This is a genomic window from Streptomyces sp. NPDC057743 (assembly GCF_042798755.1).
Lineage (GTDB): Bacteria > Actinomycetota > Actinomycetes > Streptomycetales > Streptomycetaceae > Streptomyces.
The window spans coordinates 1-56255 of sequence record NZ_JBHVJX010000008.1 but is presented as its reverse complement, the minus strand read 5'-3'; the positions used below and the strand labels follow the sequence as shown (position 1 = coordinate 56255).

General features: G+C 71.8%; 50 protein-coding genes and 1 tRNA gene (1 of these 51 running past the window's edge). 30 read left to right on the top strand and 21 right to left on the bottom strand.

What is annotated here, in order from left to right:
• Positions 1-1054 carry the 3' portion of a class I SAM-dependent methyltransferase gene (locus ACFVFQ_RS11305; protein ID WP_383412532.1) on the top strand. 266 nt of this gene lie to the left of the window's left edge, so the window shows 1054 of its 1320 coding nt (coding positions 267-1320); its start codon lies beyond the left edge, outside the window; the stop codon is at positions 1052-1054.
• 131 nt (positions 1055-1185) lie between these two features.
• Here the strand turns inward: ACFVFQ_RS11305 and ACFVFQ_RS11300 are convergent, their stop codons facing one another.
• Together ACFVFQ_RS11300 and ACFVFQ_RS11295 are read right to left on the bottom strand one after the other, a co-directional pair.
• Positions 1186-3717, bottom strand: coding sequence for an ABC transporter permease (locus tag ACFVFQ_RS11300; RefSeq protein WP_383412529.1), 2532 nt, complete (start codon positions 3715-3717; stop codon positions 1186-1188).
• 62 nt (positions 3718-3779) lie between these two features.
• Positions 3780-4592 carry an ATP-binding cassette domain-containing protein gene (locus ACFVFQ_RS11295; protein ID WP_383412527.1) on the bottom strand — a complete coding sequence of 271 codons (813 nt, stop codon included), beginning with the start codon at positions 4590-4592 and terminating at the stop codon, positions 3780-3782.
• A 481-nt stretch (positions 4593-5073) separates the two neighbouring features.
• On the opposite strand from ACFVFQ_RS11295, the gene ACFVFQ_RS11290 reads away from it, so the two are divergent.
• Positions 5074-5155, top strand: a tRNA-Leu gene (locus ACFVFQ_RS11290).
• A gap of 339 nt (positions 5156-5494) precedes the next feature.
• On the opposite strand, the gene ACFVFQ_RS11285 is transcribed toward ACFVFQ_RS11290, so the two are convergent.
• From ACFVFQ_RS11285 to ACFVFQ_RS11270, 4 genes are read right to left on the bottom strand one after another with little or no spacing between them, the layout of a single operon-like run.
• Entirely contained in the window at positions 5495-6688 is a 1194-nt protein-coding gene (locus ACFVFQ_RS11285; RefSeq protein WP_383412524.1) for an MAB_1171c family putative transporter, read from the bottom strand.
• On the bottom strand, positions 6678-7205 hold the full coding sequence (locus tag ACFVFQ_RS11280; protein WP_383412518.1) for a hypothetical protein: 528 nt from the start codon (positions 7203-7205) through the stop codon (positions 6678-6680). The genes ACFVFQ_RS11285 and ACFVFQ_RS11280 overlap by 11 nt, the downstream gene beginning before the upstream one ends.
• 46 nt (positions 7206-7251) lie before the next feature.
• A complete protein-coding gene (locus ACFVFQ_RS11275) occupies positions 7252-7755 on the bottom strand; it encodes a hypothetical protein (RefSeq protein ID WP_383412515.1) in 504 nt (167 codons plus the stop codon).
• On the bottom strand, positions 7752-9191 hold the full coding sequence (locus ACFVFQ_RS11270) for an MFS transporter (RefSeq protein WP_383412512.1): 1440 nt from the start codon (positions 9189-9191) through the stop codon (positions 7752-7754). The genes ACFVFQ_RS11275 and ACFVFQ_RS11270 overlap by 4 nt, the downstream gene beginning before the upstream one ends.
• 542 nt (positions 9192-9733) lie before the next feature.
• Between ACFVFQ_RS11270 and ACFVFQ_RS11265 the strand changes: the two genes are divergently transcribed.
• Positions 9734-10786 (top strand): LuxR C-terminal-related transcriptional regulator, encoded by a 1053-nt coding sequence (locus ACFVFQ_RS11265; RefSeq protein WP_383412508.1) that lies wholly within the window; start codon positions 9734-9736, stop codon positions 10784-10786.
• Positions 10787-10848: 62 nt separating this feature from the next.
• Here ACFVFQ_RS11265 and ACFVFQ_RS11260 read toward each other — a convergent pair whose 3' ends face one another.
• Positions 10849-11469, bottom strand: coding sequence for a pyridoxamine 5'-phosphate oxidase family protein (locus tag ACFVFQ_RS11260; RefSeq protein WP_383412504.1), 621 nt, complete (start codon positions 11467-11469; stop codon positions 10849-10851).
• 167 nt (positions 11470-11636) lie between these two features.
• On the opposite strand from ACFVFQ_RS11260, the gene asnB reads away from it, so the two are divergent.
• The 14 genes from asnB (at position 11637) to ACFVFQ_RS11190 (ending at position 24801) form a co-directional block, all read left to right on the top strand.
• Positions 11637-13487: an asparagine synthase (glutamine-hydrolyzing) gene (asnB, locus tag ACFVFQ_RS11255; protein WP_383412500.1), complete on the top strand. Its 1851-nt coding sequence runs from the start codon at positions 11637-11639 to the stop codon at positions 13485-13487.
• Positions 13488-13532: 45 nt separating this feature from the next.
• A complete protein-coding gene (locus ACFVFQ_RS11250) occupies positions 13533-14807 on the top strand; it encodes an MFS transporter (RefSeq protein WP_383412497.1) in 1275 nt (424 codons plus the stop codon).
• Positions 14808-14860: 53 nt separating this feature from the next.
• On the top strand, positions 14861-15205 hold the full coding sequence (locus ACFVFQ_RS11245) for an ArsR/SmtB family transcription factor (protein WP_383412494.1): 345 nt from the start codon (positions 14861-14863) through the stop codon (positions 15203-15205).
• A gap of 223 nt (positions 15206-15428) precedes the next feature.
• Positions 15429-16316, top strand: coding sequence for a diiron oxygenase (locus tag ACFVFQ_RS11240; protein WP_383412491.1), 888 nt, complete (start codon positions 15429-15431; stop codon positions 16314-16316).
• Positions 16317-16339: 23 nt separating this feature from the next.
• Positions 16340-17197: a hypothetical protein gene (locus ACFVFQ_RS11235; protein WP_383412488.1), complete on the top strand. Its 858-nt coding sequence runs from the start codon at positions 16340-16342 to the stop codon at positions 17195-17197.
• Between the two features lies 1 nt (position 17198).
• A complete protein-coding gene (locus ACFVFQ_RS11230) occupies positions 17199-17870 on the top strand; it encodes a holo-ACP synthase (protein WP_383412485.1) in 672 nt (223 codons plus the stop codon).
• 52 nt (positions 17871-17922) lie between these two features.
• The gene (locus ACFVFQ_RS11225; protein ID WP_383412482.1) at positions 17923-18873 is read left to right on the top strand and encodes a 3-oxoacyl-ACP synthase III family protein; all 951 of its coding nucleotides are present in this window, start codon (positions 17923-17925) and stop codon (positions 18871-18873) included.
• 4 nt (positions 18874-18877) lie between these two features.
• Positions 18878-20251 carry an ATP-grasp domain-containing protein gene (locus tag ACFVFQ_RS11220; RefSeq protein WP_383412479.1) on the top strand — a complete coding sequence of 458 codons (1374 nt, stop codon included), beginning with the start codon at positions 18878-18880 and terminating at the stop codon, positions 20249-20251.
• The gene (locus ACFVFQ_RS11215) at positions 20248-21540 is read left to right on the top strand and encodes a type III PLP-dependent enzyme (protein ID WP_383412476.1); all 1293 of its coding nucleotides are present in this window, start codon (positions 20248-20250) and stop codon (positions 21538-21540) included. Before ACFVFQ_RS11220 ends, ACFVFQ_RS11215 begins: the two co-directional genes overlap by 4 nt.
• 6 nt (positions 21541-21546) lie before the next feature.
• Positions 21547-21816: an acyl carrier protein gene (locus tag ACFVFQ_RS11210; RefSeq protein WP_383412473.1), complete on the top strand. Its 270-nt coding sequence runs from the start codon at positions 21547-21549 to the stop codon at positions 21814-21816.
• 9 nt (positions 21817-21825) lie between these two features.
• Positions 21826-22677 (top strand): hypothetical protein, encoded by an 852-nt coding sequence (locus ACFVFQ_RS11205; protein WP_383412470.1) that lies wholly within the window; start codon positions 21826-21828, stop codon positions 22675-22677.
• A 9-nt stretch (positions 22678-22686) separates the two neighbouring features.
• Positions 22687-23088, top strand: coding sequence for a holo-ACP synthase (locus tag ACFVFQ_RS11200; protein WP_383412467.1), 402 nt, complete (start codon positions 22687-22689; stop codon positions 23086-23088).
• 61 nt (positions 23089-23149) lie between these two features.
• Positions 23150-23896: a thioesterase II family protein gene (locus ACFVFQ_RS11195; RefSeq protein WP_383412461.1), complete on the top strand. Its 747-nt coding sequence runs from the start codon at positions 23150-23152 to the stop codon at positions 23894-23896.
• Between the two features lie 71 nt (positions 23897-23967).
• On the top strand, positions 23968-24801 hold the full coding sequence (locus ACFVFQ_RS11190; RefSeq protein WP_383412458.1) for a class I SAM-dependent methyltransferase: 834 nt from the start codon (positions 23968-23970) through the stop codon (positions 24799-24801).
• A gap of 135 nt (positions 24802-24936) precedes the next feature.
• Here the strand turns inward: ACFVFQ_RS11190 and ACFVFQ_RS11185 are convergent, their stop codons facing one another.
• Both ACFVFQ_RS11185 and ACFVFQ_RS11180 read right to left on the bottom strand, forming a co-directional pair.
• A complete protein-coding gene (locus ACFVFQ_RS11185; protein WP_383412455.1) occupies positions 24937-26106 on the bottom strand; it encodes a glycosyltransferase in 1170 nt (389 codons plus the stop codon).
• Positions 26106-29012, bottom strand: a complete 2907-nt coding sequence (locus tag ACFVFQ_RS11180; protein WP_383413096.1) for a CDP-glycerol glycerophosphotransferase family protein — start codon at positions 29010-29012, stop codon at positions 26106-26108. Before ACFVFQ_RS11180 ends, ACFVFQ_RS11185 begins: the two co-directional genes overlap by 1 nt.
• Before the next feature lie 511 nt (positions 29013-29523).
• Between ACFVFQ_RS11180 and ACFVFQ_RS11175 the strand changes: the two genes are divergently transcribed.
• Positions 29524-30375: a Bax inhibitor-1/YccA family protein gene (locus tag ACFVFQ_RS11175; protein ID WP_383412452.1), complete on the top strand. Its 852-nt coding sequence runs from the start codon at positions 29524-29526 to the stop codon at positions 30373-30375.
• A 97-nt stretch (positions 30376-30472) separates the two neighbouring features.
• Here ACFVFQ_RS11175 and ACFVFQ_RS11170 read toward each other — a convergent pair whose 3' ends face one another.
• Positions 30473-30700 (bottom strand): DUF4287 domain-containing protein, encoded by a 228-nt coding sequence (locus ACFVFQ_RS11170; protein ID WP_383413093.1) that lies wholly within the window; start codon positions 30698-30700, stop codon positions 30473-30475.
• Positions 30701-30799: 99 nt separating this feature from the next.
• Between ACFVFQ_RS11170 and ACFVFQ_RS11165 the strand changes: the two genes are divergently transcribed.
• Positions 30800-31168, top strand: a complete 369-nt coding sequence (locus ACFVFQ_RS11165) for a hypothetical protein (protein ID WP_383412449.1) — start codon at positions 30800-30802, stop codon at positions 31166-31168.
• On the opposite strand, the gene ACFVFQ_RS11160 is transcribed toward ACFVFQ_RS11165, so the two are convergent.
• The 3 genes from ACFVFQ_RS11160 to ACFVFQ_RS11150 form a co-directional block, all read right to left on the bottom strand.
• The gene (locus ACFVFQ_RS11160; protein WP_383412446.1) at positions 31132-32121 is read right to left on the bottom strand and encodes a hypothetical protein; all 990 of its coding nucleotides are present in this window, start codon (positions 32119-32121) and stop codon (positions 31132-31134) included. The genes ACFVFQ_RS11165 and ACFVFQ_RS11160 overlap by 37 nt on opposite strands.
• Before the next feature lie 481 nt (positions 32122-32602).
• Complete coding sequence (locus ACFVFQ_RS11155) at positions 32603-33823, bottom strand: acetyl-CoA C-acetyltransferase (RefSeq protein WP_383412443.1); 1221 nt, start codon at positions 33821-33823, stop codon at positions 32603-32605.
• A gap of 254 nt (positions 33824-34077) precedes the next feature.
• Entirely contained in the window at positions 34078-35106 is a 1029-nt protein-coding gene (locus tag ACFVFQ_RS11150; protein ID WP_383412440.1) for an SGNH/GDSL hydrolase family protein, read from the bottom strand.
• A gap of 230 nt (positions 35107-35336) precedes the next feature.
• Between ACFVFQ_RS11150 and ACFVFQ_RS11145 the strand changes: the two genes are divergently transcribed.
• Positions 35337-36725 (top strand): cystathionine beta-synthase, encoded by a 1389-nt coding sequence (locus ACFVFQ_RS11145; RefSeq protein WP_383412438.1) that lies wholly within the window; start codon positions 35337-35339, stop codon positions 36723-36725.
• Positions 36726-37062: 337 nt separating this feature from the next.
• On the opposite strand, the gene ACFVFQ_RS11140 is transcribed toward ACFVFQ_RS11145, so the two are convergent.
• Positions 37063-37476 (bottom strand): hypothetical protein, encoded by a 414-nt coding sequence (locus tag ACFVFQ_RS11140; RefSeq protein WP_383412435.1) that lies wholly within the window; start codon positions 37474-37476, stop codon positions 37063-37065.
• Positions 37477-37517: 41 nt separating this feature from the next.
• A complete protein-coding gene (locus ACFVFQ_RS11135) occupies positions 37518-38930 on the bottom strand; it encodes a purine-cytosine permease family protein (protein WP_383412432.1) in 1413 nt (470 codons plus the stop codon).
• Between the two features lie 363 nt (positions 38931-39293).
• Here ACFVFQ_RS11135 and ACFVFQ_RS11130 point away from each other — a divergent pair, with 363 nt between their 5' ends.
• Positions 39294-40247, top strand: a complete 954-nt coding sequence (locus ACFVFQ_RS11130; RefSeq protein WP_383412429.1) for a MurR/RpiR family transcriptional regulator — start codon at positions 39294-39296, stop codon at positions 40245-40247.
• Between the two features lie 210 nt (positions 40248-40457).
• Here the strand turns inward: ACFVFQ_RS11130 and ACFVFQ_RS11125 are convergent, their stop codons facing one another.
• The 5 genes from ACFVFQ_RS11125 to ACFVFQ_RS11105 all read right to left on the bottom strand — a co-directional run bounded on the left by ACFVFQ_RS11125 (position 40458) and on the right by ACFVFQ_RS11105 (position 44736).
• Positions 40458-41792 carry a diaminopimelate decarboxylase gene (locus tag ACFVFQ_RS11125; RefSeq protein ID WP_383412426.1) on the bottom strand — a complete coding sequence of 445 codons (1335 nt, stop codon included), beginning with the start codon at positions 41790-41792 and terminating at the stop codon, positions 40458-40460.
• Between the two features lie 124 nt (positions 41793-41916).
• Complete coding sequence (locus ACFVFQ_RS11120; protein WP_383412423.1) at positions 41917-42885, bottom strand: ABC transporter permease; 969 nt, start codon at positions 42883-42885, stop codon at positions 41917-41919.
• An 11-nt stretch (positions 42886-42896) separates the two neighbouring features.
• Positions 42897-43880 (bottom strand): ABC transporter ATP-binding protein, encoded by a 984-nt coding sequence (locus tag ACFVFQ_RS11115; protein ID WP_383412420.1) that lies wholly within the window; start codon positions 43878-43880, stop codon positions 42897-42899.
• Complete coding sequence (locus ACFVFQ_RS11110; protein WP_383412417.1) at positions 43877-44224, bottom strand: transcriptional regulator; 348 nt, start codon at positions 44222-44224, stop codon at positions 43877-43879. The genes ACFVFQ_RS11115 and ACFVFQ_RS11110 overlap by 4 nt, the downstream gene beginning before the upstream one ends.
• Complete coding sequence (locus tag ACFVFQ_RS11105) at positions 44221-44736, bottom strand: hypothetical protein (RefSeq protein ID WP_383412414.1); 516 nt, start codon at positions 44734-44736, stop codon at positions 44221-44223. The genes ACFVFQ_RS11110 and ACFVFQ_RS11105 overlap by 4 nt, the downstream gene beginning before the upstream one ends.
• Before the next feature lie 233 nt (positions 44737-44969).
• On the opposite strand from ACFVFQ_RS11105, the gene hutU reads away from it, so the two are divergent.
• From hutU to hutI, 4 genes are all read left to right on the top strand, one after another.
• Complete coding sequence (gene hutU / locus ACFVFQ_RS11100) at positions 44970-46634, top strand: urocanate hydratase (RefSeq protein WP_383412411.1); 1665 nt, start codon at positions 44970-44972, stop codon at positions 46632-46634.
• Positions 46631-47869 (top strand): allantoate amidohydrolase, encoded by a 1239-nt coding sequence (locus ACFVFQ_RS11095; protein ID WP_383412408.1) that lies wholly within the window; start codon positions 46631-46633, stop codon positions 47867-47869. The genes hutU and ACFVFQ_RS11095 overlap by 4 nt, the downstream gene beginning before the upstream one ends.
• Complete coding sequence (locus ACFVFQ_RS11090; RefSeq protein WP_383412405.1) at positions 47860-49215, top strand: formimidoylglutamate deiminase; 1356 nt, start codon at positions 47860-47862, stop codon at positions 49213-49215. The genes ACFVFQ_RS11095 and ACFVFQ_RS11090 overlap by 10 nt, the downstream gene beginning before the upstream one ends.
• A 74-nt stretch (positions 49216-49289) precedes the next feature.
• Positions 49290-50471: an imidazolonepropionase gene (hutI, locus tag ACFVFQ_RS11085; protein ID WP_383412402.1), complete on the top strand. Its 1182-nt coding sequence runs from the start codon at positions 49290-49292 to the stop codon at positions 50469-50471.
• A gap of 116 nt (positions 50472-50587) precedes the next feature.
• Here hutI and ACFVFQ_RS11080 read toward each other — a convergent pair whose 3' ends face one another.
• Positions 50588-51526, bottom strand: a complete 939-nt coding sequence (locus ACFVFQ_RS11080) for an RNA polymerase sigma factor SigF (RefSeq protein WP_383412399.1) — start codon at positions 51524-51526, stop codon at positions 50588-50590.
• A gap of 272 nt (positions 51527-51798) precedes the next feature.
• Between ACFVFQ_RS11080 and ACFVFQ_RS11075 the strand changes: the two genes are divergently transcribed.
• The 5 genes from ACFVFQ_RS11075 (at position 51799) to ACFVFQ_RS11055 (ending at position 55931) form a co-directional block, all read left to right on the top strand.
• The gene (locus ACFVFQ_RS11075) at positions 51799-52167 is read left to right on the top strand and encodes an STAS domain-containing protein (protein WP_274915368.1); all 369 of its coding nucleotides are present in this window, start codon (positions 51799-51801) and stop codon (positions 52165-52167) included.
• 173 nt (positions 52168-52340) lie between these two features.
• A complete protein-coding gene (locus tag ACFVFQ_RS11070) occupies positions 52341-52829 on the top strand; it encodes an ATP-binding protein (protein ID WP_383412396.1) in 489 nt (162 codons plus the stop codon).
• A gap of 234 nt (positions 52830-53063) precedes the next feature.
• On the top strand, positions 53064-53840 hold the full coding sequence (locus tag ACFVFQ_RS11065; RefSeq protein WP_383412393.1) for an LPXTG cell wall anchor domain-containing protein: 777 nt from the start codon (positions 53064-53066) through the stop codon (positions 53838-53840).
• Between the two features lie 19 nt (positions 53841-53859).
• Entirely contained in the window at positions 53860-54867 is a 1008-nt protein-coding gene (locus ACFVFQ_RS11060; protein ID WP_383412390.1) for a hypothetical protein, read from the top strand.
• Positions 54868-54977: 110 nt separating this feature from the next.
• Positions 54978-55931: a hypothetical protein gene (locus ACFVFQ_RS11055; RefSeq protein WP_383413091.1), complete on the top strand. Its 954-nt coding sequence runs from the start codon at positions 54978-54980 to the stop codon at positions 55929-55931.
• Positions 55932-56255 lie beyond the last annotated feature (324 nt).

Below are 56255 nucleotides of genomic sequence, written 5' to 3'. Positions count from 1 at the left end.
CGGCGGCGCCGCCACCAAGCAGCCGCGCGCCGCCGCGCTGCGCGCCCTGGCCCGCCCCGAGGTTCGCGCCGCCGGCAAGGAACTGCTGTCCCTGGCCGGGCTCCCCGTCCCGCCCGCGCCGCCCGTCGAGGAGGCCCGCCCGCGCCGCGGGGCGCTGCACTCGCTGCTCCGCGACCGCCAGGCCATCAGCCACCACTACGACGTCGGCAACGACTTCTACGAGCTGGTGCTCGGGCCGTCGATGGTCTACTCGTGCGCCTACTGGGGAGCCGCCGAGGGCGCCGCCGGCACGTTGGAGGACGCCCAGCGCGACAAGCTGGACCTGATCTGCCGCAAGCTGGGCCTGCGCGAGGGGCAGCGGCTGCTGGACGTGGGCTGCGGCTGGGGCTCGATGGTGCTGCACGCGGCCCGCGAGTACGGTGTGCGCGCGGTCGGCATCACGCTCTCCGAGGAGCAGGCCGCCTACGCCCGTAAGCGGGTCGCGGACGCCGGTCTCACCGACCGGATCGAGATCCGGGTGCAGGACTACCGCGAGGTCGCCGACGGGCCGTTCGACGCGATCTCCTCGATCGGGATGGCCGAGCACGTCGGCCGGGCCCGGTACGCGGAGTACGCGGGGCTGCTGCACGCCCTGCTGAAGCCCGGCGGGCGGCTGCTCAACCACCAGATCGCCCGGCGGCCGCTGGCGGACGAAGAGGCGTACCAGGTCGATGAGTTCATCGATCGCTATGTCTTCCCCGACGGGGAGTTGGCCCCGATCGGGCGGACCGTCGGTCAGCTGGAGGAGGCCGGCTTCGAGGTGCGGGACGTGGAGGCGATCCGGGAGCACTACGCGCTGACGCTGCGTGCGTGGGTGGCCAATCTGGAGGCCCACTGGGCACAGGCGGTGCGCCTGACCTCCCCGGGCCGGGCCCGGGTCTGGCGGCTCTACATGGCCGCCTCGGCGCTGTCGTTCGAGCGCAACCGGATAGGAGTCAACCAGGTGTTGGCCATCCGCACGCCGGACTCCGGCGCCTCCGGGATGCCGCTGCGGGCCCGCGACTGGCGGGACTGAACCGGCGTCCGCCCCGCGGCCGTTGAGGGTCCGGCGGGGCCGCGCACGACCGAGGGCCCCGGTCTCCCGCGCTGCTGCGGGGGACCGGGGCCCTCGGTCCGATCGGGGGCCGCTGCGGGCCCCCGTGCCGGCTACTCGGCCTTGATGGCCTGGAGCATGTTGAGCTTCGCCGCCCGGCGCGCCGGCCACAGCGCGGCCAGGACGCCGACCAGCGCGGCCACCGCGAGGAAGACGGCCATCCGGCCCCAGGGCATGACCAGTTCGTAGGTCGGCAGCGCGCCGCCGATCAACTCGCCGGCCGCCCAGCCGAAGAACACGCCCAGGCCGATGCCCAGCACCCCGCCGAAGAGCGAGATCACCAGCGACTCCAGCCGCACCATCCGCTTGATGCCGCGGCGGTCCAGGCCGATGGCGCGCAGCATGCCGATCTCCTGGGAGCGCTCGAAGACCGACATCGCCAGGGTGTTGACGACGCCGAGCACCGCGACGATCACCGCCATGGCCAGCAGGCCGTAGACCATGTTCAGCAGCAGGGTGAAGGTCTGGGCGATGGCGCCGGAGACGTCCTTCTTGTCCGCGACGGTGATCGCCGGGTTCTTGCCGAGCGCCTTGACCAGGGAGTCCTTGGCCTCGGGGGTGGCGCCGTGCGCGGTCTTGACCAGCACCTGCATGTCGGTGGTGTGCTTCTGGTGCCGGGCGAGGGTGTCGTTGTCCAGGAGGATGCCGCTGAGGATCTGGTTGCCCTCGTAGACGCCGCCGATGGTCAGGTTGCCCTTCGAGCCGTCCTCGAAGGTCACCGCGACGCGGGAGCCGGGGTGCCAGCCCTTCCGCTTGGCGAGGGTGTCGTCGACCAGGGCCCGCTCGCCGTGCAGCGCCCCGAGCGCGCCCTCGGTGAAGTCGAGGCGGGTGAGCTGGTCGAACTCCTTGCCGTTGACGCCGGTGAGGTACTCGGTGTCGGTGCCGATCCGGGCCGGGGCGTTGCGCAGCGGGCTGGAGGCGGTGACCCCGTCGGCATGCGCCAGCTTCTTCGCCACGTCGGGGGAGAGCGGCGAGTGGGTCGCCATGGAGACCACGTAGTCGGCCTTCAGGGCGGAGGTGGCCATCTTGTCGATGCCCTGCTGGACGCTGCCGGCGATCACCGTCAGGCCGGTGATCAGGGTCAGCCCGATCATCAGCGCGGAGGCGGTGGCGGCCGTGCGGCGCGGGTTGCGGACCGCGTTCTGCCGGGCCAGGACGCCGGATATGCCGAAGAGGCGCAGCACCGGCGCGGCCAGCGCGATCAGCGGGCGGGACAGCAGCGGCGTCAGCACGAACACGCCGATCAGCAGCAGCGCGGCGCCCGCGGCCATGGTGGCCTTGCCGTCGGACATCCCGGTGGCGACCAGCACCGCGGCGGTGCCGGCGCCGGCGAAGAGCGCACCGATGGTGTTGCGGATCACCAGCGACTTGGTGGTGGCGGTGGCGTGCACGCTGTTCATCGCGGCGACCGGCGGGATCTTCGCGGCCCGGCGGCCGGGCAGCCCGGCGGCCAGCACCGTGACGACGATGCCGACGGCCAGGGCGGTCAGGACCGTGCTGGGCGAGACCACCAGCGGGCCCTCGGGCACCGTGGCGCCGGTGAGGCTCATCAGGGAGCGCAGCGCGGCGCCGATGCCGATGCCGGCCAGCAGACCGGTGACCGCGGCCACCGCGCCCACCACGAACGCCTCGGTCAGCACCGAGCGGGTGATCTGGCGGCGGCTGGCGCCGACCGCGCGCATCAGCGCCAGCTCCTTGGTGCGCTGGGCGACCAGCATGGTGAAGGTGTTGGCGATGATGAAGATGCCGACGAAGAGCGCGACGCCGGCGAAGCCGAGCAGGGCGGTCTTCATCCCGTCCATGCTCTGGGCGATCATCTTGGCCTGGTCGTCGGCGAGTTGACGGCCGGTGTTGGCCTCGGTGCCCTGCGGCAGCACCTTCTCCACCGCGTCCTTCAGCGCCGTCTGGGAGGTGCCGGGGGCGGCCTTGAGGTCGATCTCGTCGAAGTGGCCGGGGGTCGCGAACAGCTTCTGGGCGGTGGCGGTGTCGAACAGCGCGAGGCTGCCGCCGGCGCCGACCCGGGCGTCGTCGGTGGTGAAGATGCCGGACAGCTTCTGCTCGCGGACCGGGCCGTCGACGGATATCCGGACGGTGTCGCCGACCCGGTACCCGCCGCGGTCGGCGGTGTGGGCGTCCAGCGCGAACTCCTGCGGGCCCTTGGGGGCGGTGCCGGTGCGCATCGGGTAGCGCGCGTCGGTGCCGTCGGTGCCGGGGGAGTAGTTGCTGCCGGTGGTCGAGAAGCCGTCGCCGATCAGCGTGCCGTGCTTGTCGGCGATGGCGGTGAAGCCGGAGACGGTGCCGGTGGCGGTGGCGACGCCGGGCAGGCCGGCGGCCGCCTCCAACAGCTTCTGGTCGAGCGCGGGGCGAGCCCCGGGGGCCTCGCCGGCGGGGTCGGAGGCGCCGCGCTGGATGGCGACGTCGACGTTGTCGAAGCCCTTGCGGGCGGAGCCCTGGAGGGCGTTGGAAAGTGTGGAGGTGAAGACCAGGGTGCCGGAGACGAAGGCGACGCCGAGCATGACGGCGAGCACGGTCATCAGCAGCCGGGCCTTGTGCGCGAGCACATTGCGCAAGGCGGTACGGAACATGGTGGGTCAGTCCTGGAGGAGTGGTCCGGGGAGTCCGGGGTGGGGGAGGTGGCTGCTGGTGATCAGCTGATGCGGCCCTTGGCGTCGGAGCCGGGGGTCTGGGGGCGTCCCCCGGAAAAACGCAGCATGCGCTCCAGCACCATGTCGGCGCTCGGGTTGGGCATGTCGTCGACGATCCGGCCGTCGGCGAGGAATATCACGCGGTCCGCGTAGGACGCCGCGACGGCGTCGTGGGTCACCATCACCACGGTCTGACCCAGCTCGCGCACGGAGTTGCGCAGGAAGCCGAGGACCTCGGCGCCGGAGCGGGAGTCGAGGTTTCCGGTGGGCTCGTCGGCGAAGATGATCTCGGGCCGGGAGGCCAGGGCGCGGGCCACCGCCACGCGCTGCTGCTGGCCGCCGGAGAGCTGGCTCGGGCGGTGCTTGAGCCGCTCGGAGAGGCCGACGGTCTCCACGACCCGCTCCAGCCAGGCGCGGTCCGGCTTACGGCCGGCGATGTCCATGGGGAGGGTGATGTTCTCCAGGGCGGTGAGCGTCGGGAGGAGGTTGAACGCCTGGAAGATGAAGCCGATCTTGTCGCGCCGGAGTTGGGTGAGCTTCCTGTCCTTCAGCCCGGTCAGCTCGACGTCGCCGATCCGCGCGGAGCCGCCGGAGATCGCGTCCAGACCGGCCATGCAGTGCATCAGCGTGGACTTGCCGGACCCGGAGGGGCCCATGATCGCGGTGAACTGGGCCTGTCGGAAGTCGACGGAGACCGCGTCCAGGGCGACCACCTGGGTCTCGCCGTGTCCGTAGACCTTGGTGAGGTCCGTGGCGCGGGCGGCCACCGCGGTGCTGCGGTCGGCGAGGGAGACGCCGGAGTGGGTGGTGGTCACGGGAAGGGGCTCCTGTCGAACGAGGGTGGGCCGCCGCGCGCCGGCACAACGGCCGGGGCGACGGTGGAACATCGGCTTCCATCGTCCGGCAGCCCACCCGCCCGGAACGTCAACCCGTGTGACCGTCCTCGAACCACTCCCAGGGATTAGCGCACCCCGCCCCCTCATCCCTGGGTATGAGGCTCCCCCCTGAGACCGTCGGCGCCTTCCGGGGCGCCGCAGGGGCCCCGGCGCGGGTGCCTGGCGGGAGCGGAGGGGGCCGCCGCACAGGCATCGAGTTTCCGTCAATTCGGGGTCGAATTTCGTCCTCGCGGCCATCGGCGAACATGGGCTTCAGGCATGTGCCGGGGGCCCTGGCCGGCACTGATGCCCCCTCAGTTGCCAATAAAATAAGACAACCTCGGGTTGAGCGGCCGATCCGCTTCGGGCCCCTCGGGCTACGCTCGTTCTGCCTCCAACTGAGGCGGCATGGGGGATCCCTGCCCGGATGGTGGAATGCAGACACGGCGAGCTTAAACCTCGCTGGCCTTCGGGCCGTGCCGGTTCAAGTCCGGCTCCGGGCACTGCCTACGACGGCCCTTCTTACCTGCGAAGACAGGGGGCGGGGGCGACCCGGCGACGGGGATGTGGGAAAAAGTCGGGAACGCGGTGGGAAACCTCCGCCTTACGACCGGCCCGCGGGACGCGGGTGCCGGTGCGAAGCCGCCCGCGCGCTTGTGGACTTCGCAGCCGAAGGCGCCTTCCAAACGGCCTTGGGGTCGTTTCTGCCGGAGAACCCCGCCGGCGTTTTCTCCGATAGAAACGATCCGTCAGCGGGTGAAGTCGCAACGACGCGTGCAACTCACCGCCGGAAGTGGCCGCGCCCGCACGGTACTTCACCCCCGGCGCCCCCCTTCGGCCGGCTACGGGCACATCCTCCCCGCTTTCGACGAGGGCGCCACGGGCCGCAGCGGGCCCGGGCCGGCCGCATGGGAGGCGGACGCCCGGTAGGCCCGGGCCAGCCTCAGCAGGAACTGCTTCTCGCCGGCCAGGCCGCCGAGGTCGAACTCGCGCAGCCGCTGTCCGCGGTGGCCCGGGGGTCGGCCGGCGAGCTTGGCCAGCCGGGCGTCCCGCAGGGCGCAGGCCAGTACGGCGATGTCGGAGTCGCGGTGCGAGGCGCCGGGCGTGGGTGTCGGCGGGGAGCCGTCGGCCGGCTGGATGTAGTCGCGCAGGACGAGGATGGCGTCGCGGGTCTCGATGACCTTGCGGTAGGCGAGCAGGCGCCAGCAGACCTGGGGCCACAGGACCTCCAGGGTCCGGGGGCGCGGCTCCATGAAGACGACCCGGGGCACGGCCTCCACCAGATCGCGCCAGAGCGGCCACAGGCGCCAGATGGTGGCGACCTCCACGAGGTTGCGCTGGGCGGTGAGCAGCGCGGGCGCCAGCAGGGCGGCCCCGCGGAAGAACCCGTGCAGGGCCATCAGGATCGGGAGGAAGGGCAGCAACTGCGGGTCCCGGAACAGCAGATGGTGCAGTTGGCCGAGCCAGTACGTGCCGGCGAGCGCGGTGCCGATGCTGAAGGCGTACAGGCTCACCTTGAGCGAGCGGTTGTCGGCGCGCTTGCCGTACCGCCAGCACAGCCAGGCACAGGACACGTCGGCGGTGAGGTGCATCGCGATCATGACCAGCCAGTAGGCCAGGGAGGGGGTTGCCGGGCCGTCGTCGGGAATCCGGTGCGCGTGGTGCGGCGACGCCGTCAGGTCGAGCAGGACCATGGCCGCCACCGGTGAGGCCACGATCAGCGAGAGCCCCACCCGCAGCCGGCGGCTGCCGATGGCGGCCAGGACGAAGTAGAGCACCGCGACCGCGGAGAGCACCCCGCTCATGTTCCGGGCCAGGGCGAGCGCATGGGCCGCACCGGTGGCCCGGAGGGCGAGCCCGGTCACCGGAGGGAGCGTCAGCGTCATGGCCGCCGCCGCCGAGGCCACCGCCAGCCACAGCCCGCGCCGCTCGGCGCAGCGCAGTGCGGCCCGCGCGCGCAGCAGCAGCGTCAGCCACAGGAAGAACACCGCGGCGTACGGGAGCTCGGCGTTGAGGGCGATCAGCTCAGCTGTCATGGCCGGCCGGGGTTCCGATCGCGGCTTCCAGCCGGCCCAACACGCCCTCCGGCTCACCGGTGTTGAGCCTGGCCACCCGGATGCGCATCAGGCTGGCGAACATCTCCGCCTCGCGTTCCTGGCGGCTGGTGTAGCTGGTGCGGCCGAGGAGGCGTTGGACGAGCCGGGGGCTCAGATCGGGCAGGACCCGCCGGGTGTCCACCCCGTCGGGCGCCGCGCAGTGGTGGTCGAAGAGCATGTGGCCGATCTCGTGGAGCACGATGTGCTCCCGGTGCACCCGGCTCGTGCGCTGCTCGAAGAAGATGTGGTCGTCGGTGTCGGTGGCGAGCCACAGGCCGCAGATGTCCTGCGCCGCCTGGAGGGGGAGGGGGTGGAGGTGGAGCGGCCGCTTCCGCCGCTCGGCCAGCTGAGTGCAGAACGTCTCAAGGGAAAAGGGACGCGGCAGGGGCAGCTCATGCAGTGCGCTGTCCAGTACGGCCTGGCAACGCCTTTGTAAGTGGGCATACTTGGACGACATGATTCTCCCGTTGGCCCTGCGGTGGGGGAAGTCCGGGAAGCCGCGGTCAGCCGTCGGCGGGGCGGCCCTCGTCCGCTGTGGCGGACGGCGCCTCCGGCTGCGAGAGGTTCTGCAACTTCCGGGCTTGGTTGACCATGGTGAGCAGCGCGTCCAGGCTCTCCGACGAGAGTCCTTCGGCCCGCAGCGCGAGGTTGCGGATCTTGTTGTCGCGCAGCGCGGTGGCCAGCGCCAGTTGGGCGTTGACCCGCTCCGACACCTCGTCGTTGAGGAAGTATTCGGGTGGCACGCCGAAGAACTCCGCGAGGACGTCGAGCTGTTCCAGCGTCACGTTGCGTTTCTTGCCGGTGGCCAGTTCCCAGAGGTAGGTGGCGGAGATCGAGCCTCCTGTGGTGTCGCGGATCTCCTTGGCGAGCCGGGAGTACCCCGGTCGGGTGCGGGTGTCGGGGTAGAGGGTGTCGATCAACTGCCGTAACCGGCGCTCCAGTTGCCTCAGGATCGGTCGGTCGGCGTCGGCCTCTCCGCGTCTGTCCGGATCGATGCTGCGGCTCATGCGCCGGAGTCTAACTCCGGGGACGGAGGCGCTCCTTGGGAATCGGTCACGTTGAGCCGGGCGGCCGCAAGCCTCGGGCGGCGGCCGTGTTCGCCCGGCGCTCCGGTGCCCGTCGGCGAGGTCCGGGTGTGGTCCGCCGGCGTTCTGCGCGCGCGGAGCACCAACGGCGGCAGGCAGCAGGCCGACACCGCGACCAGCAGTGCCTGGTAGCCGGCGACCGGCCACAGACAGCCGTGCCCGGCCGCGGCCAGGCCCTGGGCCAGGGCCGGTGCGGTGCCCCCGAACGCGACGCCGGCGAGCTGCTGGGCGAGCGAGATGCCGGTGTAGCGCACCCGGGCCGGGAACGCGTCGACGAGCAGGGCGGCGACCACCGCGTACGCGATCGCGCTGGCCGTTTCCAGCGTGCCGACCCCCACCGCGATCCATCCCACCGAACCGGTGCCCAGGCACACGATGTTGGCCGGAATGGCGAGGAGGTAGAGGCCGAGCCCGGCGGCGAAGACCCGCCCGGTCCCGGCCCGGCGGGCGGCCAGCGCCGCGGCCGGCTGGACCAGGAACCGTGCCACGGCGGCGCACAGCACCACGGTGAGCACGGTCTCCCGGGGGAAGCCGATGTGCTCGGTCGCCCAGGACAGCACGAAGGTGCCGGCCAGATACGTCCCGGCGACCGGGATGGCGCAGACCCCGACGCACAGCAGCAGCGCGCCGGAATGGCGCCGCAGGGTGTCCCGTACCGGACGGGCCGCGACGTCCGCATGGCGGACCATCGAGGCGAACTCCGGCGATTCGGTGACCCGCAGCCGGATGGCGAGGCCGATGGCCATGAGGACGGCCGAGCCGAGGAAGGGGATCCGCCACCCCCACGTCAGGAAGTCCGCGTCGCCGAGCGCGGAGAAGGGGAGGAAGGCCGCACTGGCCAAGACCGAGGCCAGCGGGGTCCCTTGCTGGGCATAGGCGGTGAAGAAGGGCCGGCGGTCCTTCGGCGCGTGCTCGCCGGCGAGCAGGACGGCTCCGCCCCACTCCCCGCCCACCGCGATCCCCTGCACCAGCCGCAGCGCGCACAGCAGGACCGGTGCCGCGGTGCCGGCGAGGTGGTGGCCCGGCAGCAGCCCGATCGCGGTGGTCGCGGAGCCCATCAGCAGCAGGCTGGTCACCAGGCTGCGTCGCCGGCCGTGCCGGTCGCCGATGTGGCCGAAAATCACGGCGCCCAGCGGGCGGCCGACGAAGCCGACCCAGAGGGTGGCGAACGACGCCAGCACTCCGGTCCCCGAACTCGCCGCGGGGAAGAACACCTTGGGGAACACCAGGCCGGCCGACGTGGTGAATATGAAGAAGTCGTACCACTCGACGGTGGTCCCCACGAGGCCGGCGAACCCGGCCCGGTGGGCCTGGGAGAGCCTGCCGGGGGCGGTGGGGGCACGGGAGATGGGGGGCACGTCGCTCCGTTCGTCCGGGGGAAAGTCCGTTGTGGGCTACCGCAGTTGCCGAGAGCATGCGGAGGGGGGAGGGGGGCGACACTTCGGCGGACGGATTTGGCGCTTTCCCTCCGCCGGGAAGCCGCGCGCGGTCACCGACGAGGACCGGCCAACGTGCCATCCGCTATAGCGGATGCCTTGACGCTACAGAGTCCGCTGGATAGCGTCCCGATCGACTCCACCCGCGTGCCTCGCATGCGTAACGACAGGGCAAGACACCGCACTTGACCGTTCGTCCCGCTGAGGGAGGGCTGGCGTGTTCCGATCCGACGGTCCGCAGTCGCTCGTGCCGCGCGGCCTGCGCGCCGGCCGCCGATGTCCGGCTTCGCCGGGCCGCTGACCTCTCCGTCGCACCCCTTCGTTCGGCACGACGCCGGCCCGTGCCCCCGGGCCCCGCGCCCACGACCCCACCGGTGTGTGTTCCCGTTCAGCCGTGCCCGCTCACCCTGCGCCGGCTCCCCGTATACGGCAGCCACCGATTCGACCGATCGTGACAGGAATGGATGAAGATGCCGGAGGACGTATTACAGGCCGAGTCGACAGCGCCCGAGCTGGTGGGCGGTGCGCCGTCGCTCCCCGCCGGGACCGTCACCGAGCTCGCGGCCCGGGTCTACGAGCGCGCGCTGGACCGGAGCTCGATGACGGTGGACGAGGTGGCCCTGGAGCTGGGGGTGTCCAGCGGGCGGGCCGAGCGGGCGGTGGCGGATCTGCACGCGCTGCGGCTGATCAGACCGGTGAGCGGCGTCGCCTTCGCCGCGGTCAGCCCGGACGCGGCGCGGCTGGAGCTGACCGTCCCGCTGGAGCGGACGATCCACGACGCCCGCAGTGAACTCGCCGGAATCCAGGACCGTCTCCAGTCGTTCACCCACCTCTTCAACGACCGGCAAAGCTCCCGGCTGAGCCGACAACTGCTCATCAGCCTGGACGCCTCCGACGACATCCGCGCACGGCTGGCGCACCTGGCCGGCGGCTGTCGCTCGGAGCTGCTGATCATGCAGGCGGCGCACGCGGGGGCGGTGGCGGAGCTGGCCCTGGGCGGCCCCTTCGTCCTCGAACTGCTGCAACGCGGGGTGCGGACGCGGCTCATCTGCCCGCACACCCTGCGGGCCGACACCACCTCGCGCAGCTGGCTCGACCAACTCGCGGCGGCCGGCGCCGAGGTGCGGACCTGCAACGAGTCCTTCGATCCGCTGCTGATCTGCGACGGTGAGGTCGCCTTCCTCTGTGCCGGAGCCGACGGCGAGGACGCCGGCCCGGGGGTCCTCGCCTACGAACCGACCCTGGTCGGCTTCCTGCGCAAGACCTTCGAGCGCCGCTGGGAGACCGCGGCCCGGATCGACGCCGCCGAGCCGGGCTACGGGGAGACCCTCGGCCATCTGAAGGCGACGATCCTGGAGTTGCTGGCCTCCGGCCTCAAGGACGATGTGATCGCCCGCCGGGTGGGGATGTCCTCGCGCACCTTCCGGCGGCACATCGCGGCCATCATGCAGGAACTCCAGGCCGAGAGCCGCTTCCAGGCCGGCGCCCGGGCGGCGCTCAGCGGCCTGGTCGGGTGACGCGGGTCCGTCCGCCGGACCAGGCCGAGCGGTGTCGGCCGGCCCGGCGGTACGGACCGGGCTCATGCCCGGGCGGCCAGCTCGGCGCGCAACCGCCGGTTTTCCTCCTCCAGTTGGTCAAGGCGCTCCTCGAACGGGCGCAGCGCCTCGCGGAGTTCGGCCTCGGAGAAGCGGGGGGTGATGTGTTGCGGGCAGTTCCAGTTGAACCCCTCCACCCGCACGCTCAGCAGCCGCTCCACCCGCCCGTCGGTGCGCCGGGACTCCAACTGTGCGGTCAAATCTGGCCGTTCGGCGGGGTCGAGGGCGGTGGCGTGGCCCAGCAGCTTCAGGCGGGTGCGGTGCGGATAGTCCATGAAGAACAGCGCCACCCGGTCGTTGCCGCGGAGGTTGCCGGTGGTGATGTACTGCCGGTTCCCCCGGACGTCGGCGAAGGCCAGGGTGCGCTCGTCGAGGACGTGGACGAAGCCGGGCGGGCCGCCGCGGTATTGGATGTAGGGCCAGCCGTCCTCGCCGACGCTGGCCAGGTAGAAGCCGTCGCGGGACTCGATGTGCGCGGCCTCGAAGGAGGTCAGCAGGTCGGGGCCGTCGTCGGTCACCAGACGGGCGGCGGCGCCGGCGCTCCCGTTCTCCTCCTGGGTCCTGCGGACGTTCTCGGTGAAGGCCAGTTGGGCGAATCGGCTCACAACAGGGCTCCCTCGTAAGGACTTTGATGGATTTCGAGCACTACGAACGCCATCAAAATAAGCTACGATGCCCATCGTAGTGAATGACGCCCGTCGTAATAGGTCCTGGGGGTGGGCGGTACCGCGGCCCCGGTGAACGGACCCCATCGAGTGAGGAGTTGTTGCTCATGTGCGGAATCGCCGGCTGGGTCGACTACGACCGCGACGTACGCCAGGAACGGACCCTGCTCACGACCATGACCGAGACGATGGCCTGCCGGGGCCCGGACGCCGGCGGCGGCTGGAGCGACGAGCACGCCGCGCTGGGCCACCGCCGGCTGGCCGTCATCGACATCGAGGGCGGCCGGCAGCCGATGGTCTTCGCCGAGGGCGGCCGGGAGCCGGCCTGCCTCACCTACAGCGGCGAGGTCTACAACTTCACCGAGCTGCGCCGGGAGTTGATCTCGCGCGGCCACCACTTCCGCACCCGCAGCGACACCGAGGTCGTGCTGCACGGCTACCTCGAATGGGGCGAGGGCGTCGCCGAGCGCCTCAACGGCATGTTCGCCTTCGCCATCTGGGACGCCCGCACCCAGGAACTCCTCCTGGTGCGCGACCGGATGGGAGTCAAACCGCTCTACTACTTCCCGCGCCCGAGCGGCGTCATCTTCGGCTCCGAGCCCAAGGCGATCCTCGCCCACCCGGAGGTCGACCGCCGGGTGGGCATCGACGGCCTGCGGGAGCTGCTGGAGATGGTCAAGACGCCCGAGCAGGCGATCTTCTCCGGGATGTACGAGGTGCGGCCGGGGCAGACCGTACGGATTACCCGGCAGGGGGTCGTCAAGCGCCGCTACTGGCAGTTGGAGGCCCGGGAGCACACCGACGACCTGGACACCACCATCGCCACGGTGCGCGGTCTGCTCGACGACATCGTCGAACGGCAGATCGTCGCCGACGTCCCGCTGTGCACCCTGCTCTCCGGCGGCCTGGACTCCTCCGCGATCACCGCGCTGGCACACAAGGGCCTCACCGCGCGGGGCGACGGACCGGTCCGGTCCTTCGCGGTCGACTTCGCCGACCACGGCCAGGAGTTCGACGCCAACCCGATCCGCAGCACCCCCGACGCCCCCTTCGCCCGGGACCTGGCCGCCCACATCGGCGCCGACCACCACGAGATCATCCTCGACAGCAAGGAACTCGCCGACCCCGGCCTGAGGGCCAACGTGCTGCGCGCCCTCGACCTGCCGCCGGCGTACTGGGGGGACATGTACCCCTCCCTCTACCGCCTCTTCCAGACCGTACGGGCCCAGTCGACGGTCGCGCTGTCCGGCGAGTCGGCCGACGAGCTGTTCGGCGGCTACGTCTGGCACTCCGACCCGGAGTCGATCAACGCCGACGTCTTCCCCTGGCTGACCTCCAACACCAACGCCTACTACGACGGCAAGACGCTGCTCGACCCCAGCCTGCTGAACAAGCTCGGCATGTACGGCTTCCTGCGCGACAGTTACGCCCAGGCCGTCTCCGAGACCCCGGTGCTGCCGGGGGAGAGCGCCCAGAACCGGCGGATGCGGCAGATGTGGTACGTCAACATCACCCGCTTCGTGCAGACCCTGCTCGACCGCAAGGACCGGATGAGCATGGCCGTCGGCCTGGAGGTCCGGGTGCCGTTCTGCGACCACCGGTTGGTCGAGTACGCCTTCAACATCCCCTGGGAGTTCCAGCGGTTCGACGGCCGGGAGAAGAGCGTGCTGCGCGCCGCCGTCCGGGACCTGCTGCCGCAGTCCGTCCTGGAGCGCGTCAAGGTGCCCTACCCGACCACCCAGGACCCCAGCTACGAGCGGGCGCTCCGCGCAGAGCTGGCCGACGTGCTGGCCGACCCCGGCTCGCCGGTGCTGCCGCTGCTCGACACCGCCGCCACCCGCGCCCTCCTGGACTCCCCGCTGGGCACCACCAGCGCGATGACCTCCCGCACGGGCCTGGAGATGGCGCTGCACCTCAACTCCTGGCTGACCAGGTACGACATCGCGCTGGACCTGTAAGGCCGGTTCCGCACCACCACGATCACCCACTACGACGGGAGCACCATGCACGACAGGTCTGCCGCCAGCACCGAGGCGGCCCGTCCCACCGGCAGGTCCGGGGGGTTACGCGTTCTGGTATTGGCGTTCGGGGTTTTCGCCGTCGGCACCGATGAGTTCGTGCTCGCCGGGCTGCTGCCCCGGCTCGGCAGTTCCATGGACATCTCGATCGCCACGGCCGGACAAGTGGTCACCGCCTTCGGGCTGACCTGCGCGCTGCTCACACCGGTGCTGGCCACCCTCACCACCGGGTGGCGGCGCCGGCCGGTCCTCCTGGGCTCCCTGCTGGTCTATCTGGTGGGCAACGTGGCCACCGCGCTCGCCCCGTCCTTCGAACTGCTGCTGATCGCGCAGATCGTGGCGGCCGCGGGCACCGGGCTGTTCGTGCCGACCGCGGCGGTCACCGCGTCCTCGATGGTGGAGCCCGAACGGCGCGGCCGGGTGCTGGCGATCGTGACCACCGGCTTCACCACGGCGACCGCCCTGGGCGCGCCCATCGGCACCGCGCTGGGCGGCCAGTTCGGCTGGCGGGCCACCATCTGGTTCGTCGCCGCACTGGCCGTCCTCGGGCTCGTCGGGGTGCTCGCCGTCATCCCCCGCACGATCGCGGCCGCGGCCGACGGAGCGGGGGCGGCCCCCGACAGCCTGCGGGACCGGATAGCGCCGCTGGCCGACCGCCGGGTGCTGCCGCTGCTGGCCACCACGCTGGCGGCGTTCGGCGGGCTCTACATCCCCTACACCTACATCGCCGCGGTCTTCGAGCCGGCCACGCACGGCAGCGCCGACGCGCTGGCGGCCCTGCTGCTCGCCTTCGGTCTGACCGGGACCGTCGCCAACCTCTGCGGCGGCTTCCTCGTCGACCGGTTCGGCGGCCGCAAGGTCGTCACCGCGGCCCTGACGCTGCTGACCGTCTGCATGCTCGTACTGCCGCTGGCCACCGGCTCGTTGGCGATCGCCCTGCCGATGGTCGTGATCTGGTCGGTGGCGGCCTGGACCATCACCGCGCCCCAGCAGTACCGGCTGATCACCCTGCGGCCGGAGTCGGCGGCGGTGCTGGTCTCGCTCAACGCGGCGATCATCTACCTCGCGATCTCGCTGTCCGGAGTGCTCGGCGCGGTCGGGATGGGCTGGGTGGGCGCCGGCCGGCTCGGGCTGATCGCGGCGGTGCTGACCGCCGCCGCCATCGTGCTGTCCGAGCTGGGCCACCGGGCGGCTCGGCGGCACACCGCACCGGCCGCGGCGGGAGCGGCCGCCGAGCCGGCCCCCGCCGAACAGGGCTGATCCGCCGGCCGGTCGGCCGATATCCTGCGGGCAGACGACGAACCGACGTGGGGATGAGCGCCGTGGACGAGACCTGGATGGCGGAGCCCGATCTCGACGACATCGACATCGGCCAGGTGCTGCAGACCCTCGCCGACCCGGTGCGGCTGCAGATCGTCCGGCGGCTCGCGGGCGTCCACGAGTCGACCTGCAAGGCGCTGGAGATGCCGGTCAAGGTCTCCACGGTCTCCCACCACATCCGGATCCTGCGGGAGAGCGGGCTGGTCTCGACGCGGCTGGACGGCAGCGCCCGCCCCAGCCGGCTGCGACGAAAGGACTTCGAGCGCCGGTTCCCGGGCCTGCTGGACGCCATCTTGCACGCACCGCCGGCCAACTCCCGCCGCTCAGCCGGCGACTGACCCCGCCCGGCCCGACAGCCGGCCCGCGCCCCGTAGGCATTCCGCACGGGGCGCGGGTCGGCTTTTCGCTGCCCACCACCGGAAATGCCCCCGGGGCCGGCGCGGATTTCCGGTGACCGCTTGCGGCCAGGCCACTATCGGGCATTGAGCGGATTCCCCGCCGCTCGCTACTGTTTTCTCAGCGCCAAAAGGGCTTTCTTTGAAGGCGATTGGGGGCTGCGCAATGGTCAGCAGTGTGGTCAAGGGCAACGACCGGTTTCTGGGAATCCTGGAACGCCTCACCACCAAGGCGATAGACGACTACTACAACCCGTACCGACTCTTCGAGTGGCCGGACAAACTCCCCGACAACATGTGGTGGATGAGTCCCGAGCTGATGACCGTCCACGGCACCGAGGCGAGCGAACGGCTCAGCCAGGAGCAGCTCTACCGGCTCTCCCGGTACGAGAGCGTCAACTTCTACAGCCTGAACGTGCACGGAATCCGGGAACTCCTCATCGAGGTCACCCGGCGGATCCACACCAAGGGATTCGAGACGCCCTCGGAGTTCTTCCACCACTTCATCGGTGAGGAGAACGAACACATGTGGTTCTTCGCGGAGTTCTGCCTCCGCTACGGCGAGAAGATCTACCGGCAGCCGCCGGCCGGGGCGCTGAGTGTCCCGCACTCGAAGGCGGAGAGCCTGTTGGTCTTCGCGCGGATCCTGATCTTCGAGGAGCTGGTCGACCACTTCAACTCCCAGATGGCCCTGGACGACCGGTTGCACGAAACGATCCGGGCGATCAACCGGATCCACCACCAGGACGAGTCCCGGCACATCGCATTCGGCCGGGAACTGGTGGAGCTGCTTTTCGAGGACCTGCAAAAGTCCGCCACCCAGGAGGAGCTCGCCTCGATATCCGAGTACCTCCGGCGGTATATGCGTTACAGCGTCGAGACGCTGTTCAATCCGCAGGTGTACCGCGACGCGGGCATTCCCGACCCGCTGGCGGTCCGCGCCGAACTCCTCGAAGCGCAGTCCCACTTGGGATTCGAGCAGCGGATCTTCCGCAAGACCCTCAAGTACCTGGAGAAGACCGGACTCGTCGGCGAGTACCAGACGGTCTCCTGACGCCGGCGGAGGTGAGGTAAGGCATGACGCAACAGACAGTCGCGACCGCGGAAGCGGATGCGGGCGTGGCATCCCCCCTGGTCATTCTCGACCCGGAACAGACCGCCCTGATCAAGGAGTTGGACGGCGTCTTCACGGGCTGGGCGACCGAGGCCGGCGCGCGGGAGATCTGCCCGCCACCGCTCTACCGGATCTCCGATCTCGACAAGTTCGACGTCTACACCAACTTCCCGCACCTCGCGCTGGTGGCCGGCCCGCTCGACCCCGCGCGGGTGGTCGATCGGGCCCCGGGCGCCGGCTTCGAGGCCGAGGGCCTGCGCAGCGTTCGGCTGGGGCTCTCGCACGCGACGTGCTACGGCGCCTACCTCTTCTACGAGGGCGCGACGGTGGCCCCCCAGACACTGCTGACGCTGGTCAACCGCTGCTTCCGCAACGAGGACCACTACAGCGGACTGCGCCGGCTGATGAGCTTCCAGATGCGCGAGATCGTCGCGCTCGGCTCCTTCGACCACACCCAGCGAATACTGGAGTGCTTCACCCGCAGGATCGAGGAATTCGCCTCGGCGCTCTCGGTGAAGCTGGAAAAGGTGCCCGCCTCGGACCCCTTCTTCCAACGGGACGGCCAGCGGGCCCTCATGCAGAAGGTCAGTCCCGTCAAGTACGAGTTCCAGCACGGCGACCTCGCCATCGCCTCGGTGAACACCCACCGGAACTTCTTCGGCGAGCGCTGCGAAATCCGGCTGCCGGACGGTGCGTTCGCCTCCACCAGCTGTGTCGCCTTCGGCCTGGAACGCTGGCTGGACGTCCTGACCGAGCTGCACGACGGGGATGCCGTAAGCGCCGCGGAAAGCGTGCGCACGGCGGCCCGCGCGGTGGCCTGACATGCTGCGGGGCCGGATCGGCGTCGACCTCGTACCGCTGGAGAGGGTACGGGAGTTGGCGTCGCAGGACGGCAGCCCCCTGCTCCGCAGAATGCTCACCGCCGAGGAGCTGAACCTCGCCTACGACCCCACCCGGCCGGATATCCCCGGAATAGCCGGACGGATCGCGGCGAAGGAAGCGGTGTTCAAACTCTTCCGGAGTTCCGGGGAAACGCTGCCCTGGCTCGACACCAGAATCCTCAAGGCCCCCGGAGGCCGACCCACGGTCCATCTCGCGGGCCGCGCCGCACGGCTCGCCACCGCGTCCGGGCTCGGCCCGATAGAGGTGAGCATTTCGCACGACGGGCCCTATGCGATGGCCGTCGCCTGCTCCCTCGGACCGGACCCGGAAGCAACTGACCGACATCACACACCCGATGACCACGCATCAGGAGGAATCATGGCCTCGAACACCATCGGCGACGTCCACGACTGGATTCTGAGCAAGCACCCGGAGCGGACCTCGATCGCCCCCGACGAGAACCTCGTCGACAGCCGACTGGTCGACTCGCTCTCCTTCGTCGAATTGGTCTACATCATCGAGTCGGCCAGCGGCGTCGAGGTCGACTTCGACGCCATCGACATGAAGGACTTCCAGACCCTCTCCTCGATCGAGAAGGCGTTCTTCCACTGAACACCCCTCCCCGGCCGGGACAGCGGATCACCCATGGAAAGGAGTGCAGACGATGAGCCTCGCCGCGACGCTGGAGCGCATTGATTCCTTCGTTCCCGAAAAGGAGGTGAAGATCGAACAGGTCGCGGAGAGCCTGGGGCTGAGGCGCCCCGAAGTGGGGGTGTTCCGGAAGATCTACGGGCTCGACCGCCTCCGGTTCGACCCGGACCTGAACCTCTTCGACCTGGTGCTCCCGGCCGCCCGAAAGGCCCTGTCGGCGCTGCCCGAGGGCGGCCGGGTCAGCCAGGTGATCTTCGCCCACACCACGCCGACCCTCACCCCGCCGCACCTCGAACCGGCGCAGATCATCCGGGACCGCCTCGGCCTGTACGACGCCGAGGCGTTCGCCCTCAACCAGCAGGCGTGCGTGAGCAGTCTGGGCGCCCTCGACCTCGCCGCCGAACTGCTGCGGGCCGAGGGGGAGCCGGGCAGCCACGCCCTGATGGTCACCGGCGAACGGGCCTTCTCCCCGAAGGTCCAACTGATCCCGGACACCGCGATCATGGCCGATGCGGCCTCCGCGTGCCTGCTCACCCTGGGCGGGGCCGGCGACACCGTGGAGTCCTTCGTGACCCGCACCCGCGGGGAGTTCTCCGAGGGCCTGCTCCAGGGCAAGGAGCAGACCCAGCGGTTCGGCCAGCTCTACGCCCCGCTGCTCGCCGAGGTGATGCGGGAGGCGGCGGCCGGGGCCGGGCTGGACTTCGACGACATCGACCTGGTGATCCCGCACAACGTCAACGCGATCTCCTGGCGCAACACCATCAAGGAGATGGGCGCCGACCCCGCCCGCTTCTTCCTGGACAACGTCCCGGAGTTCAGCCACTGCTTCGCCTCCGACGTCTTCCTCAACTACACCACCTTGCGGGACGCCGGCCGACTGGTCGACGGCGGGCGCTACCTGCTGGTCTCGGTCGGCCTGGGCGCCACCTTCGGCGCCATGGTGCTCACCCACCGGAAGCGCTGAGCCGATGACCGACACCACTGGCAGCACCTACACGGCGCAGCTCAAGGCCGCCCTCACCGGCCGGCCCGACGCCCCCTTCGTCTGGCTGTGCAACTTCGAGGTCGAGGAGCGGTGGGCACAGGGATACCCCGGTCTGCCCGCCGCCCGGGTGGCCGGCGCCGCCCCCACCGTCCAACGGATGGAGGAGCTGGGCGCGTTGCTCGCCGACCCGTCCGACCACCTCCTGCTCGACCAGCACCTGGCGCCCGCCTTCCGGGCCTACGCCGACCGGATCGGCCTGGGTGCGCCGGCCGAGCTGGTGACGCCGGCGCCGGCCGGCCCCGGCGGCACCAGCCAGGCCGTGCTGGACTCGCCCGAACTCCTGGCGCGGCTGGGCAAGATCGCCGCGGACGGCGGATATCTGATGCCGATGGGCACCTCGGCGGCCGAGCAGAAGATCGCGGAGGCCACCGGGCTGCGGCTGGCGGTGCCCGCCGCGGACACCTTCGAACGGGTCAACAGCAAGATCTACAGCCGTCGGTTGGTGGACGAGCTGGGGCTGCGCGCCGTCCCCGGCTTCTGCTGCGAGACCACCGGGGAGCTGCGCCGGGCGCTGACCGAGGGCATCGCCGACGGGCCGCTGATCGTCAAGGACGCCTACGGGGTGTCCGGCAAGGGCCTGGTGGTGCTCGACGGCCCGGCCAAGGCGGAGCGGCTGCTGCGGATGGCCGACCGCCGGGCCCGGCGCACCGGCGACGACGCGCTGCACGTCGTCGTGGAGCGGTTCCTGCCCAAGGAGGCCGATCTCAACTACCAGTTCACGATCGACCGCACAGGCCAAGTCCGGTTCGACTTCGTCAAACAGGCCCTGACCGAGGGCGGGGTGCACCTCGGCCACCTGATGCCCGCCGACCTCACCGAGGGCCAGCGACATCAGCTCCGCGACGCGGCCGAGCGGATCGGCGCCCGGCTCTTCCACGACGGGTTCTTCGGCGTCGTCGGGGTGGACGCGCTGCTCGGTGCCGACGGGCTGCTGTACCCCGTACTGGAGATCAACGCCCGGCTGAACATGTCCAGTTACCAGGGGCGGATCACCGAGCGGTTCGCCGGCCCCAAGAGCCACGCGCTGGCCCGGCACTACCCGCTCAGGCTGCGGCGAGAGGTCTCCTTCGAGGAGGTGACGTCGGCCCTCGGCCCGCTGGCCGCGCCCCCCACCGGGGGCACGGGTGCGGTCCTCACCTGCTTCGGCACCGTCAATGCCCAGGCGGGCACCGCCAGTCCCTTCCCGGGACGGCTCTACGCGCTCCTGGTGGCCCCCGGCCGCGCGGAGCTGCACGCACTGGACCGCCGCATCACCGAAGCGCTCCGCCCGCTCGACACCGCCGGGAGTACACCATGACCAGCACGGAACGCCACATCCAAGGGGTGCCGGTCTCCAGCATCGGCGAGCGGTTCGGCACCCCGCTGTTCGTCTACGACGCGGAAGTGCTGCGCGCCACCTACGAGGAACTGCGCACCCTGCTCCACCCCGCCATCGACATCTTCCTGTCCCTCAAGGCCAACCCCAACCTCAGCATCTGCTCCTACCTCGGCTCGCTCGGCGCCGGCGCGGAGGTCTCGTCCCTGGTGGAGCTGCTGACCGCCCAACGGGCCGGCATCGCGGCAAAGGACACCATCTTCCTCGGCCCCGGCAAGACCACCGACGAGCTACGGGCCTGCCTCGCCGCCGACCTGTACGCCGTGGTCTGCGAATCGCTCGCGGAGGTACGGGAGGTGGAACGGCTGGCCGCCGAGGTCGGCCGGACCGAGGTCCCGGTGATCCTCCGGGTCAACCCGGACTTCCACACCAAGGGCTCCGGGCTCGCGATGGGCGGCAAGCCCCGCCAGTTCGGCATCGACGCGGAGGTGCTGCGCACCTCGCCCCGGGAGCTGGCCGGACTGCGCCGGGTCCGGATCCGCGGCATCCACGCCTACATGGGCACCCGGTTCCTCAACCACCAGGACCTGGTGCACAACACCGCGCAGATCCTGGAGCTGGCCGACGCCCTCGCCGACGACCTCGGCATCCCGCTGGAGGCCGTCGACTTCGGCGGCGGGTTCGGCGTCGCCTACTTCGACAACGAGACCGACCTCGACCTCAAGGCCCTCGCCGCCGGCATCAACGAGGTCGTCGAACCCTTCGTCGCCGCCCACCCGGGCTGCCGGCTGATCAACGAACTCGGTCGCTACCTCACCGCGTGGTGCGGGACGTACGTCGTCCGGGCGCTGTACGTCAAGGAGTCGGTGGGCGAGCGGTTCGTGGTGGCCGACGGCGGCACCAACCACCACATGGCCGCGGTCGGCGTCGGCAGCTTCGTCAAGCGCAACTTCCCGCTGCGCTCCCTGACCCGCTATCAGGACGAGCCCACCGGCTGGTACACCGTCACCGGTCCGCTGTGCACCCCCAACGACGTCATCGGCAAGCGCGTCGCGCTGCCCGAGGTCGCCCCCGGCGACCTGCTGGGCGTCGAGCGCTCCGGCGCCTACGGACCCAGTGCGTCCCCCGGCCTCTTCCTCAGCCACGGATTCCCGGCCGAGGTCCTGGTCCACGACGGCGTCGCCCATCTGGTCCGGGAGCGCGACACCAGCGAGGACCTGCTGGCCCGACAACGACTCGTCCCCTTCCCGCCCGTACACCGACAGGAGTGAGTGGCAATGGACCGTCAGCACCTGATGAAGGCGGCCGGGGCCGCCCTGAGCGAGGTCCTCGAACGCGAGGTCACCGGCCTCACCGAGGCCACCCGGCTCTTCGAGGACCTGCACCTGGACTCCACCTCCGTCCTGGAGCTGCTGATGGCGCTGGAGGACGCCATGGGGCTCGAAGTCGACCCCGAAGACCTCGACATGGACGACTTCGCCACGGTCGGCACCCTCCTGACCTACCTGGAGTCCCAGCCGGACGCCACCGCCCCCACGACCCCGTAAGGAGCGCCCATGCCCTCGTTACGCGCCGCCGCATCGGTGCTCGCACCGCCGCACCAGCCGTACGACGACGACCCCTCGATGCTCGCCTTCTACCGGGACCTGGTCGAGCCGTTCGGCTCGACCGTGGACGAGGACCTGCTGCGCGCCGCGCCGCACGTCAGCCACCGCGACCTGGTGGACCACCTGGCCGGGGACGACGCCCTCAAGGACGCCCGCCCGGAGCTGATCGTGCTGGCCTCCGCGCTGCCGGACCTCCACCCCTTCACGATGGTCGCCCCGCACCTCAACATGCGGTTCGGCAACCGCGCCACCAGCTTCGGCATCTGTGGGCAGGGTCTGGCCGCGCCGTTCACCGCCCTGCGGACCGTGGCCGCCTTCCAGCGCGCCGGCCGCTGCGATCAGGCGCTGATCGCCGTGCTCGAACAGACCACCCTGCCCACCTACCACCCGCTCACCCACCAGACCCCGCTGAAGGACTCCGCGGTCGGGCTCCTCCTGGGCTCCGGCGACGGGCCCCGACTGGGCGGGGTGGAGACCGTCCCGTTCGGCACCCCGGTCGCCGACCGGCTGACCCAACTCGCGGACGAGGACGCGCTGTTGGTGCTCGGCCCGGGCGTCGACCCGACGGGCCTGCCGGCCACGGTGCGGACCTATCAGGCCGGTACCGGCACGTACTGCACCAGCGTCTGGCTCGCTCTCGCCGACCACTGGCGCGCCTGGCAGCACGACCACGCCACCGTCGTGCTGTGCGACACCGACGTCCGCACCGGCCGCACCCACCTGGCCGTGCTGCGCGCGGCGGCCGCCCCGGAGCCCGGTGCGCCGGCCGGTCGCCGGGCCGCACTGGCGGCCGGCCGCTAGGGCCCGCCGATGTGGATCGGGCTCGACGCGCTGCACACGGACGAGCTGGACCGGCTGCTCGCCCGCCCCTGGTTCCGCGCGTACACCTACGCACCGGAGGAGCTGGCACTGGCCGACTCCTTCGGGCCCGAGCGGGCCCGGGAGTTCCTCGCCGGCCGCTTCGCCGGCAAGGAGGCGGTGCTCAAGGTGCTGCGCCCCGGGGCCGGCGGGCGCATCCCCCCGCGGCAGGTGGCCATCGTCCGGACCGGCGGCGGGGCGCCGCTGGTCCGGCTGAGCGGGGCGGCCGCCCGTCGGGCCGCGGAACTGGAGCTGGCCGAGGTGAGCCTGTCCATCTCCCACAAGGGCGACTTCGTCGTCGCCGCGGCGATGGCGCTGGCCGAGGGGGTGGAACCGGACCTCACACCGCCGTGACCGCATCAACTCGCCCAAGCCAGCCCGGACTTGGTGCCAACCACAGAGAGCGAGGCATCCGATGACCACAGAGGCAACCGGGCGGGCGAACGGCTGGGTGCAGGTGCCGCACCCCGCGCAGTGCCCCCGCCTGCGGGTGGTGTGCGCCCCGCACGCCGGCGCCTCCGCGAGCGCCCTGAACCACCTGGCCCAGGCGCTGGCCCCGTCCGCGGAGGCACTGCTGATCCAGTACCCCGGGCGGCAGGGCTTCCGCGGCGAGCCGCTGATCGGCGACATCGGCACCCTGGCCGGACGGATCCGGGACGCGCTCGGACCGTGGACCGACCGGCCGCTGGCGGTCTACGGCCACAGCATGGGTGCCGCCGTCGCCTTCGAGGTGGCCCGGCGGCTGGAGGGCGGCGGCGTCCCCGTGCACCGGCTGATCGTCTCCGGACGGCGCGCCCCCGCCACGGGGCTGGGCCTCACGCCGCCCCCGGACGACGAGATCGTGGCCGAGCTGAGGGAACTCGGGACCGTGCCGCCCGCCCTCCTGGACCGCCCCGGCTTCCGCAAGTCGATCCTGTCGGTGCTCCGGAACGACTACGAGGCGAACGCGGCGTACCGCTGCCCGCCGGACACCACCGTGAACTGCCCGATCACCTTCCTCGTCGCCGACGCCGACCCGTACATCGACCCCGGGACGCCGGCCGCCTGGGAGGCCCATACGAAGGGGGGCTTGAGGACCGTCCGCTTCACCGGCGGACATTTCTTCCTCGACGACCACCTCGCGGAGGTGGCCGCGGAGATCACCGCGACCAGCACGCCCTGACGGACCCCTGACAGCCCGCGAAAACGCCTGCGGGCGCCCCTGACATCCGGACGGAAAGGAACGCGAACACCGTGAAGACCGTTTCCCACACCTCCCAATGGACCGCCGCGGCCCGCGCGTTGGAGACCGAGCGCGACCGCGACCCCCTCTTCCAGGACCCGCTGGCGCGGAAGCTGGCGGAGCCGGACGGGTTCGAGCTGCTGGACAAGTACGGCGGCGGCGGGCTGGTCGAGTTCGTGGCGATCCGCACCCGCTACCTGGACGACGCGGTCACCACCCGCCTCGACGCCGGCATCCGCCAGGTCGTCTTCATCGCCGCGGGCATGGACACCCGTGCCTACCGCCTGAGTTGGCCGGACGACGCGGTCGTCTACGAGGTGGACCACCACGCCCTGGTCGACGAGAAGGAGGCCCGTCTCGAAGCCCTCGGGGCCAAGCCCGCCGTCGAACTGCGCCGGGTCCGCGCCGACTTGGCCGGCGACTGGCTTCCCGAGCTGAAGAAGGCGGGCTTCGACCCGGACAAGCCCACCCTGTGGGTCGCCGAGGCGCTGCTCTTCTTCCTGACCCCCGAGCAGTCGGCCACCCTGCTGCGGACCCTGCACGCCGGCTCGGCACCGGGCAGCGAACTGTCCCTGGACATCCTCAGCAAGCAACTGCTGCGCAGCCCGGCCACCCAGTTCTTCCTGGCGGCCCTGAAGGCCGACGGCATTCCGTGGCTCTTCGGCACGGACGAGCCCGAGGCGTTCCTCGCCGCCAACGGCTGGACCCTGCGCGAACTCAAGGAACCGGGAGAGCCGGGCGCCGGCGAGGGCCGCTGGCCGTACGCGGTGCAGCCCCGCTCGGAGAAGGGCGTCTCCCGCAACTGGCTGATCCGCGCCGAGGTCTCCCCGAACCACCCCGCCTGACAGCCCGCACCCCCACCCCGTCCGGCCGGTCCCTGCCTGGGGCCGGCCGGCGGAGCACCGCGCGAAGGGGCCGCCGGCGCGAGCGCCGGCGGCCCCTTCGGGTGCGCGGTCAGTGGCCCTTGCGGATGCCAGGACCTAGCGCTCGATGAGCGCGAACAGGCCCTCCCAGCGCCCCACGATCTCGTCGGTGGAGAACCGCTGGATGTTCTCCCGGGCCGCGACGCCCATCCGGTCCCGCAGCTCCTGGTCCGACATCAACGTGTCCAAGTGTCGGGCGAATTCGGTGATGTTGCCCGGAGGCGCCAGGAAGCCGTCGATGCCGTCGGTGATGATCTCGCGCACGCCCGGCGCCACGTCGAACGCCACGCACGGCACCGCGGTGGCCATCGCCTCCATGGGGGCGAGCGGGAAGCCCTCGCCGCGCGAGCTCAGCGCGAAGACCGCGCTCTGACGCAGCGCCCCGGTCACATCGCTGGTCCGCCCCATCCACTCGACCGAATCGGTCACCCCGAGCTCCGCGGCCAGCTTGCGCAGCGCCTCGGCCTCCTCACCGGAGCCGTAGATCCGCAGCGTCCAGTCCGGGTGCTGCGGGGCGACCCGCGCCCACGCCTCCAGGAGCAGGTCGACGCCCTTCTCCTCGTGCAGCCGGCCGATGCTGGTGACGACCTTCTGCGCGCGCTCGGAGGGGACTTCGGGGAAGAACGGCAGCGGGTTCGGCATGAAGCCGACGTTGTCCATCCGCTGCCGGATCCACTTGTCGGCGTCCTCCCGGGTGAGCGGCAGCATCCGGTCGACGTCCTGGTAGAACCGCTTGACGCGGGCGAACCGGGAGGACTTGCGGCAGGTCTCGAAGGACTCGTGGCTCATGCCGATGACCGGCAGCCCGGCGGTGTCCGCCAGCGCCACCCACTCCATCGCCCACACCTGGGTGACGATCACCACGCCACCCGGCCGCGCGGCCCGGAACAGCGCGCTCATCTTGGCGGCCTGCTCGTGCATCCCGGCCTCGCGGGCGGCCCGGCGGCGCTGCTCGACGACGTTCAGCTTGTCCTTCAGGCCGCGCACCGGGCGGACGCTCGGCGGGTGCACGTCGTAGAGCGTGGTGGTCCGGTACGGCAGGTCCGGGCCGAGCTCGTGGACCCGGCCCTCGGGCGGCGGCACGATCCCGATGACGTGCACCCGGTGGCCCCGCTCGGCGAACAGCCGGGCCATCTGGTGCGACCAACTGGTGATGCCGCCCAGCTCGTTGACGCTGTTGGAGACGAAGAAGATGTCCCGCGGCTCGGCTGCGTTCGACTTGGTCATCAACGGCTCCACTGCGCAAAGAACTGGTCGACGATGCTCTGTGCGGCGTCGCCCTGGTCGTATTCCCCGAACTTGGCGACGAATTCCTTGCGGTCCTTGGCGTATTCCTGCTGCTGGGACTCGAAAGACTTGAGGGTCTCGAAGAAATCTTCCTCGGTGCGCACTACCGGGCCCGGCGCGTGTTCCAGCAGATCGAAGTACGTTCCGCGGCCCTCGTGCACATATTCGTCGTAGTCGTAGGTGAAGAACACCAACGGCCGGTCCAGCAGCGCGTAGTCGAACATCACCGACGAATAGTCCGTGACCAGGCCGTCGGCCAGCTGAAGGATCGGGGTGATGTCGTGGCGCGCGGAGACGTCGATGACCCGGCTCTGGACGGTCGGCGGCAGCACCACGTGGTTGAGGTAGTGCGAGCGCACCAGCAGGACGTAGCGGTCGCCGAACTCGTCGGCGAAGCGCTCCACGTCGAAGGGGAGCGCGAACCGGCCGTGCCGGCCGCCCGCCTTGCGGAACGTCGGCGCGTACAGCAGCACCTTCTTGTCGGCCGGAACGCCCAGCTCCGCCGCCAGCGGGCCGCGCTCGCGGTGGCCGGACTCGGCCTCCTTCAGCCGGGCCCGCACCAGGGCGTCGTTGCGCGGGTAGCCGACCCGCAGCAGGGTCTTCTCCTTCAGCCGGAACGCCTTGGCCAGCGTGCGCGCGTCGTGCTCGGTGCGGCACAGGAACCGGTCGAAGCGGTCCAACGAGCGCTGCTGCTCGGCCTGTTGCTGACGGGTCTGCGCCTTGAGCGAGGGCTGGTCGAAGCCCATGTTCTTCAGCGCCGAGCCGTGCCAGGTCTGGATGTAGGTGGTCTCGGGGCGCTTGGTCAGCTTCAGCGGGTAGCTCTGGTTGTCCACCCAGAACTCGGCCTGGGCCAGCGCCTTGAGGTACGGCAGCGACCAGCGCTTGACCAGCGTGGCGTCCTTGGGGAAGTCCTTGGGGGACCCGGCGTACGCCCAGATCGCCTCGAACTTCAGGCCCTGCCGGCGCATCTCCTCGTAGATCGCGCGCGGGCTGTCGCTGTACTGCTTGCCCAGGTGGCTCTCGAAGACCACCGTGCGCTTCTTGATCGGCAGCCGGCTGAACACCTCGTGGTACGCCCGGAGCTTGGTGTCCCCGGAGGTGAGCGTCTTGCGCAGCGCCTTGGCCTTGCGGTAGCCGGCCTTGGCCAGCGTCCCGGGCTTGCCGCGGACGCCCTTGGCGATGAACTCCTGCACCCGCTCGGCGCTCTGGCTCTCGCTGATCAGGCGGAACGCCAGGTGGCCCTTGGAGGAGATGTGCGGCTCGATGTGGTCGGCGACCATCCGGGTCAGCCGCGGGCGGACCGGCAGCGGCCCGCCGGCCAGCTCGGTGTCGGCGACGGTGAGTCGGGACGTGGTGAGCTTCCCGTCCGCCTTCAGGCGCAGCCGGACGTCCCAGATGGAGTCGACGATGCCGAGCGGGCGCAGCGTGCCGGTGACGTCCGCGTCGGTCTCCCAGACCACCGCGTCGCCCTCGTGGCGCACCGAGCGCACCGGGAAGGTGAAGGACTGCAGGCTGCGGCGGCGGGCGCTGAACTCCAGCTCGGCGGAGAGCTTGGCACCCTCGGGGATCACGCCGAGCGGGTTGGTGATCCGGCCGGCCAGCGAGACGGTGGTGCCGGACTCGGCGAAGGAGGTCAACTGGTTGCGCAGGAACAGCTGGTTGACCGGCTTCTCGTGGTAGCCGATCTCGGTCACGTCCAGCACCTCGCGGCCGAACGCGTCGTCGAGGTGCCCGTCGCACCAGTAGATCCGGCCGTCGCGCTGGGCCAGCGGCGAGGAGAGCTTGTCGCGGTTGATGAGGGTGTCGACCGCCGGGATGAGGTTGTCCCAGTCGCCCTTCTGGAGCAGGTAGGCGCAGATGGCCTGTATCGGCAGGACCCGCTCGTACGCCTCCGGGGAGATGCCGGCGAGGTACTCCTGGGAGAGCTCGGCGAACTCCCGGCGGTACGCCTCGTCCCGGAAGGGCAGGTCCCGCAGGTGCAGCACCAGGTCGTGCTTGAGGAACTTGACGTCCTTGGCGAGCTTCATCTCGGTGAGCCCGCGCTCCGCCAGCGCGGCGTCGATCCGCCGGTGGACCTCCAGCCGGTGGATGTAATTGGTCATCTCGTGCCGTCGGTTCGTCACCGACTTCACGGCGGACTTCTCGAAGACGTTCCAGAAGTAGACCTGATTGGGAATCAGCGTGATGCGGTTCGCCGCGAGGTAGGCGTCCGCGATAAACATCAGGTCCTCGTAGAACATCCCCTTGGGGAAGCGGAGGTCGTTCTCGATGAGGAATTCGCGGCGGTAGCACTTGTTGGTGGAGAGGGTGTCCCACACAAAAAGGTCCGGCAATTCCGTGACCGACTCCAGGGTGCGGGTCGTGGAATAGAGCCAGTTGTACCACTCGTCGCGCTTCTGGTTCCGGGTGTCCCGGTGAACGCGCACGCAGAGGCCGGAGACGATGTCCGCCTCGGTTTCCTCGGCGGCCGCCAGCAAATTGCGGCAGGCGTTGTGCTCCAGGACGTCATCGCTGTCCAGGAACATGACGTACTGTCCGCGCGTGTGCTGAATGCCGGCGTTCCGCGGCTCGCCGCCGGCGCCGCTGTTCTCCGGCAGTTGGAAAGCTCTGACGCGGCCGGGGTGGGCGGCCGCGAGCTCCTGCGCGACGTCGAAAGAACGGTCGGTGCTGCAGTCGTCGACGATCACCACCTCGACGTCCCGAAGCGTCTGGTCCAGGACGGACTGGACCGCGGTCGGCAACCGGTCGGCGTCGTTGTAGACAATGACGACTACTGAGACGTCAGGCACAGGCACCTCAACCCTCTTTCGCTGCTGTTTGCGGCCAGAATAGCCCCATCTACACATGGGGTTTACGACCACCCGCACCCGGTCTGCTACACGTGGTGACGGAGTGCCGCCCGAGGAAGGGCAGGTTCCGGCTAGCAGGTATGACGACGACGATGGTCAATCGGTTGCACGTCAGTGGGTGCGGTCGGATCTTTATCGGATTCCGATCATGCCGGTGACCCCGACCTCTCGGAGTTGACGGGGTGGGGAAATGTCGTTCGAGAGCGAGCGGAAAAGATCGATTACCCGGATTTTGTCCGGACGATCCGGCGGGCCGTTGTGCCCGTCCGGCCGCCCCGAAGTGGCACATGACACAGCGGCAGGTGGGCGGGCGGAGTGACGAAGGCGACGCCGTCCGCGTAGGAAGGGCGTGAAGACGGGCACCTCCGTACGCCGTTGAGCGTCCTCTAGGGAGAGGACGTGTCGACCGCGGCGCGGGGGAAGATCCTGCCCAAGGACGAGAGACGTGTCTTTGCCAAGCCATTACGCTTGCGGGCAAGGCCGCGCAGGGCGGCCATGGAGGAGTGAGATGAGGAGCAGCAACCCGGTCTTCTCGCGACGGGGGTTCAGCCGAGGCACCGGCTACGCGGGCTTCAACGCGCCGCCGCAGGCCGGGGGCCCCGCCGCCAACCCCTACGCCGGAGCCAACCCGTACGCGGGGACCAACCCGTACGCCACCGAGGCGCCGCAGTACGCGCCGCAGCACACCCCGCAGACCCGCCCGATGACGATGGACGACGTCGTCACGCGCACCGGCCTGACGCTCGGCACGGTCATCGTCGGCGCCACCGTCGGCTGGCTGTTCCTCACCGGCCAGCTCGGCTTCGCCATCGGGGCCGGCCTGGCGGCGACGGTGCTGGGCTTCATCCAGTCCTTCATGCGCAAGCCGGTCCCGGCGCTGATCCTGGGCTACGCGGCGCTCGAGGGCGTCTTCCTGGGCGCGCTCAGCGGCTTCCTCAACGGCCTGCCGAAGCTCAGCGGCGCGCCGATGCAGGCGGTGCTGGGCACGATGGCGGTGTTCGTCGCCATGCTGATCGCCTACAAGACCCGGATCGTGCGGGTCACCGAGCGGTTCACCCGCTTCGTGATGATCGCCGCGCTGGGCTTCGTGCTGCTGTCGCTGGTGAACCTGCTGTTCATGGTGTTCGGCGGGGGTGACGGCCTCGGCTTCCGCAGCGGCGGCCTGGGCATCCTCTTCGGCGTCGTCGGCATCTGCCTCGGCGCGGCCTTCCTCGCCATGGACTTCAAGCAGGTCGAGGACGGCATCGCCTACGGCGCGCCGCGCGAGGAGTCCTGGCTGGCCGCGTTCGGCCTGACCATGACCCTGGTGTGGATCTACTGGGAGATGCTGCGGCTGATCTCGATCCTGCGCGGCGACTGACGCGGATCGACACCCCACCGCACGAGACGGACGAGGGGCCCGTGGGCGACTGCCCGCGGGCCCCTCGCGCGTTGTGGACGCGGTGCGTCGCCGGGGTTTACAACTTGCGGGCGGCGCGCCGGAGATCGTGTTCATGCACGATCGCCTTGGCGTGGCCGTAGGAGAGGTCGTGCGCGCCGCGCAACCAGCTCACCTTTTCGTCGAAGCGGATCAGGGCGGGGCCTTCGTCGACGGTGCGGAGCCATTCTGAGATATCCCTGCCGGTGCAGTGCGGGATACGGGAGAGCATGTTCCGGTGGGTTTCTTCGGAGAAGGACTGGGACATCGGCGCCTCCCGGACGCGGTCGATGCTGGTTCTTCCGCTCACCGTGCCTGAGCGTTCGGGCATTGGCAACCACCCGTGAGTTGCGCTTAGGCTCACGACGTGCTTGACGTGACGCCTTTGCAGACCGCCGTGGACGCGCTCGCCGACCGCCTGAGGGCGCTGCCGCAGAGCGCCCTCGGCCGCGGTGCCGCGGCCGAAGGGCTGGCGCTGGCGCGGGAGTTGGCGAACCGCGCGCAGCGTATCGAACGCCCCGGGCAGCGGCCGGTGGAACTCCCGGACGCCGGGATGTTCGCGGTCGGTGACCAGTTGGCGGTGGCCGGCCACGACCTCGTCGAGGCGCTGCGGGCCGCCGCGGCGGGCGGGGAAGCTGACGCGAATGCGGCCCCCGCAAAGGAGTTGGCGGGGGCCGTGCGGCGGGTGCGGGAGGTCGCTCAGAGCGAGGCGATGACCCGGTCGGCGAGGATGTAGACGTTCTCGTCGCGGCGCGCGCCCCAGGAGAACGTCAGCGCATAGGCGCCGGAGATGCCCGAGCCACCAAGCAGCACCGGGGCGTGGCCGTCGCGCAGCGCCTCGGCGACGCTCTCGGCGGTCTCGCGGTGTCCGGGGGTCAGACAGAGCGTGGTGCCGTCGGCGAAGACGTAGACGTCCAGGGTGCCCAGCGGGCCGGGGCGGACGTCGGAGAGCGGGGTGCCCTCGTCGGCCAGTTCGGTCAGGCGCGCGACGGTGCGCTCGTGGTCGCCGACCGCGGGGGCGGGGGAGAAGTCCGGGTGCGAGGGGTGGCGCCGGCGGGCGGCGGCCAGCTCGGCGGACTCGGTCTCCTCGGCCAGCTCGAACTCCGGCGCGTCCAGGGCCTCCAGGGCCTCGACGGACTCCAACGCCTCCAGCGACTCCACCGATTCCAGCGCCTCGACGGGCTCCAGCGCGGGCAGCGGCTCCAAAACCTCCGGGCCCAACAGCGACTCCAGCCCGGCCAGATCGGCCTGGCGCGGCACGAACGGATGGCCGCCCTCGCCGTCCAGGTCCAGCCGCTCGGTGTGCTCCCGGCGCCCCTCGCGGCCGTCGAGCGGGCCGTCGTCGAAGCTGGGCAGCGGGCCGGACAGCGACGGCGCGTCCGCGGCGTCCCGGGCCTCCTGGGCGGCCCAGAAGGCGCGCGCCTCGGCCAGTTCCCGCTCCCGCTCCTCGGCCAGCGCGTCCGCGACGGCGGCGCGTATGTCCGCGAGCGGGGTCTCGACGGCCGGCACGCCACGGGCCGCCGGGACCGCCGCGGCGGTCGTGCCGGTGGCCTCCGCGCGCACGGCGACGAGCTCGGCGTGCAGCGCGGTGAGCTGGCGGCGCAGTGCCCGGGCGGTGTGCAGGGCGGCGGCGCCCAGCACCACGCCGACTGCCGCGGCCAGCAGCAGGACGAGGGTGGTGACAGTCATGCCGAAACCTCGCTTCGCTCAAGCCCCGCCTCGCGAGGGGCGCACCTTTCGGTGGTTCGCTCACTTCCGGGCATACGCACACACTCTCGCGGACCGGTCACCGGCGTACTCCCGATAGCAGATTGTTCTCCGACTTCCTACAACAGCGTGACCTAGGTCGGCGACCGTTCGCAGGGTGGTATGTCCTGAAATGGGGCGCAGTTAGGGGCTCGTGAGGTGTGGTGCCCCATGGCTGAGCTGCAAGAACGCTGTTCCGTCGGGATGTTGGTCACAATCCTGGGGGCGATTGGGTCGCGATCTTGTCACCGAGTGGCCTGGGTCACGCGTCGTCGCGGAGGGTGCCCGGGTGAGCGCGAAGGGTGCGCGGGGAACGGCAGTTGGTCCGTTTCCCACGCACCCTCTAGGCACGCGTGCTCGCGTCGCTCAGCTCAGCCGCGCGTGCTTGTGGTCGCGCCGAACTTCGCCTTCGCTGCGCTACGGCTCAGCTCAGCCGCTCGATCACCATCGCCATGCCCTGGCCGCCGCCGACGCACATGGTCTCCAGGCCGAACTGCTTGTCGTGCCACTGGAGGGAGTTGATGAGGGTGGTGGTGATCCGGGCGCCGGTCATGCCGAAGGGGTGGCCGACGGCGATCGCGCCGCCGTTGACGTTCAGCCGGTCCTCGTCGATGCCCAGGTCGCGGTAGGAGGGGATCACCTGGGCGGCGAACGCCTCGTTCATCTCCACCAGGTCGATGTCGGAGACCGACAGGCCGGCGCGCTTCAGGGCCTGCCTGCTGGCCTCCACCGGGCCGTAGCCCATGATCTCGGGGGAGAGCGCGGAGACGCCGGTGGAGACGATCCGGGCCAGCGGGGTCAGGCCCAGCTCGCGGGCCTTGGTGTCGGACATGATCACCAGCGCCGCGGCGCCGTCGTTCAGCGGGCAGCAGTTGCCGGCGGTGACCAGGCCGTCGGGGCGGAACACCGGCTTCAGGCCCTGCACGCCCTCCAGGGTGACGCCGGCCCGCGGACCGTCGTCCTTGGCCACGACCGTGCCGTCGGGGAGCGTGACCGGGGTGATCTCCCGCTCCCAGAAGCCGTCCTTGATCGCCTGCTCGGCGCGGTTCTGCGACCGGACGCCGAACTCGTCCATCTCCTGGCGGGTGATGCCCTTGAAGCGGGCGAGGTTCTCCGCGGTCTGCCCCATCGCGATGTACGCGTCCGGGATCCGGCCGTCCTCGCGCGGGTCGTGCCAGTCGGTGCCCTCCTGCTCGGCGCGGGCGGCGGTGTGCGCCTCGGCCTCCGCGAAGAGCGGGTTGTGGGTGTCGGGTTGACCGTCGGAGCTGCCCTTGACGCTGCGCGAGACGGCCTCGACGCCCGCCGAGAGGAAGACGTCGCCCTCGCCGGCCTTGATGGCGTGCAGCGCCATCCGCGTCGTCTGGAGTGAGGAGGAGCAGTAACGGGTGATGGTGCAGCCCGGGAGGTGGTCCATCCCCATCTGGACGGCCACGATGCGGCCGAGGTTGTGACCCTGCTCGCCGCCGGGCAGACCGCAGCCGAGCATCAGGTCGTCGATGTCGGTCGGGTCGAGCTCGGGGACCTTGGCCAGGGCGGCCTCGATGATCGTGGCGGTGAGGTCGTCCGGGCGCAGGTCCTTGAGCGAGCCCTTGAAGGCGCGGCCGATCGGGGAGCGGGCGGCTGAGACGATCACGGCTTCGGGCATCACGGCTCCAAGGGGTGAGTAGGTGCGGCGTCCGGTGCCCCGTCCCGTGGCGGCGGTCGGCGACGGGGCGCGAACAGGGCGGACCGTCTGGGAAGTTACCTGCACGTAGTGCAAGAGGTCACGGGGTGTGCGCTGTGATGCGGGCCTCTTTTCTAAGCGGGCGCTTATGGGAACGGGTGGGGTGGTCGGGCTATTCCCCCTGGGGTCGAGCGCCGCGCCCAGGGCCCGTCCGAGGGGTCAGGGTCGGACGGGCCCTATCCCGTGACGGACGGCCGTTCCTCCGCGGCCTCCTCCGGTGCCGGGAGCTGGCGGCGCCGGCGGTGCTTGAGCAGGGCCCAGGGGGCGCGGGAGGCGGTGACCTCGGTGCCGCCCTCGGAGGCGGCCCGGGCGGCGGCCTGCTCGACCGGGAGGATGCCCTCCCGCCGGGCCGGCTCCGGCCGCTCCTCCTCGGGCCACAGCCCGAGCGCCGCGCACACCGTCGGGAACATGGCCATCGCGGCGGTGGCGTAACCCTCGGCCGAGGGGTGGTAGTTGTCCGGGCCGAACAGCTCCCTGGGGCGCGCCTCGAACTCCGGGCCCAGCAGCGCGCCGAGCGAGATCGTCCGGCCGCCGTTCTCCACCACGCCGATGGTCTGCGCGGCCGCCAACTGCCGGGAGAGCCGGCGCGCCACCCAGCGCAGCGGCTGGTTGACCGGCTCGATGGTGCCCAGGTCGGGGCAGGTGCCGACGACGACCTCGCAGCCGGCCGCGCGCAGCGTCCGCACCGCCTCGGACAGGTGCCGCACCGAGTCCGCGGGCGGCAGCCGGCGGGTGACGTCATTGGCGCCGATCATCACGACGCAGACGTCGGGGGCCTGCTCGCCGTCCGCCAGCAGCAGCTCCACCTGGCGGGGCAGGTCGTCGGAACGGGCGCCGGGCAGCGCGACGTTGCGCAGGTCGACGGGGAGTTCGGCGAGCGCGGCGAGGCCGGAGGCGAGCAGCGCGCCGGGGGTCTGCGAGCGGCGGTGGACGCCCTGGCCGGCCGCGGTGGAGTCGCCGAGGAAGCCCAGGCGCAGCGGGGGTCGGTCGGTGCGGTGGCCGAAGGCGGCGCCGTAGCGGCCGTCGGCGCACGGCGGGACGTCGCTGGAGCCGCCGACCGTGCGGCGGGCGAGCCGGACCTCGGTCAGCAGCAGCCCGACGCCGGCCACGCCCAGCAGCCCGATCCCGCCGCCGCCGAACGCGGCCGCGGTGGCGATCCGTCGCGCAACCCTCGCCCTGGACCCCGTCATCACCGTCGTCGCCATCGGCCGGTACCTCCCCGTGCAGCGCGGGCGCGCCGCGGCGGGGGCCGGACGCGCTCGGATGAGGCAAGAACTCCTTCACCAAGGTGGTGCCCGTTCCGGGCCGCCGCGCAACGCTCCGGGCCCCTGATGGAGCCCCCGGGATGCGGCCTTGGGCCCAAGGTCCACCAGGGCAATAGGCTGGCTGCACGGGCGCGGCGCAGGAGAGCGTGCCCCCGACCGCGGAGACCACCGTGCAGTTTTACGATTCGATGATTGAGCTCGTCGGCAACACCCCGCTCGTGCGGCTCAACAATGTCACTCAAGGGATCCAGGCGACCGTCCTGGTGAAGGTCGAGTACTTCAATCCAGGGGGATCGGTCAAGGACCGGATCGCCCTGCGGATGATCGAGGCGGCCGAGGAGTCCGGTGAGTTGCAGCCGGGCGGCACCATCGTGGAGCCGACCTCCGGCAACACGGGCGTGGGGCTGGCGATCGTGGCCCAGCAGAAGGGCTACAAGTGCATCTTCGTCTGCCCGGACAAGGTCTCGACGGACAAGATCAATGTGTTGCGGGCCTACGGTGCCGAGGTGGTGGTCTGCCCGACGGCGGTCGACCCCGAGCACCCCGACTCCTACTACAACGTCTCCGACCGGCTGGTGCGCGAGACGCCCGGTGCCTGGAAGCCCGACCAGTACAGCAACCCCAACAACCCGCGCTCGCACTACGAGAGCACCGGGCCTGAGCTGTGGGAGCAGACCGACGGGCGGATCACCCACTTCGTGGCCGGCGTCGGCACCGGCGGCACCATCAGCGGCACCGGCCGCTATCTGAAGGACGTCAGTGACGGCAAGGTCAAGGTCATCGGCGCCGACCCGGAGGGCTCCGTCTACAGCGGCGGCTCCGGCCGGCCGTACCTGATCGAGGGCGTCGGCGAGGACTTCTGGCCGACCGCCTACGACCGCACGGTCGCCGACGAGATCGTGGCGGTCTCGGACAAGGACGCCTTCCAGATGACCCGGCGGCTGGCCAAGGAGGAGGGCCTGCTGGTCGGCGGCTCCTGCGGGATGGCCGTGGTGGCCGGCCTGCGGGTCGCCGAGCGGCTCGGGCCGGACGACGTGCTCGTCATCCTGCTCCCGGACAGCGGCCGCGGTTACCTCTCGAAGATCTTCAACGACGAGTGGATGGCCGACTACGGCTTCCTGGAGGAGAGCGGCACCGCCGCCCGGGTCGGCGAGGTCCTCCAGTACAAGGAGGGCGAGCTGCCCTCCCTGGTGCACATGCACCCCGAGGAGACCGTCGGCGAGGCCATCGACGTGCTGCGCGAGTACGGCGTCTCGCAGATGCCGATCGTCAAGCCGGGCGCCGGGCACCCCGATGTGATGGCCGCCGAGGTCATCGGCTCGGTCGTCGAACGGGAGCTGCTGGACGCGCTGTTCGCCCAGCGCGCCTCGCTGAGCGACCCGTTGGAGAAGCACATGTGCCCGCCGCTGCCGCAGGTCGGCTCGGGCGAGCCGGTGGCCGACCTGATGGCGGTGCTGGAGAACGCCGACGCGGCGATCGTCCTCGTCGAGGGCAAGCCCAAGGGCGTGGTGAGCCGGCAGGACCTGCTGGCCTACCTGGCGCGCGGCGCCGGCAAGTAGCCGCGGACGCCGGGGCGGTGTCCCCGCCCCGGCGTCAAGTGTCCGTCAGGAAACGTCCCGTCGCCGCAAGATGTACGTATGCGTCACGTCCTGGCAGCACCCGCTTAACACTTCTGCGGCACAGTGAAGTGCAGGCGATACGGACCTCCGGAGCGGCTCCCGGACCTCCACGATCGCCAGGATGCGAGGACCGGCCCTGACCCGGATCGCGTCTCGTGCGGGGACCGCCGTCGTCCCGCCCCCGGCTCCGGCCGGGGGACGGCGGTCCCCGCGATCTTCTTCCCCGGCTGCCCCGGCTTCTGGCCGTCGGCCCGCGTCAACCCGCCTTCGCCCGGGGTCAGTTCACGGGCTCGTCGCGCCGCCCGATCCGGTGCAGCAACACCGCCCGCAGCCCCAGGCTGTGCACGGCGTTGACGCCGACCACGCCCGCCCAGCACACCAGCAGGCCGACCAGCCCCGCGTTGACCACCGCGATCGCGGAGAGCGGGATGGCCAGCACCAGGGAGACCACGGCGACCGCGAAGCGCTGCCAGAACTCGGTGCCGGCGTCCGCCCGGCGCGGTGGCTGCGCACCGCGGGCCACCTGCATCTGCTGCTCGGCCAACTGCCGCCGCACCCGCCGGTCGACGGTCTGGTCCAGCTTCTCCAGGAAGGACTCCAGCAGCTCCGACTCGTACTCCGGCCCCAGCTCCTTGCGCGTCTGGAGGGTCGCGTCGAGTTCTTTCCTCAGCTCGGGGTCGTGTGTCGCCATACCGCCGAGATTACGGGCGGGCCGGCGGCGGCGCGGTAGGGCTAGCCCCCCAATCCGGCGGGGGCCGCCCGCTCCGTGGGCGCCTCAAGGGCGACGAGCCGCGCGGTGTCGCGGCGGGCGGTGAGCCAGTACACGGCGGCGGGCACCGCCAGGCCGACCAGCCAGGAGACGTCGGCGCCGCCGAGCGGACCGACCAGCGGGCCGGTGTAGAAGGTGGTGGCCAGGAAGGGGAGTTGGGCCAGCACGCCGAGGACGTAGACGGTCAGTGCGCCGACGTTCCAGGCGCCGTAGCGGCCCTCGGGGTCATGCAGCGCCGGGATGTCGTAGCGCTCCTTGGAGAGCAGGTAGTAGTCGACCAGGTTGATCGCCGACCAGGGCGTGAAGAACGTCAGCAGGAAGAGCAGGAAGTCCTTGAAGGAGGTGAGGAAGGAGTCCTTGCCCACCAGGGCGACGGCGGTGCCGGCCACCATGATTCCGGCGATGTACGCGGACCGGCCGCGCGCCGAGAGGGTCCGCTGGCCCCGGAAGCCGCTGACACTGGTCACCAACGACATAAAGCCGCCATAGGTGTTGAGGATGTTGATGGTGAGCTTGCCGAGGGCGATGACGAAGTAGAGGCACGAGGCGATCAGCCCGGTGCCGCCCAACCCGACGAGATAGCCGACCTCGTGGCCGACGAACGCCGCCGGCGCCGCGGCGGCCGCCAGCGCCCCGAACGTCATCGACCACTGCGCGCCCAGGACGGAGCCGCCCAGCGTCCACCAGAACGTCGCCCGGGTCGAGGTGTGGCGCGGTAGATAGCGGGAGTAGTCCGCGACGTACGGGCCGAACGCCAGCTGCCAGGAGGCCGAGAGCGAGATCGCCAGCAGGAACACCGGCAGCCCGAAGCGGTGGTCGTGCAGCAGCGTGGCGAGGTCGGCGCGCTGGAGCAGCCGGACGCCGAGGTAGACGAAGGCCAGCGCGCAGACCAGGCCGGCGACCTTGCCGAGCAGGTGGATCAGGCGGTAGCCGACGGCCGCGGCGAGGGCGGTGACCGCGGCGAACAGCACGATCCCGACGGTCGGACCGAGGTGCGTCAGCTCGCCCACCGCCTGCCCGGCCAGCACGCTGCCGCTGGCGAAGAACCCGATGTACATCACGATGACCAGGGCCAGCGGGACCACCGCCCCGCGCACCCCGAACTGCGCCCGCGAGGTGATCATCTGTGGCAGCCCGAGCCGCGGCCCCTGCGCGGAGTGCAGCGCCATCACCGCCCCGCCCGCGAGGTTGCCCAACAGCAGCCCGATCAGCGCCCAGAGGGCGCCGGCCCCGAAGACCACGGCCAGCGCGCCGGTGACGACGGCGGTGATCTGGAGGTTGGCGCCGAGCCAGAGGGTGAACTGGCTGACCGCGCTGCCGTGTCGTTCGTCGTCCGGGACGACGTCGATCGAGCGCCGTTCGATCACGCCTGCCATGGGACCGCCTCTTCGCTCTGGTCGGGGGTGGGTGGGGTGTTGGGGGTTGGGGTACTGCGGGAGATCTGCCGGGGGACCTGGGGGGACCTGCGGGGTGTATGGATTCATGCAGGATCGGGGGAGGTGAATGGGAGGTCAATAGGCGGGCGGGGATCATCTGTTGGGGGCTGCCGGCGGCTCGGTCGTCTTGGCCGGGTCGGCGGGGTTTGCGGGGTTCGTTCCGTCCGATGCGGAGGGGGCGCCCGTCGGCCTCCGAGCCGCCACGCCCCTGCCACCCGGCACCCGGGACCGCCGCGGGCCGGGAATTCCGTACAGTCGGTGGACCGACGTCAAGGCCCCGGACCGGGCCGGGAAGAAGAGGCGATGAGCGGGGACGGGGACAACGGCGTCCGCAGGGACGGGACGCAGGCGCGGCGGACGGACGCGGCGGGACACCCGGCGGCGGGCGGCGCCGCCGACGACGCTGCCACTGCTGTCACCGCCGGCACCGGCACCGCCACCCGTCTCCAACGGCTCTTCGAGGGGCACCGGCTGACCCCCACCCAGCGCCGGATCGCCCACTGCATGGTGCGGCGGGCCGCCGACGCGCCCTTCCTCTCCAGCGTCGAACTGGCCGAACTGGCCGGTGTCAGCCAGCCGTCCGTCACCCGCTTCGCGGTCGCGCTCGGCTTCGACGGCTACCCGGCGCTCCGCCGCCACCTGCGCGACGTCGCGCCCGCCGAGAAGCCGGCCGCACCCGGCGCGTACAACGAGTACCAGCAGGCCGTCCAGGCGGAGATCGACAACCTCCGGCACCTGGCCGACGCCCTCGCCGACCCGACGCCGGTGACCGAGGCCGGCCGGCTGCTCGCCGCCTCCCGCCCGCTCCCGGTGCTCGGCCTACGGGCCGCCACCGCCCAGGCCGCCGGCTTCGCGTACTTCGCGCGGAAGGTCCACCCCGACGTCCGGCTGCTCGACGAGGGCGGCACCATGCTCACCGACCGCATCGACGCCGCGGTGCACGCCGGCGCCAGCGTCCTCCTCTGCTTCGCACTGCCCCGCCACCCCCGCGAGGTCGTCGACGCCCTCGCCTACGCCGGCGGCGCCGGGCTCACCGTCGTCACCGTCGCCGACAGCGCGTTCGCCCCGGTCGCCCGCCACACCGACCTGCTCCTCCCGGCCCCGGTCGGCACCGGCCTGGCCTTCGACACCGCCTGCGCCCCGATGCTCCTGGGCCGCGTCCTGTTGGAGGCGATGTGCGACGACCTCCCGGACGCCCAGGCCCGCCTGGAGGAGTTCGACACCAAGGCAGCGGAACGCGGCCTGTTCGTGGAGTGATCCCCTGCGCCCGGCGGTCTGCCCTGGCGGTCTGCCCCGGCGCTCCGTCCCGGCGCGAACGGTGTGGGCGCGGGCGTGCGTGGTTGGGGTGGTGCCTGGTCGTGCGTGGTCGTGGTGGTGCACCGCCATGGGGATGCCCGACCCTGCGCCGGAGCCCGGAGCCCGGAGCCCGGAGCCCGGAGCCCGGAGCCCGAGGCTGGCGCGCGTCTCTTATCCCAGTGCCAACTGCCGCAGCTCGTTGGCGTGTTCGGCGCCGGCTTCGGCGGTGATGTCGTCCAGGGTCTGGGGGGTGCGGACGGTGGCGAAGCGGTGGGTGCCGTCGGGGCCCGGGGCGTAGCCGTAGATGCCGGGGCGGGGGAGGGCGTTGTAGGCGAAGTGGGTGGAGAAGTAGTACGCGCCGGTGTCCAGGAGGGCGGCGTGGTCGCCGGATTCCAGGAGGGGGAGCGGGCGGTTCTCGGCGACCAGGTCGCCGGCGAAGCAGCACGGGCCGGCGATGTCCTGCGGGACCGGCGCCCCGTTCTTCGGGCGGCCCTTGGCGTCGTACGCCGCCACCCGGATCGGCCACGAGGCCGGGGCGAAGACCGTGCGGGTGGCGACCTGGGCCCCGGCGTGGGTGACGGCGATCGGCCGGCCGCCGGCCCACTTCGCGTACTCCACCCGGGCCAGCACCATCCCGTGCTTGGCCAGCAACGACCGCCCGAACTCGGTGACCAGGCCGTAGCGCCCGGAGAACAGGCCGGGCACCGTCGAGCGGAGGAGGGCCGCGTACTCGCGGTAGGTCGGGGTGACGGCGTCGGAGGAGAAGTTGACGGGCAGGCCGCCACCGATGTCGAGGGTGGTGATCCGGGCGCTGCCGGCCTGCTCGTTGATCTCCTCGGCGAGGTCGTAGAGCGCCCGGACGCCCTCCGCCATCCGCGGAAGCGGCATGCCCTGCGAGCCGACATGGGCGTGCAGCCTGGTCAGCCACGGGCGGTCCAGGCAGGCCCGGACGATCCACTCGCGGGCGCCCGGATCGCGCAGCGGGATGCCGAACTTGGAGGTGTCGGTGGCGGTGCTCATCGCGCCGATGGCGCCGCCGCCGAGCTGCGGATTGACCCGCAGCCCTATCGGCGCGGTGGATGGGGCCGAGGCCATCATCCGGTCGATCCGGGAGAGTTCCTCGTGGTTGTCGACGTTGACCGCGATGCCCAGGGCCAGCGCCTCACGGAGCTCGGGGAGGGTCTTGGCGGGGGAGTCCAGGACGGTGTGCCGGGCCGGGACCCCGGCGGCCCGGGCCAGCGCCAACTCGCCGGGGCTCGCCACCTCACAGCCGATCCCCTCCTGGGCCAGCAACCGCAGCACCGGCACCAGCGAGGCCGCCTTGACCGCGAACGCGTGCAGCACCTGGGTGCCCGGCGCGGTGAACTCCGCGAAGGCGGCGCGGAGTTCGGCCGCCGACCGGCGGATGCCGGCGACGTCGAGCAGGCCGACCACGGGCTGGCCGGGGCCGACCAGCCCCTGGGCGATGGCCGCCTGTACGGCGCGGTCTCGGTCCGTGAAGGTCATGGGTCAACTTCATCATTCGGCGGGGGCCCCGCGCCACGGAGAACGGGCCCTGTGGAGTGAAGGGGTGGTGGAGGGCCCGGGGGTGCCTGGTGTCCGTCCCGGCCGGGCCCCGCCGACCGCCCCGCTACGCCGCCGGGGCGCCGCTGAGCTGGGCCTTGTCCTGTCGGGCGGTCAGCCGGGAGCCGGACTCGCGGCGGGCCGCGCGACGCAGCAGCGGGACCGCCAGGAGGAAGCCCAGCACCGCCCAGCCGGCCAAAACCAGCGCCACCGTCGGCAGTTGCCAGGAGCCGGCCGGCTCCGCGGCGCGGGCGGCGTCCGGCAGCAGGGCCGCGCGCAGGCCCTGCGCCATCCACCGGAGCGGGAAGACCGACGCGATGTTCTGCACCAGCGCCGGCATCTTGGTTATCGGGAACATCGCGCCCGAGGTGATCAGCAGGGCCATCGACGGCAGCATGATCAACGCCAGTGCCTCGCGCGGATTGGGGAGCACCGCCCCGATCGCCGCGCCCAACGGGACCACGGCGAGCAGCCCGAGCGCGGTGACCCACACCAGCGTCAACCAGCCACCAAGGCCGTGCGGCAGCGGGCCGTCCACCAGCACCGCGCCGACGCCGAACAGGATCACCAGGGTGCTCACCGCCACGGTCACGATCAGCAGCGACTTGGCGATCAGATAGGCCGGTATGCCGCCGGGGGTGGCCCGCAGCCGCAGCAGGGTGCCCTCCTCGCGCTCGGTCACCAGGATCTGCGGGAGGTTGAGCAGGCCGATCTGGAACAGCAGATAGGCGGAGAAGCCGGCCAGCGTCAGATGCGCCATGGGGACCTTGGTGCCGGGCACGTCGTCGTTGATGAAGCCGGCGAGCAGCAGGGCCACCACCACATTGGAGAGATAGCCGCTCAACTCCTTGCGGTTGCGCAGCAGATGGCGCACCTCGATGGAGCCGCGCCGCAGCCCCGCCCGCCAGGGGCGCAGCCGCGCGGGACGCGCCCCGCCGGCGGCTCCCGCTCCCCGGCCCGGGCCGCCCTGGCCGGCCCGACCCGGCGCGGCCGTTGTCGTGGTGGCCGTCGCGGTTGCCGTCGTGGCCGTCGTCATGTCCGTCCCCCTCATGCTGCTGCCGCCTCCCCCGTGTCGCCGCCGGCCCCCGCGCCGGCGCGGTGCTCGTCGTCCTCGCCTCGACCGTCGTCCTGCCCGTGGACCATGTGGAGGTAGGTGTCCTCCAGCGTCGGCCGACGCACCTCCAGGTCCGCGATCGGCCCGGCCGCCTCGCGGTGCAGTTCCCACACCAGACGGGACGGGTCCGCGGTGCGCTCGCGCCGGGGAGTGCCGTCGGGCGCCGTCCAGCGGACCTCGGCCTGCGCGGCGGCTCGCCGGGCCAGCTCGACCGGGGGGCCGCAGGCCCGGATCCGGCCGTCGACCAGCATGGCTATCCGGTCGGCCAACCGCTCGGCCTCGGCGAGGTCGTGGGTGGTCAGCAGGATCGTGACGCCCTCCTCGCGGGCCAGCCGCTCGACCAGGTCGTGGAAGGCGCGGCGCGCCTCGGGGTCGAAGCCGGTGGTGGGCTCGTCCAGGAACAGCAGCTCGGGGCGGCCGACGATGCCGAGCGCCACGTCCAGGCGGCGACGCTGGCCGCCGGAGAGCCGGTCGACGCGCTGTCGGGCCTGCCCGGTGAGCCCGACCAGCTCCAACAGCGCGGCCGGATCGCGGGGGTGGGGGTAGTACGTCGCGAAGTGCGTCAGCAGCTCGGCGACCTGCCAGCGGCGGTGGTCGCGCCAGGACTGCAGGACCAGCCCGATCCGGCCGCGCCAGGCGTCGTCGGCGCGGGCCGGGTCCGCGCCGAGGACCTGGACCTCGCCGGCGGACCGCTGTCGGAAGCCCTCCAGGATCTCGACGGTGGTGGTCTTCCCCGCGCCGTTCGGCCCGAGCAGGGCGAGGATCTCGCCGCGCCGGATGTCCAGATCGACGCCGCGCAGGACGTCGGTACTGCCGTAGGACATCCGCAGGCCGCGGACCTCGACGACCGGCGGGGCGCCGGCCGGGGCGGTGGGTGTGGTCATCGTGCTGCTCTCCGGGCGTGCGGTGGTGGTCATCGGCCGGCCTCCGCGTGCTGCGGGGGCGCCGGGGCGGTCGCGGCGGTGGTGCCCGCGCCCTCGACGATGGCGCGGAGGGCGGCGACATGGCCCTCGAAGGCGGTGCGGCCGCGGCTGGTCAGCCGCACCTTGGTGCGGCGCTTGCGGCCGCCCCCCTCCTTGCGGATCTCCAGATAGCCGGCCTCCTCCAGCGTGTGCAGCTGCTTGGAGAGCGCCGAGTCGCTGAGCGAGAGACTGTCGCGGAGGAACGGGAAGTCGGCCCATTCGGTGGCGGCGAGCAGGGCCACCACGGACAAGCGGGTGGAGGGGTGGATCAGTTCGTCGAAACCGGAGGGGGTGCTCATCGGCCCAACTCCTTGGGGTGCAGGGGGCGGTCACGGAGGGCGCGGCCGCGCAGCGGGCTGACCGCCCAGCGGTTGGCCGGCCCGACGAAGAGCACGAAGGCGCCGGCGGAGACCGTGGCCTGGATCAGGCTCCCGTAGGGCAGCGCCAGCCAGTGGGTCAGGAGGCTGGTGACCATGATCGTGCCGCCGCTGATCAATCCGCCGGCGAAGAAGGTGGCGATGCTGCGCCAGCTGTACCGCGAGCGGTGCAGCTTCACCCGCGGTCGGCGGCTGTAGATGACGATCAGGGTCGTCAGGATGGCCAGATACGCGGCGAGGGCCAGGAAGGTGCCCCACACCGGGAGGTCGAAGCCCATGCTGGCGAGGTAGATCCACATGATGGCGGCCATCAGATACGTCGAGCGCCGGTCGCCGGTGGCGCAGCGCTCGACCTCGTCGTACACCCGCTCCTGAGGGATCCGGATGCGCTGGAGATCCTGCCAGGCCCGCTCGGCATCCACCGGTGTCGTCATGTCCTTCGCCTCCCCGTAGACGTGTCGGACGGTCCGTTGTCGGACGGCACGGGAGACGCCGGCGGCGGCCCCCGTTCAACTTTCCTACCAGGAAAGCTAGCACCGACTTTCCCGCCGGGCAAGTCAAGTTTCGCGCCTGGGGAAAGATGCCGCCGCGCCCTGTTGACTAGCGATATTCAGTGCCTCCAGACTGCGAATAGGTCAATCCAATCGAGGTCAGGGAGGCACGGCCCATGTCGGGACCGCGACCCGTGCGGGCGCCGCGCGGAACGGAACTGAGCGCACGGGGATGGCAGCAGGAGGCCGCCCTGCGCATGCTCCAGAACAACCTCGACCCGGAGGTCGCCGAGCACCCCGACCAACTCGTCGTCTACGGCGGCACCGGCAAGGCCGCCCGCGACTGGCGTTCCTTCGACGCCATGGTGCGCACCCTGACCACGCTCAAGCAGGACGAGACGATGCTCGTCCAGTCCGGTAAGCCGGTCGGCGTGCTGCAGACGCACGAGTGGGCGCCGCGGGTGCTGATCGCCAACTCCAACCTCGTCGGCGACTGGGCCAATTGGGAGGAGTTCCGCCGCCTGGAGGCGCTCGGCCTGACCATGTACGGGCAGATGACGGCCGGTTCGTGGATCTACATCGGTACCCAGGGCATCCTCCAGGGCACCTACGAGACCTTCGCGGCGGTCGCGGCGAAGAAGTTCGGCGGCACGCTCGCCGGCACCATCACCCTCACCGCCGGGCTCGGCGGCATGGGCGGTGCCCAGCCGCTCGCCGTCACCATGAACGACGGCGTCGCGATCTGCATCGACTGCGACCCGCGCGCCATCGAGCGGCGCATCGCGCACCGCTACCTCGACGTCAAGGCCGACGACGTCCGGCACGCCCTCCAACTGGCCGTCGAGGCCCGCGACAAGCGCAAGCCGCTCTCCATCGGGCTGCTCGGCAACGCCGCGGAACTCCTGCCGCGGCTGCTCGCCGAGGGCGCCCCGATCGACATCGTCACCGACCAGACCAGCGCCCACGACCCGCTGGCCTACCTGCCGTTGGGCATCGACTTCGCCGACATGGCGGCCTACGCGGCGAAGGAGCCCGCCGACTTCACCCAGCGCGCCCGCGCGTCGATGGCCCAGCACGTCGAGGCCATGGTCGGCTTCATGGACGCCGGCGCCGAGGTCTTCGACTACGGCAACTCCATCCGGGGCGAGGCCCAACTCGCCGGCTACAAGAGGGCGTTCGCCTTCCCCGGCTTCGTCCCCGCCTACATCCGGCCGCTCTTCGCCGAGGGCAAGGGCCCGTTCCGCTGGGCGGCGCTCTCCGGCGACCCGGCCGACATCGCGGCCACCGACCGCGCCATCCTCGACCTCTTCCCCGAGAACGAGTCGCTGGCCCGTTGGATCACGATGGCCGGCGAGCGGGTCCACTTCCAGGGCCTGCCCGCCCGGATCTGCTGGCTCGGCTACGGCGAACGCGACAGGGCCGGCGAGCGGTTCAACGAGATGGTCGCCGACGGCACCCTGAAGGCGCCGCTGGCCATCGGCCGCGACCACCTCGACTGTGGCTCCGTCGCCTCGCCCTACCGCGAGACCGAGGCCATGAAGGACGGCTCGGACGCGATCGCCGACTGGCCGCTGCTCAACGCCATGGTCAACGTCGCCTCCGGCGCCTCCTGGGTTTCCCTGCACCACGGCGGCGGCGTCGGCATGGGCCGCTCGATCCACGCCGGGCAGGTCACCGTCGCCGACGGCACCGCGCTGGCCGGCGAGAAGATCCGCCGGGTGCTCACCAACGACCCCGGCATGGGCGTCATCCGGCACGTCGACGCCGGATACGAGCGCGCCGAGGAGGTCGCCGCCGAGCGCGGCGTCCGCATCCCGATGCGCGAGGGCGAGGGCGCGTGACCTCCTCCTTCCTCGACATGTGGGGGGAGTTGCGGCCGCTGGGTCGCGACGCGGCCTCCGGCGGCTACCGCCGCTTCGCCTGGACCGGCGCGGACGCCGACTGCCGCGCGTGGTTCCGCGCCCAGGCCGAGGCCCGCCAGCTCGCCTACGAACTGGACCGCAACGGCAACCAGTGGGCCTGGCTCGGCGCCACCGGCTACCGGGACGTGGCCCCCGGCGACGCCGTCGTCACCGGCTCGCACCTGGACTCCGTCCCGGACGGCGGCGCCTTCGACGGCCCCCTCGGCGTGGTCTCCTCGTTCGCCGCGCTCGACGAACTCCGGGCGCGGGGCGTCCAGTTCGCCAAGCCGCTGGCGATCGTCAACTTCGGCGACGAGGAGGGCGCCCGCTTCGGCCTCGCCTGTGTCGGCTCCCGGCTCTCCGCCGGCGCGCTGACCCCAGAGGCCGCGCACCGGCTCCGCGACGGGGACGGCGTCACCCTCCCGCAGGCCATGGAGCGCGCCGGATACGACCCGGAGGCGATCGGCCCGGACCCGGAACGGCTCGCCGCCATCGGCGCGTTCGTCGAGCTCCACGTCGAACAGGGCCGCGCGCTCGACCTGTCCGGGGACCCGGTCGGCATCGCCTCCGCCATCTGGCCGCACGGCCGCTGGCGGTTCGACTTCCGGGGGGAGGCCAACCACGCCGGCACCACGCGCCTTGCGGACCGCCGCGACCCGATGCTCACCTACGCCGCGACCGTGCTTGCCGCCCGTGAACAGGCCCGACTGGCCGGCGCCCTGGCCACCTTCGGGAAGGTCAGCGTCGAACCGAACGGCGTCAACGCCATCCCGTCGCTGGTCCGCGGCTGGCTGGACGCCCGGGCCGCCGGCCAGGACAGCCTGGACACCGTGGTCACCGGGATCGAGCGGGCCGCCGCCGAGCGGGCCGCCCGCGATGGCATCGACCTGGACGTCGTCCGCGAGTCCTTCACCCCCGTCGTGGAGTTCCGACACGCCCTGCGGGACGAACTGGGCGCGCTGCTCGGCAAACAGGGCGACCGGCCGGTCCCGGTGCTGGGCACGGGCGCCGGACACGACGCGGGTATTTTGTCCGCGACCGTCCCCACGGCCATGCTGTTCGTCCGCAACCCCACCGGTGTCTCGCACTCGCCCGCCGAGGCCGCAACGGAGGACGACTGCGTCGCCGGGGTCACCGCACTCGCCGACGTACTGGAGGGGCTGGCGTGCCGCTGACGCCGCAGGCAACACCGACGACGTACTGGCTCGAACACGCCTGGCTCGGCGCGCACGTCGAGTCGGGCGTGACCGTGGAGGTGGCGGACGGGCGGATCACGGCCGTCCACCCGGGGACCCAGGCGCCCCCGCCGGGCGCCGAGGCGCTCCACGGCCTGACCCTCCCGGGCCTGGCCAACGCCCACAGTCACGCCTTCCACCGCGCGCTGCGCGGCACCGTGCAGGTGGGCGCCGGCACCTTCTGGACCTGGCGCGAGGTGATGTACGACGTCGCCGACCGGCTCACCCCCGACAGCTACTACGCCCTGGCCCGCGCCGCCTACGCCGAGATGGCGCTCGCCGGCATCACCTGCGTCGGCGAATTCCACTACCTGCACCACGCACCCGGCGGCACCCGCTACGACGACCCCAACGCGATGGGCCAAGCGCTGCTCGCGGCCGCCGCCGACGCCGGCATCCGGATCACCCTCCTCGACACCGCCTACCTCTCCGCCGGCTTCGGCGACCCGCCCAACCGCCACCAACTGCGCTTCTCCGACGGCACCGCCCACGCCTGGGCCGAGCGCGCCGACGCGCTCAAGGGCGGCGAGCTGGCCAAGGTCGGCGCCGCCGTGCACTCCGTGCGCGCCGTGCCCGCCGGGGAGTTGGGCACCGTCGCCACCTGGGCCGAGCGGCGGCGGGCGCCGCTGCACGTCCACCTCTCCGAGCAGACCGCCGAGAACGACGCCTGCCGCGCCGCCCACGGCCGCACCCCGACCCAACTCCTCGCCGAGCACGGCGTGTTGGGTCCGCGCACCACGGCCGTGCACGCCACCCACCTCACCGACGGGGACATCGCCCTGCTCGGCGGCAGCGGCACCGGCGTATGCATGTGCCCGACCACCGAGCGGGACCTCGCCGACGGCATCGGCCCGGCCGCGACGCTCCAGGAACAGGGCAGCCCGCTCTCCCTCGGCAGCGACAGCCACGCCGTCATCGACCTGCTCGAAGAGGCCCGCGCCATGGAGCTGAACGAGCGGCTGCGCACCCGCACCCGGGGCCACTGGACCGCCGCGGCCCTGCTGCGCGCCGCCACCACCGACGGGCACGCCGCGCTGGGCTGGGACGACGCGGGCGCCATCGAGACCGGCGCGCTCGCCGACCTCACCACGCTCGCACTGGACTCCGTGCGCACCGCCGGCCCACCGCCCCGACTGGGCGGCGAGACGGCCGTATTCGCCGCCACCGCAGCCGATGTGCGGCACACCCTCGTGGGCGGCCGGTGGACCGTCCGCGACGGGCGGCACACCGGCGTGCCCGACGTGCCCACCGCCCTCGCGCAGGCCATCGCCGCCGTGCGCGGCTGACCCGCGCCTGACCCCAGCCATCCCCAGACCCGCGCCGCCCGCGCCGCCCGCGGACGAAGGAGAACACCCCCGCGATGACGACGACTTCCGCGCCGACCACCGCGATCACCCACATCGCCCAGCTCGTCACCAACGACCCCTCCCTCGGTGAAGGCCCCCTCGGTCTGCTCCAGGACGCCGCGGTCGTCATCGACGGCGACCGCATCGCCTGGGTCGGTCCCTCCAGCAAAGCACCCGCCACTGACAACGCCGTCGACGCCGGCGGCCGCGCCGGCCTGCCCGGCTTCGTCGACTCCCACTCCCACCTGGTGTTCGCCGGCGACCGCACCGAGGAGTTCAACGCCCGGATGTCCGGGCGGCCTTACTCCGCCGGCGGCATCCGCACCACCGTCGCCGCCACCCGCGCCGCCGCCGACGACGCGCTGCACGCCAACGTCGCCCGCTACCTCGCCGAGGGCCTCCGCCAGGGCACCACCACCCAGGAGATCAAGTCCGGCTACGGCCTGACCGTCGAGGACGAGGCGCGGGCGGTGCGGATCGCCGCCGCCCACACCGACGAGGTGACCTTCCTGGGCGCCCACATCGTCTCGCCGGACTACGCCGACGACCCGGCCGGCTACGTCGAGCTGGTCACCGGGCCGATGCTCGACGCCTGTGCCCCGCACGCCCGTTGGGTGGACGTCTTCTGCGAGCGCGGCGCCTTCGACGGCGACCAGGCCCGCGCCGTCCTCACCGCCGGCCGGGCCAGGGGCCTCACGCCCCGGGTGCACGCCAACCAACTCGGCCACGGTCCCGGCGTCCAGCTCGCGGTCGAACTGGATGCCGCCTCCGCCGACCACTGCACCCACCTCACCCCCGCCGACGTCGACGCGCTGGCCCAGTCCGACACCGTCGCCACGCTCCTCCCGGGCGCCGAGTTCTCCACCCGCGCCCAATGGCCCGACGCCCGCCCGCTGTTGGACGCGGGCGCCACCGTGGCGCTGTCCACCGACTGCAACCCCGGCTCGTCCTTCACCAGTTCCATGGCGTTCTGCATCGCGCTGGCCGTGCGCGACATGGGGATGACGCCGGACGAGGCGGTGTGGTCGGCCACCGCCGGCGGCGCCCGGGCGCTGCGCCGCACCGACGTCGGCCGGATCGCCCCCGGTGCCCGCGCCGACCTGGTCCTGCTGGACGCGCCCTCCCACGTCCACCTCGCCTACCGGCCCGGCGTGCCGCTGGTAACGGACGTCTGGCACCGCGGCGTTCGCCTCTGAGGAGGACCGTTCCAAGGACGCCCCGGACGCACTGAGGGCCCGTCCCGGACGTTTCCGGGGCGGGCCCTCGTGTGCACGGGCGTCGGCCGACCTCGCCGGTCGGCCCCGACCGCGGGCTATTCGTCGATCATCAGGCCCTTGCGGAGCCGGACGAGGGTGCGCGAGAGCAGCCGGGAGACGTGCATCTGCGAGATGCCCAGCTCCTCGCCGATCTCGGACTGCGTCATATTGGCCACGAAGCGCAGCGAGAGGATCTTCCGGTCCCGAGAGGGGAGTTCGGCGATCAGCGGCTTCAGGGACTCGACGTACTCGATGCCTTCGAGGCCGTGGTCCTCGTAGCCGATCCGGTCCGCCAGCGCGCCTTCGCTGTCGTCCTCCTCGGGCTGGGCGTCCAGCGAGCTCGCGGTGTACGCGTTGCTCGCGGCCATGCCCTCGATGACCTCTTCCTTGGTGAGGCCGAGGCGTTCGGCGAGTTCGCCGACCGTGGGTGCACGGTCCAGCTTCTGCGCCAGTTCGTCGCCCGCCTTGGCCAGGTCCAGGCGGAGTTCCTGAAGCCGTCGGGGAACCCGCACCGACCAGCTCGTGTCGCGGAAGAAACGCTTGATCTCGCCGACGATGGTCGGCATCGCGAAGGTCGGGAATTCGACGCCGCGGGTGAGTTCGAAACGGTCGATCGCCTTGATCAGACCGATGGTGCCGACCTGGACGATGTCCTCCATCGGTTCGCTGCGGGAGCGGAACCGGGAGGCCGCGAACTTCACCAGCGCGAGGTTCAGTTCGACCAGGGTGTTACGGACGTAGGCATATTCGTGCGTGCCTTCTTCCAGCGATTCCAGGCGCTCGAAGAGGGTTTTCGACAGCGCCCTGGCATCCACCGGACCCACTTCGTCAAACGGTGGGATCTCGGGCAGGCCGTCGAGTTCGGGCACGCTCAGCGTTTCTTCGACCGCGGCGTGCGACTGGGAAGGAATATGTCCGGCCGATTCCGACCGGGGTGTCGACGAAGCGGGGATGTGCTCGTCCTCGATACGCAATTCGTCGAGCCGGGGTGACATGTGTCTCCTCCATCGTTCTCGGCATATGGCTGCCGAAGCCTCTGCGTGGAACTGCGGTGTGCGGCGCCTCCAAAGCCGGCCGTTTCGAATGTGTCCTTCTACGCCTACCTGGGTTCGGCGGAAGAAGGCAAGTGCGAGTTGTCCGCATTGCGGAACTATGCCCCTTCTACGGCTACCGGCCAGCGTCAGGAAGGCGTAGGGTTCGACAGGCGCAGTCGCAAAGCAAGGTCGTCACCACACAGTCGTCTAGCCAGCAAAAGGGGTGCGCTCGCATGGACCGCGGGACGGTCGGCAGTGCAAGCCGGGGTCGGCTTCACGTCGGAATCCGCCATCACGGCGCCAGCGCGGTCGTGACCGTCGCGGGCGAGTTGGATCACCACACGGCGGATCTGCTGCGCGAATCACTGGAGGGCTGCGTGGACGACGGATACGCACGCCTCGTAGTGGACTGCTCACCCCTGGACTTCATGGACTCCACCGGTCTGAACGTCCTGCTCGGTGCCCGGTTGAAGGCGGAGGCCGCGGGGGGCGGCGTCCATCTCGCCGGGATGCAACCGGTGGTGGCCCGGGTCTTCGAGATCACCGGCGCGGACGCCGTCTTCACGGTGCACGACTCCGTCGACGCGGCCCTGACCGACTAAACCGGCCGCGAAGTCCGGAAGTATGCGTTCCGGGCGCGTAGTCGGTGTCACAACTTCCGTACCCAACTAGTGGGTGTTCTCACGGTCCGGTCGGGCAGGAGAGACCTACATCCGTTGAATCAGATCAGTTAGCTGTTGTCCGTGAACAGGCGAATCGGTGAGGTGAAGCGCTGATGAGCACCACCCGGCCGTACCCGCCGGGCGATCTCGGCCCGGAGGCGGGCGGCGCCGGTGCTGCCGCCGCCGTCCCGGCAGGCCAGATCCGCCGGCTGCGCCTGGCGGGCACTCGGGGCGCCGTGGCGCGGGGCCGCGACTTCGCCCGGGAGGCGTTGCAGGACTGGGGCTGGCTCCCGGCCGCCACCGCCGACCAACGGGCCGCGGCCGAGGACGTGCTGCTCGTCGTCTCCGAACTGGTCACCAACGCCTGCCTGCACGCCGAGGGCCCGGAGGAGTTGCGGCTGCGCTGCGCGGCCAAGGTGCTCCGCCTGGAGGTCAGCGACCTCGGCACCGGCTCGCCCTCGCCGCGCAGCCCGCACCGCCCCGGACGCCCCGGCGGCCACGGCATGTTCATCGTCCAACGGCTCTGCCTGGACTGGGGCGTGGTGCGCAACGCCGACGGGGCGGGCAAGACCGTCTGGGCGGAGCTGGCCGCCCCGTCGTGAAGACGCGGCGCAGCCAAGGTCGTTGAGCGCGGGCCGGGAGGTCCGCGCTCCGTCATGTCCGACGGCCGCCGCGGTCGCGGAACGCTCAGCTTCCGGGCCGATCCGACCGGTGCCGCGCATCGGGGCTGTGCGGTGCCTTCCCTCGACAACCTCCCGGGCGTACCTTGACGCCCAATCTGATGTGCCGTCAGCAAAAGGGGGCGGCGCGCTCTCCCGGGAGAAGGGGAACTCAAGGTGGCCCGCTTCCACGCACAGCACGGCAGGCGGCCGCGGCGGGCGGCCGGGCTGCTCGCGGCCGCGGCAACGGCGGCCGGCTCCGCGGTGCTGTTCACCGCGCCCGTCGCGCACGCCGAGGTCGTCGACGTCAACTACCAGTGCAAAACGCCGATCGGCGACAAAGGGGCGGTCTCGCCCATCGACATCAAGGGGACGCCCAGCGGCAGCGCCTACAAGCTGGTGATGTCGTTCCAGAAGGGCGTCTCCTCCAGCCCCGTCGAACTGGGCAAGGGCGCCATGAAACCCAGCGCCCTGATCCAGCTCGGCGGCGCGGAACACGGCACCGTGCCGGTCTCCGGGCCGCCCAACGACCAGGCGATTCCGGCCAACACCCCCATAAAGATCAGCGACTTGAGCGGGACGTACACCCCGAAGGCCAGCGGCAAGGTGACCTTCACCGCCTCCACGCTCACCATCAAGGCCCTGGGAACCACCACGACCTGCACGCCGAGCAACCACCCCAAGCCCTCGCTCACCCTGGACGTCAAGGGCAGCGGCGGCACGAGCGGCAGTTCCGGCGGCACCACCGGCGGAACCGGCGGTACCGGCGGCAGTTCCGGCGGCACCAGTGGCGGCTCCGCGGCCGGCGGTTCGACCGGTGGCTCGACCGGCGGCCAACTGCCGCAGACCGGACCGGCCGACTCCGCCCTCGCGCTGGGCACCCTCGGCGGCACCGTGCTGCTGGCCGGCGCGGCCGGCGTGCTCTGGCTGACCCGCCGTCACCAACGGGCCTGACACCCACCGGGAGCCGCCGATGCCGTCCCGTCCCCGCACCGCGGCCGCCGGCGTGGCCCTCGCGGTCGCCGCGGTCCTGCTGTGGCCCGCGGCGGCCGCGGCCCGGCCGCCCGCCCCCGCCGCGGGGGGCTGGTCCGCCGCGCCGACCGGCCCCGCCCGGACGTCCTTCTACCTGGAGGGCCCGCCGGGCACCGCGCTCACCGACCGGCTGGCCGTCCGCAACCCGTCCGGCCGGCCGGTCACCGTACGGCTGGCCGGCGAGGGCGGGGACGGCGTCGGGTCGTGGCTCGCCCCCGCACAGCCGACGGTGACGGTTCCGCCGCGGACCCAGGCGAGCGTGCCGTTCACCGTGGCGGTCCCGCGCGACGCCGCCCCCGGCGGCCACACCGGCGCCCTCACCGTCACCGGCGGCGCCCCCACCGCCCGCACCCGGATCCCGCTCCGGCTGCGGGTGACCGGGCCCGTGCTGTCCGCACTCACCGTCGAGCACCTCACGGTGACCCGGAGCGGCGACGCCGCGGTGCTCCACTACACCCTCGTCAACCGCGGCAACACCGCGCTCCGGCCGCGGTTGACGCTCCGCGCCGACGGCCTCTTCGGGCCGCTGCTGCGCCGCCCCGCCCGCACCCTGCCGGGCACGCTCCCGCCCGGCGCCCGCGCCGACCGGACCGAGACCTGGCCCGACCCGCCCACCCTGGACGCCGCGAACATCACGCTCACCGCGACCGCGCCGGGCGGCGCGCGGGACACCGCCACCGCCCGCTACACCGCCGTCCCGTGGGGCGTGCCCGCCGCCCTGCTCCTCCTGCTGGCCGGCGGCGGAGCCACGTGGTGGCGCCGCCGACACCGCACCGACGGCCCGCCGCCCAACGACGGTGCCGGCGGCCCGCCTTGCCACCCCGTTCCGCACCCCACCGCCGCCACGCCCCGCGACGCAACGGCCCCCTCTACAGACACCACTTCGGACACTTCGACCACGACCCACACCACGAAGGACGCGACGACGGGATCAGGGGTGCGCGCGTGAACGGCGAGAAGGGCCTCAACGAGGCGGCGGCGTCCGCACCGTGCGCAACGGCGGGACGGCGCCCGCGGACCGGGCGGGGGGCCGGCCGCGGAAGGCACCACCGGCCCGCCCTGCGCGCGGCGCTCGCCCTCACCCTGGCCCTGCTCCCGGCCCTACTGCCCGGGCTACTCGCGCCGCCCGCGAGCGCCGCCCCGCCCGCCGACCGGCCGTCCGCGGCCGTCTCCTCCAAGGAGGCGGGCGTCGGCGGCAGCATCACCGTCAACGGGCAGGGCTGGCGCCCGCACACCCTGCTGACGCTGCTGATCTGCGGCCAGAACATGATCGGCGGCACCAACTCCTGCGCCAACGGCGACGGTCGGACCGCCACCACCGACGACCACGGCGCGTTCCGGGCGCCGCTCCCGGTGGCCGAGCCGCCCACGCCCTGCCCCTGTGTGGTGCACGTGGCGACCGTGACCGGCCAGGCGGCCGCCGCGGACGCCGCGTTCAAGGTCGCCGGGCACCCGGTGGCGCCGCTGCCGCAGGACGTCAGCGCCGGCCGGCTGGCCGTCCTGGCGCAGCCCCGGCTGACTGGCAGCAGCGGGCTGCTCACCTGGTTCGGCGCCCCGCCGCAGCGTGAACTGACCGTCACACTCGGCAACTTGGGCTCCGCGCCGGCCAAGGACCCGGCCTTCAAGGTCGGCACCTCACACGGCGTCTTCGCGCCCAAGTGGGAGAACCAGCAGTGGCACGGCACGGTCCCCGCCGGCCGCAAGGCCGAGGTCAAGCTCCCGGTGGAACTGGCCGCCGGCGCCCACGGCGACTACCTGGTCTCCCTCAAGTACGGCGACCGCCTCCTCGTCGAACAACCCTGGGAGGTCGGCCGCCCCTGGGGCATGACCCTCTTCTGGCTCCTCCTGTGCGTGGTCGTTCCCACGACGGTCTTCCGCGTCGGGATGGCCGTGGTCAACCACCGTTCGCGCCCACCGACCGCCCCACCGGGGGGTACCACCGACCCGCCGGGCGCCACCACCGTCCTGCCGTGGTTCGCCCCAGACGCGGCGCCGCGGCGGCCGTCCGCGTAGCGGGTTGCTTCCCACGTGGTTGGCTTTCCCGCCGGTCCGCTGCGCTTGGCGGGCCGTCCACGTTGTTGGCTTTCCCGCCGTGCGGGTTGCTGTTGTTTGCGCCTTGCGGCGCTGGCTTGTTGTCCGCTGCGCGGGGCGGGGCGGGTTGTGTTGTCCGCTGCGCGGGGCTGTCGGGGTGCGGTGACGGTCCTCCGGGGTGGGGGTGCCAGACTGCTTCGCTTTACGTCTGGCACCCCCACCCCACCGGCCCGTCCCCACCCGTGGGGGGTGGGAAAAACGGGGTGGGTGCCACAACCTCTTGGTGGGCCAACACGGCACGCAGGG

Coding starts and splice junctions, on each gene's coding strand:
- ACFVFQ_RS11300 (WP_383412529.1), bottom strand. CDS start 3,717: ATGTTCCGTACCGCCTTGCGCAATGTGCTCGCGCACAAGGCCCGGCTG.
- ACFVFQ_RS11285 (WP_383412524.1), bottom strand. CDS start 6,688: ATGACAGCTGAGCTGATCGCCCTCAACGCCGAGCTCCCGTACGCCGCG.
- ACFVFQ_RS11280 (WP_383412518.1), bottom strand. CDS start 7,205: ATGTCGTCCAAGTATGCCCACTTACAAAGGCGTTGCCAGGCCGTACTG.
- ACFVFQ_RS11275 (WP_383412515.1), bottom strand. CDS start 7,755: ATGAGCCGCAGCATCGATCCGGACAGACGCGGAGAGGCCGACGCCGAC.
- ACFVFQ_RS11265 (WP_383412508.1), top strand. CDS start 9,734: ATGAAGATGCCGGAGGACGTATTACAGGCCGAGTCGACAGCGCCCGAG.
- asnB (WP_383412500.1), top strand. CDS start 11,637: ATGTGCGGAATCGCCGGCTGGGTCGACTACGACCGCGACGTACGCCAG.
- ACFVFQ_RS11250 (WP_383412497.1), top strand. CDS start 13,533: ATGCACGACAGGTCTGCCGCCAGCACCGAGGCGGCCCGTCCCACCGGC.
- ACFVFQ_RS11245 (WP_383412494.1), top strand. CDS start 14,861: ATGAGCGCCGTGGACGAGACCTGGATGGCGGAGCCCGATCTCGACGAC.
- ACFVFQ_RS11240 (WP_383412491.1), top strand. CDS start 15,429: ATGGTCAGCAGTGTGGTCAAGGGCAACGACCGGTTTCTGGGAATCCTG.
- ACFVFQ_RS11235 (WP_383412488.1), top strand. CDS start 16,340: ATGACGCAACAGACAGTCGCGACCGCGGAAGCGGATGCGGGCGTGGCA.
- ACFVFQ_RS11230 (WP_383412485.1), top strand. CDS start 17,199: ATGCTGCGGGGCCGGATCGGCGTCGACCTCGTACCGCTGGAGAGGGTA.
- ACFVFQ_RS11225 (WP_383412482.1), top strand. CDS start 17,923: ATGAGCCTCGCCGCGACGCTGGAGCGCATTGATTCCTTCGTTCCCGAA.
- ACFVFQ_RS11220 (WP_383412479.1), top strand. CDS start 18,878: ATGACCGACACCACTGGCAGCACCTACACGGCGCAGCTCAAGGCCGCC.
- ACFVFQ_RS11215 (WP_383412476.1), top strand. CDS start 20,248: ATGACCAGCACGGAACGCCACATCCAAGGGGTGCCGGTCTCCAGCATC.
- ACFVFQ_RS11210 (WP_383412473.1), top strand. CDS start 21,547: ATGGACCGTCAGCACCTGATGAAGGCGGCCGGGGCCGCCCTGAGCGAG.
- ACFVFQ_RS11205 (WP_383412470.1), top strand. CDS start 21,826: ATGCCCTCGTTACGCGCCGCCGCATCGGTGCTCGCACCGCCGCACCAG.
- ACFVFQ_RS11200 (WP_383412467.1), top strand. CDS start 22,687: ATGTGGATCGGGCTCGACGCGCTGCACACGGACGAGCTGGACCGGCTG.
- ACFVFQ_RS11195 (WP_383412461.1), top strand. CDS start 23,150: ATGACCACAGAGGCAACCGGGCGGGCGAACGGCTGGGTGCAGGTGCCG.
- ACFVFQ_RS11185 (WP_383412455.1), bottom strand. CDS start 26,106: ATGACCAAGTCGAACGCAGCCGAGCCGCGGGACATCTTCTTCGTCTCC.
- ACFVFQ_RS11180 (WP_383413096.1), bottom strand. CDS start 29,012: ATGTGTAGATGGGGCTATTCTGGCCGCAAACAGCAGCGAAAGAGGGTT.
- ACFVFQ_RS11175 (WP_383412452.1), top strand. CDS start 29,524: ATGAGGAGCAGCAACCCGGTCTTCTCGCGACGGGGGTTCAGCCGAGGC.
- ACFVFQ_RS11170 (WP_383413093.1), bottom strand. CDS start 30,700: ATGTCCCAGTCCTTCTCCGAAGAAACCCACCGGAACATGCTCTCCCGT.
- ACFVFQ_RS11160 (WP_383412446.1), bottom strand. CDS start 32,121: ATGACTGTCACCACCCTCGTCCTGCTGCTGGCCGCGGCAGTCGGCGTG.
- ACFVFQ_RS11155 (WP_383412443.1), bottom strand. CDS start 33,823: ATGCCCGAAGCCGTGATCGTCTCAGCCGCCCGCTCCCCGATCGGCCGC.
- ACFVFQ_RS11150 (WP_383412440.1), bottom strand. CDS start 35,106: ATGGCGACGACGGTGATGACGGGGTCCAGGGCGAGGGTTGCGCGACGG.
- ACFVFQ_RS11140 (WP_383412435.1), bottom strand. CDS start 37,476: ATGGCGACACACGACCCCGAGCTGAGGAAAGAACTCGACGCGACCCTC.
- ACFVFQ_RS11135 (WP_383412432.1), bottom strand. CDS start 38,930: ATGGCAGGCGTGATCGAACGGCGCTCGATCGACGTCGTCCCGGACGAC.
- ACFVFQ_RS11130 (WP_383412429.1), top strand. CDS start 39,294: ATGAGCGGGGACGGGGACAACGGCGTCCGCAGGGACGGGACGCAGGCG.
- ACFVFQ_RS11125 (WP_383412426.1), bottom strand. CDS start 41,792: ATGACCTTCACGGACCGAGACCGCGCCGTACAGGCGGCCATCGCCCAG.
- ACFVFQ_RS11120 (WP_383412423.1), bottom strand. CDS start 42,885: ATGACGACGGCCACGACGGCAACCGCGACGGCCACCACGACAACGGCC.
- ACFVFQ_RS11115 (WP_383412420.1), bottom strand. CDS start 43,880: ATGACCACCACCGCACGCCCGGAGAGCAGCACGATGACCACACCCACC.
- ACFVFQ_RS11110 (WP_383412417.1), bottom strand. CDS start 44,224: ATGAGCACCCCCTCCGGTTTCGACGAACTGATCCACCCCTCCACCCGC.
- ACFVFQ_RS11105 (WP_383412414.1), bottom strand. CDS start 44,736: ATGACGACACCGGTGGATGCCGAGCGGGCCTGGCAGGATCTCCAGCGC.
- hutU (WP_383412411.1), top strand. CDS start 44,970: ATGTCGGGACCGCGACCCGTGCGGGCGCCGCGCGGAACGGAACTGAGC.
- hutI (WP_383412402.1), top strand. CDS start 49,290: ATGACGACGACTTCCGCGCCGACCACCGCGATCACCCACATCGCCCAG.
- ACFVFQ_RS11080 (WP_383412399.1), bottom strand. CDS start 51,526: ATGTCACCCCGGCTCGACGAATTGCGTATCGAGGACGAGCACATCCCC.
- ACFVFQ_RS11075 (WP_274915368.1), top strand. CDS start 51,799: ATGGACCGCGGGACGGTCGGCAGTGCAAGCCGGGGTCGGCTTCACGTC.
- ACFVFQ_RS11070 (WP_383412396.1), top strand. CDS start 52,341: ATGAGCACCACCCGGCCGTACCCGCCGGGCGATCTCGGCCCGGAGGCG.
- ACFVFQ_RS11060 (WP_383412390.1), top strand. CDS start 53,860: ATGCCGTCCCGTCCCCGCACCGCGGCCGCCGGCGTGGCCCTCGCGGTC.